This is a genomic window from Microbacterium sp. MMO-56, from assembly GCF_037146215.1.
Classification (GTDB): domain Bacteria; phylum Actinomycetota; class Actinomycetes; order Actinomycetales; family Microbacteriaceae; genus Microbacterium.
Genome location: NZ_JBBCVW010000011.1, coordinates 1 through 57,671 on the forward strand (window position 1 = coordinate 1; position 57,671 = coordinate 57,671).

Sequence of the window (57,671 nt, forward strand, 5' to 3'; positions counted from 1 at the left end):
CTTGTCGTCCGTGACCGTCAGCGTGACGACGTACGTCCCCGCGGCCGTGTACGGGTGAGTCGCCGTCGCACCCGTGGCCGAGCCACCATCACCGAAGTCCCACGCATACGAGACGACCGAGCCATCCGCATCCGACGACGAACTCCCATCGACACTGACCTGCAGACCCGCCACCGACGACGTGAACGCAGCCACAGGATCGACGTTGACAACCGGCGGGGCGGTAACCGTCACCGACGAGGTCGCGACGTTGGTCGCACCCTTGTCGTCCGTGACCGTCAGCGTGACGACGTACGTCCCCGCGGCCGTGTACGGGTGAGTCGCCGTCGCACCCGTGGCCGAGCCACCATCACCGAAGTCCCACGCATACGAAACGACCGAGCCATCCGCATCCGACGACGAACTCCCATCGACACTCACCTGCAGACCCGCCACCGACGACGTGAACGCAGCCACAGGATCGACGTTGACAACCGGCGCCGAAAGATCCTTCACGGCGAAGTCGTCGAAGCTGATCGGGCTGGACCCGGTCGCCGAGGAAGGCCGGTAGGCGTACACGGTCGGCGAGCCCGCCGTCTGGAGCGCCGCAGTCGAATCCGTCGTCTGCAGCTGCCAGGTCGAAGGCTCCGCGGTGCCGTCGAGCCAGACCTTCACCTTGATCGTCGTCGGAGACACGCCCGTCACCTCGGACGCGATGTGCAGGGTGCTCCCGGCAGACCACGTCAGACCTGTGATCGGTTGTGAAGCGATGGACGTGCCGTTGCGCTGGACCACCGCGGTGACCGCGCCATTCGATCGGAGCCACGCAACCGCGCGATAGCCGCCTTGGCTTCCGTAGCGAGCACCGACGCCCACGTACACGTGCCCGTTCGACGGTGACCCGCTCGCCGTGTACGTGACCTGAGCGTGACTGTCCGTCACCGAGACTGCCGGCAGGGAGAGCTCGCGCGTGCCACCCGGGGCGATGTTGAGACGTCCCCGGCCATCACTGACGGAGGCGACCGTGGCAGAGCCCCCCTGCACGGTCCATGTCCCTCCGAGATCAGCAGCACCCCAGCCACTCACGACGGTGCGCCCGAATGCATCGGATGCCGTGTAGACATCGGCGACAACCGTCACCGTCTGAGTCGTGAGGTGCGTTCCACCCAGCGAATCAGTCACTGTCAACGTCACATCGAACTCACCGGCGGTGCCGTACGTGTGGCTTGCGGTGGCGCCGGTGCCGTGGGCAGTGCCGTCTCCCCAGTTCCAGTCGTAGGCCAGGGATGCGCCGTCCGATGCGGACGACGAACCTCCGTCGACATTCACCCTGGCCCCGGACGTCGAAGCCGTGAAGTTCGCGACGGGGTCGGCGTGGGTCACGACGACGTCTTGTGTCGACGTCGCGGTGGCGCCCCGGTCGTCCGTCACCGTGAGGGAGACCGTGTAGGTGCCCGCCGCTCCGTACTTATGCGATGCGACCTGATCCGTGGCACCCGGCGTGCTGTCACCCCACGCCCAGGCGTACGACGCGATATGTCCGTCCGCGTCCGTCGAGGCGGAGGCGTCGACCGTCGCAGTGAGCCCCTGCGACGAGGCCGTGAAGGATGCCGTCGGCGGCACGTTCGGCGCTTCGACGACCACCTGCTGAGTCGACGACGCGGTGCTCCCGTTCGAATCCGTCACCAGAAGACTCACCGTGTACGTCCCTGCATTGGAGTATGTGTGAGACGCCGTGGCACCGGTTTGAGGAGAACTGCCGTCACCGAAGTCCCAACGGTAGTCCGTGATGCTCGCTGCACCCGCTGCATGCGATGCGCCGGCATCGACAGCCACCTGAGTCCCGGTGGCTCCCACGGTGAAGGCGGCGGTCGGTGCGAGGAACCCCTTGCCGATGGCGTAGTGGTTGCGAAGCTGACTCGACGACAGCGCGAAGTCGTACACGGCGACCTCATCGATGGACCCGGCGAACGACGACGAGCTGGGCGATGAGGGCCACCCGCCCAGGTTGTCGCTCCCGATGCGCCAGTAGCCTGCGTAGTCCTGCGCGGACGTCACGGACGGGTTGGATCCGACCAGCTCACCATCGACGTAGAGCGCCATTCCCGCAGCACTCTGCGACGCGGCGACGTGATGCCATACCCCGTCATTGAACGACGCCGAACTCTCAACGGTCTGCACTCCACCGGGATAAACGCCGAAGACCAGCCGCCCGTCGTTGCGCATGTACACGTGGCGGTCGTAGTTTCCGGACGAACCCGACGACGCGTTCCCGTATCCGATCAGCTTGCCACCCGCCGTCGTGGTCGTGCGGAACCACAGTTCGGTGGTGAATTGCTTGGGCGCCTGCACCTGGTTCTTCGAGACGACGACTCCATCGGAAGACCCGTTGAAATCAGAGCGTCCGCTGGCCGAGTTCTCGATGCCGGGTCCCCCCGCAGCGACCCCACTCCCCATCACCGGGTTGTTCGCCCCCGCCCAGTCCTGCTGGACGTCTCCCAGCGGGTAGTAGAGCTGCGGCCGATCATCGACCACGGCGCTCGCGTAGGCGCTTGCCGTCCCCGACGCAGCCGTCACGCTCACGGCCTGACTCGTCGCTGCGTTGCCGTCGCCGTCCTTCGCGACGACGGTGTACGAGTAAGACGTTCCCGGCACCGCGGTCGTGTCGTCGAACACCAGGTTCTGGCGATTCCACCACAACGAGTCGGCGGATGCTGTTGCGACAGGAGTCGCGACGCCCTGCCGCCGAAGCTCGTACGTCAAGGTCATGTCGTCGCGATCCCAGTTGGACGGGATGGCCACGCGGACTCGGCCAGGAATGAACGACGTCGCCGTCGGCACCCAGTTCACGCCTGTGAGCCGGGGTCGGTCCTTCGCGCCCGACGGGGGCGCGGTGGAGTAGCGGACGATGCCCTGGTACTGCAGATTGTTCGCCGAGCCGAACTCGCCGGCGACGGAGATGATGTTTCCGACACCCGTGATCGACAACCCCGCCTGTCCGAGTCCCGTAGCCGTCCCCGTGGTCAGGTCGGGGAACCAGTTGTACGCGGCTGGGGCGGGCGTGCCCTGCCAGTTCTTGTAGGTCGATCCCGTCGCCGGCTGATAGCCCAATGTCCCTCGGGCGTCCGCCGTGAACGCCGACAGGAACCGATGCGTTCGCGGATTCTGTTCCGGATACATGCCCATGGTCGAGCAGGCGTGCGTGTGACTGGTGGAGTAGACCGTTTTCCCGGTCGAGTACACGCCGTAGTGATCCCCCAGACAATCGGCGATCCAGCGGATGGCCCCAGTCCCTCCCTCGGCCGCGAAGACGCCTTCGAGGTTACCGGTCGCCGCATCGGCGAAGACCCACCCGGTGCCGTACACCGCGTGCGCATCCGTGGAAAGACCGAAGATCCCGGCCTTGCCGTTGCTTCGGCCGTTCTGCACGGTCTGCGGTGTCTGCCACCCCGTGTCCAGGGCTCCTGTGACCTTGTCGATGGCTGCGAGGCCCCTCATGCCGAGGTCGCCGTTCACCTGCGAGAACCGACCGCCGGCGATCACATTCTGGCCGGCCGGATCCATGACCATCGCGTCGACCTGCAGATCCGTCTGCGGCGCCCAGGGGAGCAGGCTCCCATTGCTCGCGTTGAAGGAAGCAAGGTTCTTGCGCGGGGTGCCGTTCGCCTGCGTGAACAGACCCCCGACGTACACGGTCCCGCCGTCGGCGCTGATCGCGTAGACGCCGCTCCCGCCCACGGAGGGCGTGAATCCCGGCACGAGGGCGCCTGTGGCGGCATCCAGCGCAGCGAACGAGTATCGAGTCTCGCCATTGACTTTCGTGAACGATCCGCCGATGTAGATACGGCTTCCGTCGGGGGAAGCGGCCACCGCCTTGATCGTGCCGTTGACCGTCGGGGCGAACGGAAGAAGCGCGCCCGTGTTGATGTCGAAGGCGAGAATGTTGGATCGGGGCGTCAATTGAGTTCCCGGTGCGGCAAGCGGTGCGCGAGCATTCGAGAACTGACCGACGGCGTAGACCGTCGTTCCGATGGGTGCCTGAGCCCACACGTACCCGCTGTCGATCTGCACCGTCGGCAGTGCATCCGCGGTGACGACGTCACTGTTGCGCTGCAACATCGGCGGCACCCCGGAGGCGTCGTCTGCCGCGGCAGGAGCCGCGGCGGCGATACCGATGCCCGTCGACAGCATCGCTCCGACGACGACGGCGGTCAGAGCCGTCCACAGTCTGTGATGCCTGCGCGTCTTGCCCATCATTTCCCCAGTTCTTGCTCTGCTCGAGCTTCGATAGTCATCGCCCCGACGTCCCCGGTCCGGGCGATTCGAATTTTCATCAAACGCGTGCGTGCCCTGCCCCACAGAGCACGTCGACGTGTAGCCGTCAGTGGATCGGTCCAGCAAACAGCGCAATGGGCTCCCCCGCGGAGTAGTTCACGCTGACCGTGACGTTCCTCCCCTGAGGATCGTCCAGCATGAAGACGTACACCCCTGTGGCGGTGTCACCCGGGTCGATCGTCCCAGCGAAGGGCTGATTGGGCCCCGCTGTGGTGGCGATCCCCACCTGACCGTCGGCGGCTTCCAGCATCACCACAGCCGAGTCGATACTCTGGGGCGAGTCCGAGGTGTTGTGGAGCGCCACCGTCACGACCACCGCGCTGCCGTCCACCTCACCCGGCGTCTCCGCAGTCACGGCCATCGTCGTCATCGACGCGATCGATACCGTCATGCCCGTCGAAAGCGCGACCTCGGAGTCGAGGTCAGAAGACTCCTTGGGCACTTCCGGTGCCGCCGTGGGACCCTCTGCAGTGGGATCGGCCGGCGCCGTCCACGTCGTTGTGATCTGCTCGCTGAACTGCTCAGACGCACCCGGAACCGCAGTGCACGCGGACAGTCCGAGGGCCAGGGCGATCGCCCCTGTCACCGCCCACGATCGCGCACGAACCTGCGCCGCACGTCGGCGGCGCGCTGAACGCACAGACATCCCCATCTCCATCCCCCGGATTCCCCAATCCTTGCGCCGCGGAGAGTCGGCGCTCGCTAAGGGTAGGGCATACGCGTCGAGAATGGAACCTCTAGGCGACACCGAATCATCAGCGCGTCGGGGTGACCGCGTTACTGCCGCGCGAGTTGGGCGGCGATCTCCTCGGTGACGGAGATCACCTCTTGCACCGTCCGCGCGTGTCCACGCGACCCGCCGCCGTGGCGATCCGCGATGTCGGCCGGGTCGGGAGCGGCGGCCCTTCGTGGTCGCCATCGACGTGACGCGGGCATCGGCGGCGCCGTGAGGCGAGCCCGATCCAGGAAGGCGGCGAACTCCGCGACGCGGCCGCGCCCCTCCGCTGTCGAGGAGAATCCGCGACCACGATGCGCGGCTTCGCGCAGAGTGTGTGTCCGGTCGCGCGCCGACGGTTCCAGGGCGATGACATCGTTGCTGACCTGATGATCCGCAACGAGGATCAGGGCGGCACCACGGAGCATCGCGTCCGTCACTCGCCGGGATGTGGTCTCGGTCGGCTCCCCGTTCACGCCTCGCATCCGCAGCGACTCGAGGGCGAGAGAGCACACCGGCGCCCCGTCACGCGCGCGCGCCCCGGCGCTCTCGACGACCACATCACCCTCCGTGCCGATATGCGCCATCAGAATTCTCTCCGCGAGCGGCGAGCGACAGACGTTGGCACTGCATATGACGAGTATCGTCTCCGGAATCATGGCAAGGACCCCCAGTCTTGTCCTGAGATCGTCCCGCACCAGGATCGAAGTCCGCAATGATGTCATCGACCGACGACAGCGAGAACATCGCCCGACACTCCGCACGGCCTTCTTCTGCCTTTCCCCCGGCGCCGAGCGCTTCGAGAATCCGCGCTGCGAAAAGCTCAGCGGTGTCGGCGACATCGACCTGTTCCACGCATTGAGGTGGGAGGCCGCGTGCGCCCTGAGATCTCGTGACTATCGGAGCGTCGGTCATCAGCATGTCCAGCATCTTCAGCTGTACCCCGCTCCCCACCGCGACCGGATTGACGAGCACTCTCGCACCGAACAGGTGCGGATAGACACTCGCCACATCCGAGTAGAGCCGTACGGCTGGATGTGATTCCAGCTCGTCCCGCAGTTCGGCGTTCGCCCCATAACCGACCACACTCAGCACGACGCCAGGGTCCGACTCGTGCACGCGAGGCAGCACATCCTCGATCAGCCACCGCAGGCCGGTCACATTGTTGGGGAGGCTGAGTCCACCGACGAAGACGACATCACCAGGAACCCGCTCCGCTGGCGGGTCCACGAGCGCGATCTCCGGCAGGGGCGGCAGCCACCGCCCGGTCACCCCGTGTCCCTTCCAGTAGTCCAGATCATCGAGGGAGATGTCCGCGACGCGCTGTGCTCGCGCCATCATCTGCAACTCGTATCGGCGCACACCGACAGCCGCGAGGGTCCACACGACCTTGTTGCGCAAGCGAGCGGATGCGGATGCCTGCCTGCGCAGGTAGACATGCTCCACGTTGTGAGAGCGGTAGACGAGCGGCACGTGGAACTCATCGGAGTACCGTTTCGCCAGCTCGCCCAGCCACGGGCCATCGGCCCACACCAGATCCGGCGCGAAGTCGCGCACGGCCCGATCAGCCTCATCCAAGACCGCGTCGTCCGGGACGGCCTTCGACACCCACAGCGGCAGACGAGTCAGACGGAACGCTTGCACCGCCACACGTTTCACGCTACGACGCACGGGGAATGAGTATCGCGCATCGACGACTCGATCCATCTCCGCAGCATGTACCTCCGAGAAGGCGATCATCCCGCGCGGGTCGTACTGGTGCAACAGCATGACCGAGTGCCCCAGAGCGACGAACGCGCGGATTCGGCGCCAGATGTCGGCGCGTCCACCACCGACGGCCGGGTATGGCGAGTACGGCGCGCACACGAGAATTCGCATCGTTCGAAACTCGCCCCCTCCACACTCGAACAGCGTGGTTTCGGAACACAACTGTAGTTTGAGTGGGTGCGGGGAGCACACAGGGGAGGCAGGACATGATCGAGCGCGCTGGGGGTAGCGACGCGGAGACCCAACAGGATCCGCTCAGGTCGCTCGCGGTTCTCGTCGTCAACTACGCGTCACACGACCTCGTGGAGCAGAACCTGAAACGCTCGCTCGGTGACGGTTTTCCGGGACAGGTCATCATCGCCGACAACTACAGCGGCGAAGCCGAACGCGCAGCGATCGCTGCTGTCGCCAGCCGTGGCGGATGGACATTGCTGCCCCTCGAGGACAATGAGGGATTCGGCCGGGCGAACAATCTCGCTGCGGAGCACGCCCTCCGGCATGGGGCGACGGAGCTGCTTCTGCTGAATCCCGACGCCTGGCTGGACATCGATACCGTCCGAGCGCTCCACTCCCAGGTCCGAGAGGATCCGAACCTTCAGCTCGCGCCGACCGTATTGCGTCCGAACGGGACGCTGTACAGCGGCGAAGTGGATCTCCACCTCGGGATCGGGGAGATGCGCTCTCGGAGTCGGCGTCCAGACGGAACACCTCCCGACTCGATCCACACCTGGGTGAGTGGCGCCTGCTTCGCTCTGAGCGCGCAGCTCTGGCGTCGCATCGGCGGATTCGACGACGATTTCTTTCTGTACTGGGAGGATGTGGACTTTTCGCGACGCGTGATACTCGCGGGCGGCGCAGTACGAGCTGACGCCGGATTGCACGCCGTTCACGATGAGGGTTCGACTCACGGCCATGTGAAGTCCGGACCGGAGAAATCCCCGATCTACTATCGTTTCAATGCCCGAAACCGGCTCGTATACGCCACAAAGCACCTCTCTGACGAACACCGGCGCAGCTGGCTGAGATCAACACCTCGCGCATCCTTCCGAATCGTTCTGCAGGGCGGCAAACGACAGCTGATCCGCCCCTGGAGAAACCTCTGGCCGGCACTGGTGGGGAGCTGGGAGGGAGCACGATACCTACGCCGCGCATCGCGTGGACCTGCGCCGGACGCTGTGCCCGCCACACCCCTGCGCGTGATGCAGTCGTTCGAGACGATCCTTCCCACGACGAACCCGTACATCACGATGCTCGACGAAGCCCTCACCCGTGCAGACGGCGTGGATCACCTCCGCTTCTCCTGGAGGACCGCGTTGCTCGGCCGCTACGACGCGTTCCACTGGCACTGGCCGGAGGCAAAGCTCACCGGCACGACGTGGTGGCGGTCAGCGGCGAAGTTCGCACTGATGACCGCGCTCCTCGCGCGCCACCGTCTGTCGCGGCGCATCGCCGTGGTGCGCACGGCGCACAACATAGAGCTGCCGGATGACACGGTCGCGCGGTTGTGGCTTCTCCGCCGCATCCAGAACCGGACCGACTACTGGATCACACTGAACACCACCACCCCGCTCCCCGTGGGCGCGCCGCACAGCGTCATCCTCCACGGCCACTACCGCAGCTGGTACGGCAGGTATCCCCAGGCCGATCGAGTCCCCGGGCGGTTGGGGACCTTCGGCGGAATCCGTCGGTACAAGGGAACGACTTCTCTGCTGGACGCGTACGCGGCCGCGATCCGAGTGGAGCCGTCGCTCACCCTCGAGGTCGGGGGTAAGCCGAGTTCGCCGGAGATCGCCGAGGAGATGCAGACGAGGGCACAGTCGCTCCCCGGGTTCTCCCTGCGTTTGGGATTCCTCAGCGATGCGGAGCTCACGCGCCTCGCGACCTCGTCGGAACTCATCGTTCTCGCGTATCGATTCATGCACAACTCGGGGAGCGCCCTCGCCGCGCTGTCACTCGATCGGCCCGTGCTCGTCCCGAGGAACGCGGCCAACGAGGCGCTCGCCGCCGAGGTCGGGCCGCAGTGGGTGCAGATGTACGATGACGAGCTGGACGGCGCGACGCTGGTCGAGGCGTGGCGATCGATCGTCGGCCTCACCGGTTCGCCCGATCTCTCACGACGAGAGTGGGACCGAGCAGGAGACGCACACGCCGCCGCGTTCCTCGCTGCAGTGACGAGGAAGCGCGGAGGCCCCCGCGATTGACGGTGATGGATCGGCCTCCGTCCCTGTCACCCCTATGCTCAAGGGGGCGGAAATGGGGGGCCAAAGGGTGAGAGACCACCGATTCGGCATGCATTCTGTTGTCAACTCGATCCGACGGCTCTGGTGGGTGATCCTCGCGTCCGCGCTCGTCGGGGCGGCAGGAACATACGCGTTCTCAGCGACGCAGACACCGATGTTCGCATCCACGGCCTCGTTGATCTTCCAGATCAATCAGGGAAACAGCGCTACCGATCTCAATCAGGGTTCCTCCTACACACAGAGCCAGATGCTGTCATTCGCGCAGCTCGTGCCCAGTTCACGTGTCCTGCAGCCGGTGATCGACGACCTCGGCATCGACGCGACGCCCTCTGAGGTTGCGCGTTCCATCAGCGTGTCGATTCCCCAAAACACGGTGACACTGCGCATCACCGCCGACACCTCCAACGCGCAGCATTCCGCAGATCTCGCGAACGCCGTCGCCGAGCAGCTCATCCGCGTCGTGCGGGAGGTGGCGCCGAAGGACAGCAGCGATAGGCCGATCGTCACGGCCGATGTCTTCGACGACGCAGTTGCCGCGCAGTATCAGCACAGTCCGAACAAGACCCGAGACGCGCTCATCGGCGGGCTGCTCGGTCTGATCGTCGGTGTCGCGATCGCGCTGTGTCTTCCGCTTCTGGATACGCGCGTGCGCAACGACGACATCTTGGCAGAGATCACCGAAGCGCCGGTTCTCGGCGTCATCGCCAGGTCTCCGCTGCTGGCGACACGGGGCATCGGCGTTGCCCGCGAAAGCCTCGGCCACACCGCCGAGGAGTTCCGGCGAGTTCAAACCGCCGTGATGTTCGCCAATGTCAGCGCCCGCGCGAGGGTCCTCCTCGTGACATCGGGTACCCCCGGAGAGGGAAAGTCGACGGTCTCCGTCAACCTCGCGATGACTCTCGCGTCGGCGGGGAACTCCGTCATCCTGGTGGATGCCGACCTGCGGCGACCGCGCGCACACGAACACGCCGGCATCGACGGAAGCATCGGTCTGACGACGGTCCTGATGGACGATACCGGCGCGGACATGGCGAAGAAGCGGATCGCGGGGACAACGCTGGATGTCCTGCCCGCCGGCGCAGTGCCCCCGAACCCCGGGGAGCTGCTGAGTTCGGAGGCGATGGCGCGCGTGATTCAGCGATGCGCCGACATCTATGACTTCGTCGTGATCGACTCGCCGCCCATTCTGAGCGTCGCCGACGCGAACCTCATGGCACCGCTCGTCGACGGAGTCATCCTCGTCGTCGATGCGGCGAAGACACGGCGCGCACTCGTGGAGGAGAGCGTGAAGTCGCTCCGGTCGGGAGGCGCACGGATCCTCGGCACCGTCCTCAACCGCACGCGCAGGGACAGACGCCAGAGCGACTACTACACGGACGAGCCGCGCCCGGCCTCGACGTGATCGCGCTCAGGACACGGGGACGTTGCTGATCAAGTAGCGGACCTTTCCGCCGACATGAGGGATCTCCGTGACGCGAGTTCCTCGTACAGGAACCTTGTCGTGGACGATCTGCCGGAACCGCACCAGCCCGTCCTCGATGTCGCGCGCCGCATCACGTGCGTGCCCCGGAACGTAGAGGATCTCGATCGAGAAGTCTGCGTGCTGGATGATCTGGAAGTTCTTCACCGCGTCAGGCGTGGCGCTGAAGATCTGAGCCAGGCCCTCGCCCGCGATGAGCTGTCCGTCGGGCATGTGCAGAATCTCGACCACCCTGCCGACGACGGCCTGGATACGCGGCAATGAGACGCCGCAGTCGCATACTCCGTCGAGCCAGCGAGTGCGATCGCCGAGCCGATATCGAATGAGCGGGAACACCCGATTCGTCAAATCCGTCCAGGCCGTCTCGCCGAGCTCGCCGCGGGGCACGGACTTCCCGTTCCGATCGACGATGTCCAGCGCTCTCACATCCGAGAACACATGGAGACCTGATTGGTGTCGGCACTCACCGGCCATCCACGGCACTTCTGACGAGCGGTAGTGATCGTAGACCTTCGTCCGGAGGACGTTCTCGATCAGCGCTCGCTGGTTAGCGCTGAGCGCGGCGGCCGTCACTCCCACCGCTCTCGGGGAGGCGATGTCGACCCCGAGGTCCTGAACCATTCCCGCGAACTCCGCGATCGCCCCGACGTATCCGATCATGATGTTCGGGCGGACGTGGTTCCACTGATCGACGAAGGCGGTGACGCTCTCGCGTGTCATGTCGAAGGCGTTGATCTGAATGCGCTTCGACGGCCACCACTGCATCGCGTGACGTCGAGCCTGCTCCGCGGTCTTCACGTGCCGGGTGGCGATCGCCACATTGTCGTAGGGCCGCACTCCCCACCAACGAAAGAGCCGCCACTCGAGCGCACGCGCGGGAAAGCGCACATCTCTCAGAAGCTTGAGCGGCTCGCCTGTACTACCCCCGGTCGTGTTGCGCGCACTGTTCTTCGGGGTCGATTCGTCAGAGACGAAATCCGCGTAGTGGTCGCGGACGTGGGATTTCTCTATGACAGGGAGACTCGTGATCACGTCGGGGTCGTAGAGGTCGCTCTCGGTGAAGCCCGCCGCCGAGTAGAAGTCCCGGTAGAACCGTGTGTGCTGATAGGCGAAGCGGATATGCGCCAGGTGCCGGGCGGTCTGGATACGTTCCAGTTCCTCGGCGTCACGGAGCTCGTTCCGGACCAGCTCCGCGAACACCCGCCTCGAACCGGCGAGCACCGTTGACTCTTTCACGCCGAAGACCAGTGATGCGAATGACATTCGACCCCTCCCCCGTGGACACCCCCGCTCATCCCGGGATGCTCCGAAGCCGGGCTGAGGCGCTGCGCCCAGCGTATAGCTCCCGCATCGACGTTCGCTCACGCCTGCGGGTCGGATCCGTCGCCCGACCGGAGGCTGTGGTGTGCGGGCGCGCCGCAAGAGAGCGGTTATGCGGTAGTCTCACAACCGGACTGTGGGAGTCCATGTCGAGTCGGGGGACTCGGCAGTGTTCGGAGGCGTGCAGGCACGCCTCCGTCGTCAGCAGCTGGGGGGCTGTGCAATGGCTGTACGTATCGGGTATGCCGCGGGGGCGTTCGACCTCTTTCACATCGGTCACCTCAATCTCCTTCGTCACGCGAAGGAGCAGTGCGATTTCCTGATCGCGGGTGTCGTGAGCGACGAGATGCTGCGCTCGGTGAAGGGAGTGGAACCGTTCGTGCCGACGCTGGAGCGAGCGGAGATCGTGCGAGGCGTGCGCTTCGTCGACGCGGTCCACGTCGAGACGGTTCCCGACAAGCTCGACGTGTGGCACGAGGTCGGATTCACCCACTTCTTCAAGGGTGACGACTGGCGGGGCACGGAGAAGGGCGCACGCCTGGAGCGGGATTTCGGCGCGGTCGGCGTCGAGGTCGTCTACTTCCCGTACACGGCGCACACCTCGAGCACCCAGCTGCGTCGCGCGTTGGATGCGGCCGCGGCCGCGGGCGAGGAACGGCTCGCTGCTCGTGTCGTCCCCGCGTGAGGGAGAACCCGGGTACGAACGCGGGACCGGTGAGTACGTCGAGCTCTTCGTCGGGCAGATGATCGCCCTGCTTCCGCAATGCGCGGGCGAGACGGCCGATGCCGTGCAGCAGCGGTTGCTGCGAACCCTCTTCCCGCGCGCGGGCGGGCGGTCCGTCCCGTCCCCGAAGAAACCGCAACGCCCCCGCGTCTACTCGCTCATCACCAACGGGCGCGGCGGCGGCACCCTCGCCGCGGGCGGCACCGAGATCGCGGTGCGCATCCTCCCCCTCGACGTCCGCACGCCGCCCGAGGCGACGGCGTTCCGCGTGACGGCGATGTCCGGTCGCGCGCTGCGCGTCCGTGGCGTCGCGGAGGGCGACGCCGCGGCGTGACCTCGGTCATGCCGCAGCCTCAGCAGGTGGTCGGCGGCGCCGGCTTCCCCGCGAAGCGATCGGCGGTCCATCGCACGAGTTCGGGCAGGAAGTCCGACCCCGCCGTGACGATGCCCATGTGCGTGTAGCCGGGGTACTCCCGTGCGGTGACCTCGACGCCCGCGGCACAGAGCCGGTCCGAGTACTCGCGCTGCAGCGCGGGCGAGATGACCTCGTCCGATCCGCCCCACGCGATCGTCAACGGCATGCTCCAGGGTCCGGTGGTCTCGTTCTGCTCGAGTCGCTCGCCGAGCACGCCTCCCGTCAGGTCGCCGAGGTAGAGCCGGTCGCCCGCCCCGATGCCCACGGCGCTGAGGACGCTGACCAGGAGGCCGGGCTGCGACGTGCAGCGCGCGGACATCTCTCGGACGATCGCGCGGCCGGCCGGCGCGACCTGAGCCGAGAAGTCGACGTCGTCGTACGCCTGGCTGTACGGGATGAGCACCCACGCGACGGCGAGCGAGGTCAGCGGACTCGCCGCACCGGGCGCGGTGATGAGCCGCGCCATCCCGAGCGGGTCGGCGGCGGGCGAGATGGCGGCGACACCGGCGATCCGTACCTCGGGCGCGTACTCCCGGGCAAGGGCCCCCGTCCACAGCGCCGCGTGACCGCCCTGCGAATGCCCCCACACGACGGTGTCGTCCGCCAGGCGCACCCCGTCGAGCTGCCGCGCGGCGCGCAGCGAGTCGAGGGTCGAGCGGGCCTCGCCCTCGCCGATGAGATACGGGAAGTCGCCCTCCGCCCCCTGCCCGGAGTAGTCGGTCGCGACGATCACCCATCCGGCCGCAATGGCCTCCGCGACCGCGGGGATGCCCTGGATCTCGAACATGTCCGGCATGAGGCTCGGCGCGCAGTCGCGCCCGATTCCGGTGGTGCCGTGGTCCCAGAGGATCACCGGGGCAGGATCTGCGGGCAGAGCGTCGGGGACGACGACGATCGCGCTCGCCACCGCCGGACTCCCGTGCAGGTCGGTGGTCGTGTACAGGATGCGCTCGACATGCGCCCCGGCGGGCGGCGTGCCCGGCCACGCGTCGACACGCAGCAGGGCTCCGGGCGTATCCGGCACCTCGGCAGGGGTGTCGTAGAACGCGTCGATGACGGGCAGCCCCGCACGCAGCTCCAGACTCGCCCACCAGGCGACCGTCGGCACGGCGACGATCAGCGCGGCGGCGACCCAACGCCCGACGGCGAGGAGCCACCCGGGCGACGCGACCGGACGCGGTCGGCGCCGCCGGAGCGGAGCGGACGCGCGCCACACGAGAGCGACGCCGAACACGACGGTGCGGGCTCCGAACACGAGCGCGACGGTGACCGACGTGAGATCCGGCCAGACGAGGACGAGCACGCCGACGGCGATCTGCGCCACGATCCACGCCCCGGCGAGGACGCGCACGCTCACCGTCCCGCGCCGCAGTCGCGGCAGGTCCGCGATCCCGCCCACGACGAGCAGGATCGCCAGCACCACGGGGAGCAGGGCGATGCTGATGCCCATCCAGACGATGACGGCTGCGCCGACACCGATCCAGAGGACGCCCGCACCGACGCGCACCCACAGGGGCCGGCCCGCACGCCCGAACTCGCCGACGCCGGAGAGGATGCAGCTCACACCGGCGTAGAGCGCGAGCAACGACAGCGAGGCCAGCGGTCTCGCGATGATGAGGATGCCGAGGACGACGAGGGTGGTGCCGACGATCGCGAGCAGCCACGGCGGCGCGGAGGCCAGCAGACCGGGAAGCGCCCTGAGGCGGCGCAGACGCACGGGGCGATCCTTCACACGCTCACCATACGCACACCGGAGCTCGCCCTAAGATGTTTCCGGCGCGAGCGCGCCCTTCTCAGGGGGTAGGACATGGGCAGCACCCGCACACACCGCACGCCGATCACGCGTGTCTGGGCGATCGGCCTCCTGCTCGGTGCCGCCGTCACCGGTCTGTCGGGCTGTGCGGGGCCGGCGGATCCGCAGACGCCCGACGCGGCGGAGATCTCGGCCGCGTCGCCGACGCCCACCGCGACGCCGCAGTCCGCGGCGGAGAAGCTGCTCGCCGACAACGCCGCGACGCCGGGCGCGTGCGCCGTCTCGTTCGTCCTCGACGGCACGACGCTCGACCCGCAGCTGCAGGTGCAGGACCGGCTCTACGACCACCTGCCGATCCCCCGTCAGGACGGGCGCGCGTTCGCCGGCTGGTACGGCGACCCCGCGGCCGCCGCGGCGGCCACCGCCGACCCGACGACCGGCGCGGGCAACCCGGCGGTGCGCATCAACGGTTCCGACCTCGTCTCGTGCACCGACCATCAGACCACCCTGTACGGCGCGTGGACCACGCCCGCCGCCGCGGCGGCGGCGAAGGCGCGCGTGCCGATCCTCATGTACCACCAGTTCACCGACAAGCCCGGGGGCGAGGACGGGTGGCTGCGCGGCAACTACACGTACATCGAGGACTACCGCGCCCACATGCAGTACATCAAGGACCAGGCCTTCTACCTGCCGACGTGGGACGAGCTGAGCGCGTTCATCGACGGCGCCCTGTACCTGCCCGACCACTCGGTCATCGTCACCGACGACGACGCCGACCCCACGTGGCTCACGATGGCGTCGCCCATCAACGAGCAGCTGGAGGTCATGGCGACATCCTTCGACATCACGGTCGACGGCGCCGCCCCGCAGAACCGCTTCATCCTGCCGCGATCCCACACCAACGCCATGCACACCGCGGGCGCCAACGGCAAGGGCCAGATGGTGAACCTCTCGGCCGCCGAGATCGCCGCCGACATGACCGCCTCGGCCGACGCCCTGCGCGGCATCGGGGTGACCGCGGGGGCGACCGAGATCATGGCCTACCCGTACGGGCACACGAACGACACCGCCAAAGAAGGGCTGCGCGAGGCCGGCTTCGAGATGGCGCGCACGATCGAGCAGGGCTACGTCGAGATCGGCTCCGAGAAGCTCGCCCTGCCCTGCATCCGCATCAACTACGGCATGGGCGTCGCCGATCTGAAGGACCAGATCGGCTGATCGGCGACCTCATGCGTCACTGACAGACGTCACACAGGTGGCGCCGGTGTCGCGCCGATATGCTGAGGCGTCACATTCCGCCGGAGATACGCGAGCAGCCCCATGGACCTCTCCATCATCGTCCCCACCTTCAACGAGGGGGGGAACGTCTCCGAACTGGTGCGCCGCATCGGTTCCGCCCTCGATGGTGAGGACTTCGAGATCGTTTTCGTCGACGATTCCACCGACGACACCCCGGACGTCATCCGCGGTGTGGCCGAGGGATCCCGCTTCCCGGTGCGGCTGATCCACCGCGACGCCCCCGAGGGCGGCCTCAGCGGCGCCGTGCTCGAGGGCTTCCGCTCGGCGGACGCGCGCTGGTGCCTCGTCATGGACGGCGACCTGCAGCATCCACCCGAGGACATCCCGCGGATGCTCGACCGTGCGCGCCGCGGCGACGTCGACATCGTCGTGGCCTCGCGCTACGTCGCCGGCGGCACGGCCGGCGGGCTCGCCGGCGCGACGCGCACGGCGGTCTCGCGCGCCTCCACGGTGCTGACCAAGGCGATGTTCCCGCGCAAGCTGCACGGGTGCACCGACCCGATGACCGGCTTCTTCCTCGTCGACCGCGACTCGATCGACATCGCGTCGCTGCGTCCGCGGGGGTTCAAGATCCTGCTCGAGATCCTCGCGCGCCGCCAGATGCGCATCGGCGAGGTGCCGTTCGCGTTCGCGACGCGCTTCGCGGGCGAGTCGAAGGCGAGCTTCACGCAGGGCATGCGATTCCTGACGCAGCTGGCGATGCTCCGCTTCGGCCGGATGTCCGCGTTCGCCCTCGTCGGCGGTGTCGGCGCGATCGCGAACCTCGTCATCATGTGGGGCCTGATCCGCCTGGGCATGGACTACCTGCCGGCCGCGATCATCGCCAGCGAGGTGACGATCATCGGCAACTTCCTGCTGCTGGAGTACCTGGTGTTCTCCGACATGCGCGCCGACTCCGGCCGGATGCGCACGCGATTCATCAAGTCGTTCGTCTTCAACAACGCCGAGGCGATCGTGCGGATCCCGGTGCTCGCGCTGCTCGTGCAGAGCGTCCACATCCCGAGCGTCCTGGCCGCGGCCATCACGCTCGCGGCGGCGTTCGTCGTGCGCTTCGTGTACCACGCGCTCTGGGTCTACGCGCCCAAGCGCCTCGCGGCGGCATCGACGCGCGAGCCGGCCGTCGTCACCGCTGCCGGACGTACGCTGGAATCATGACCTCCGCGACCTCCGACTCCGCGATCACGATGTTCGGCGCCGATTGGTGCCGCGACTGCATCCGCACGAAGCGCCAGCTCGACGAGCTCGGCGTCGAGTACACCTACGTCGACCTGGTCGCCGACCCGGCGGCCGCCGACGTGGCCCGCGACATCTCCGGACGCACGAACATCCCGGTCGTCGTGTACCCCGATGCGACGCATCACGTCGAGCCGTCGAACGCCGACGTGGAGGCGAAGCTCCGCGAGCTCGCGCTGATCTGACGGATCGCCGGCACCTCGTCCTCCGCGCGGTCGTAGGCTGGGCTCGTCCCGACGACGGACCGCCGTCGCTTCGAAGGAGAACGCCGTGACCGCCGCCCCGCTCGACGAGACCGCGCAGTCGTCGCTGGATGCCGCGGTCTCCGACCTCGAGACGGGCAGCCGCGCGTGGCGTGCGCTGACGCTCGGACAGCGCGCCGCCCTCCTGCGACGCCTGCACACGACGACCTCCGCCGTGGCCGAGGAGTGGGCCGACGTGGCCTCGACCGCCAAAGGGCTCGCGCCCGGGCATCCGCTGCGCGGAGAGGAATGGCTCTCCGGACCGTATGCCGCGATCGTCGCGATCGATGCCTACGCCGACACCCTCGGCGCTCTCGCCGCCGGGCGCTCCCCGCTCGAGGGCCTGCGGACGGGGACGGCGCCGGGCGGGAGGACCGTCGTGCACACCTCGCCGCTCACCGCGACCGACGCACTGCTCCTCTCCGGATACACGACCGAGGTGTGGCTCCCGCCCGGCGTGGACGCGGCGACAGCCCGGCGACGCGCGGGACTCGCCCAGCTGCATCCCACCGAGGCGGGCGGAGTCGGGCTCGTCCTCGGCGCGGGCAACATCTCCGCCATCCCGGTCCTCGACGTGCTGTACGAGCTGCTCGCGTTCGGGCGGGTGTCGATCCTGAAGGTCAACCCGACGCAGGACGTCCTGGTGCCCGTGTTCGAGCGCGCGCTCGCCCCGCTGATCGAACCGGGGTTCCTGCGGGTCGTGCGCGGGGGCGGCGAGGTCGGGGCATTCCTCACGCAGCATCCCGGGATCTCGCACGTGCACATCACGGGGTCCGAGGCGACGTTCCGCGCGATCGTGTGGGGCACGGGAGCCGAGGCGGACGAGCGCCTGTCCGAGCACCGTCCGCTGCTGCACACGCCCATTTCGGCCGAGCTCGGCGGGGTGTCGCCGATCATCGTGGTGCCCGGCCGGTGGTCTCGGGCGGATCTGCGCTTCCAGGCCGAACACGTCGTGACGATGCGGCTGCACAACAGCGGTCACAACTGCATCGCGGGGCAGGTGGTGATCCTCAGCCGCGACTGGCCGCAGCGCGCCGAGTTCCTCGCGGAGCTGCGCGGCGCGTACGAGCGGGCGCCCGCGCGTCCGGTGTGGTATCCGCACAGCGACGCCAAGCTCGATGCGGCGCGGGCGGCCTATCCGGATGCCTCGTGGTGCGGCGACGGCACGCGGGCGATCATCGAGTCGACACCGGACGAGTCATCCGCGCTGGAGACGACCGAGTACTTCTCCCCCGTGCTGGGCGTGGTGGACCTGCCCGGTGCCGGGCGGGAGTTCCTGGATGCCGCCGTGGCGCACGCGAACGAGCGGCTCACCGGCACCCTGGGGGCGAACGTCCTGGTCGATCCGGCCACCCAGCACGAGCTCGGGGTCGGATTCGAGGAGTCGCTCGCCGCGCTGCGGTACGGCACGATCGCCGTGAACGCCTGGACGGCCTTCGGGTTCCTCACGCCGACGGCGACGTGGGGAGCGTTCCCCGGCGGCACCCTGGAACATGCCCCGAGCGGCATGGGCGTGGTCCACAACGCCCTCCTGATCGATCCCGTCGAGCGCACCGTCGTGCGGGGGCCCTTCCGGCCGTTCCCCCGCTCCGTACGGACCCTTCTGAGCGGTCGCGGTCTCTCGGTGCTGCCGAAGCCGCCCTGGTTCGTGACGTCGCGCACCGGCGCCGCCGTCAGCGAGGGGTTCACGCGCTTCCGCATGGACGGCGACATCGCCCGCATGGCCCTCACACTGGCCGCCGCCTTCCGCGCCTGAGGCCCCCGGTGCTCACCCCCGGTCCTCACTCCCGGTCCTCACTCCCGGTCCTCACTCCCGGTCCTCGCGAGACCGCGCATATGTCACGCATACGGCGGCCGAAGCGCGCATATGCCGGTCTCGCGAGGGAGGGTGAATGCGGGTCAGCGTCCGCCGCGGCGCTGGCCGCCGCCGTTCGGGCGGACGACCGAGCCGACCATGAGCTTGCCGCCGGTGCCGCCCGCGCCGCCGCCGTGCGAGGCGCGGCGACCCGTCGTGCGTGCACCGCCGGAGGCCGCGGGGCGCTGCTCGCGCGCGGCGTTCTGCTCCCGCGCGGGGCGACCCTGCGTGCGCTCGGCGGCAGGACGACCCGAACGGTCCGTGCGGGGCTGCCCGCCCTGTCCGCCACGGCCGCCGGTCGACTCCTGACCGCCACGACCGCCGCGACCGCCGGACGCCTGAGCGCCGCCCTCGCGCGCGGCGCGCTTGCGCTGCGCGTTCGCGCCCTGGCTGCGCCCGCCGCCGCCCTGCCCGCGACGCGGCTGCTCGGCCTTCGGCTCGGGCTTCACATAGGGGGCGACCTGGCCGACGAGCTCGGTGACCTCCGGCGAGGTCGCCGACACGCGGATCGGAGTGGCGGTGATCGCGGCCTTGCGGAGCAGGTCCTTGACGTCCTTCTCCTGACCCGGGAGGACGAGCGTCACGACCGAGCCCTCGGCGCCGGCGCGCGCCGTGCGTCCGGAGCGGTGCAGGTACGCCTTGTGCTCCATGGGCGGGTCGACGTGGATGACGAGCTCGACGTCGTCGACGTGCACGCCTCGGGCGGCGACGTCGGTCGCGACGAGCACCTTCGCCGCACCCGACGAGAACGCGGCGAGGTTCCGGTCGCGCGCCGGCTGCGAGAGGTTGCCGTGCAGGTCGACGGCGGGGATGCCCTGCGCCGTCAGCTGCTGGGCGAGCTTCTTGGCGTGGTGCTTGGTGCGCATGAAGAGGATGCGGCGGCTCGTGCCGGAGGCGAGCGTGCGGACGAGCTCCTTCTTGGCGTCCGCGCCCTCGACGTGGAACACGTGGTGCGTCATGGCCGCGACCGGGGAGTGCGCCTCGTCGACCGAGTGGAGCACCTCGTTCTGCAGGAAGCGGTTCACGAGCTTGTCCACGCCGTTGTCGAGGGTGGCGCTGAAGAGCATCCGCTGGCCGCCGGTCGGCGTCGCCGAGAGGATGCGCGTCACCGACGGCAGGAAGCCGAGGTCGGCCATGTGGTCCGCCTCGTCGATGACGGTGATCTCGACGGCGTCGAGCTTCACGAAGCCCTGCTTCATGAGGTCTTCGAGGCGGCCCGGGCAGGCCACGACGATGTCGACGCCGGCCTTGAGGGCCGCGACCTGGCGGTTCTGGTTCACGCCGCCGAAGATCGTGGTCGTCTTCAGGCCGTACGCGGCCGCGAGGGGCTCGAGGGTCGCGTTAATCTGCGTCGCGAGCTCGCGCGTGGGGGCGAGCACGAGGCCGAGGATGCGCCCGGCGCGGCGAGAGCCGCCCGCCAGCGTACCACCGAGGCGCGCCGCCATCGGGATGGAGAAGGCGAGGGTCTTGCCCGAGCCGGTCTTGCCGCGGCCGAGCACGTCGCGCCCGGCGAGCGTGTCGGGCAGGGTGTCGACCTGGATGGGGAACGCCTCGGTCTTGCCGTCCCTCGCGAGGACGTCGAGGAGCGGGGCGGGCACGCCGAGCGTGCGGAACGAAGTATCGGTCATGAGGGGTTTTCTGGGCGCGGATGCCCGGATCGGTGGCCTCTGCGCGGATGCGCACAGGGTCGCCGTACGAAGAATGTCAGCCGATCATCCGGTCGGGGCCGGGCGGCGAGGGAAGCGTTCTACGACGCGAGAAGCACCGGAGTCGGTGCCGCAAGTCCCTCCAGCCTACCAGGGCGCCGCCGCCTCGGCCCCTCCCGCCGCCTCGCGCCCCCTCCCGCCTCGCGCCGCCCGCCTCGCGCCTCGCACCTCGCACCTCGCACCTCGCACCTCGCACCTCGCCGAGTGTCCACGACATGCGGCGCGGGGAGAGGGGGCGCCCGCGTGTTCTGGACACTCGGCAGAGTGGGCGAGGCGCCGGGGGTGAGGCGGACGGGGGCGACGCGGCCTGGGCGACGGAGGGGGCGAGGCGGACGGGGCGACGGACGGGCGGGGGCGAGGCGCCGGGGGGCGAGGCGAGGCGCGGGGGGCGTCGGACGGAGGCGGGGGCTAGGAGCCGGAGGCGAAGCGGTCGGTCGCGGCGCGCAGCGCGCGGGCGATCCCGGGCTCGGCGGCGGAGTGGGAGGCATCCGGCACCATGACGAGCTCGGCCTCGGGCCAGGCGCGGTGCAGGTCCCACGCGGTCATGGCGGGTGTGCAGACGTCGTAGCGGCCCTGCACGATGACGGCGGGGATGCCGCGGATCGCGCCGACGCCGTCGATGAGCTGCCCCTCGCGGAGCCATCCGCCGTGCATGAAGTAGTGGTTCTCGATGCGGGCGAACGCGACGGCGGCCTCCGGCTCGGCCATCGACGCCACCAGGTCGGGATCGGGCAGGAGCGTGAGCGTGGACGACTCCCACGTCGTCCACGCGACCGCGGCGGGCACGTGCACGGCGGGATCGGGGTCGGTGAGGCGCCGGTGGTACGCCTCGATCATCCGCGAACGCTCCAGCACGGGGATCGGTGCGAGGTAGGCCTCCCACAGGTCGGGGAAGATCGCCGCCGCACCGCCTTCGTAGAACCACTCCAGTTCGTGCCGGCGCAGGGTGAAGATGCCGCGCAGCACGAGTTCGGTCACGGCGTCCGGGTGGCTCTGCGCGTAGGCGAGGGCGAGGGTCGACCCCCACGAGCCCCCGAACACCTGCCAGCGCTCGATCCCGAGGTTCCGCCGCAGCAGCTCGAGATCGGCGACGAGGTGCCACGTCGTGTTGTGTCGCAAGTCGGCGTCCGGCGCACTCACGTGCGGCGTCGAGCGCCCGCAGCCGCGCTGGTCGAGCAGCACGATCCGGTACCTTGCCGGATCGAAGTACCGACGGTGCCACGGCGCCGTGCCCGACCCCGGTCCGCCGTGCAGGAAGACCACCGGCTTGCCCTCGGGGTTCCCCGACTGCTCCCAGTAGACGCGCTGCCCGTCGCCGGCGAGGAGGAACCCGGTCTCATACGGCTCGATCGGCGGATACAGGATGTCGTCGAGGTGCGCCGGTCCGTGCATGCTCACAGGTCGCTCCCCGCCCCGAAGGTGTCGCACGCACCGACGCCGCCGCGCAGCCCGGCGAGCAGCCACCGCTCGCGCTGCGCACTCGATCCGTGCGTCCAGCTCTCGGGGCTCACCCGGCCCGACTGAGCCTGGATGTGGTCGTCGCCGACCGTCGCCGCGGCCGCCAGCGCGTCGCGCAGTTCGTCCTCGGTCGGCCGCTGGAGGAAGGGCACGCCCTGGGCGTCCGTCTGGTCGGCGGCCCCGGCGATCCACGCCCCCGCGAAGCAGTCCGCCTGCAGCTCGGTGCGCACGCCGTTGCTCTGCGGACCCGTCCCGTTCTGCGGGTACTGGTCGAAGATGCCCGTGATCTGCTGGATGTGGTGGCCGTACTCGTGCGCGAGGACGTAGAGCTGCGCGAGCGGACCGGTGTGCGCGCCGAACTGACGATCCAGCAGCGCGAAGAAGGTGGGGTCGATGTAGACCGTCTCCTCGGGAGGACAGTAGAACGGACCGGCCGCGTTGGATGCCGTGCCGCACGCTGTGGGGGTCGACTGGTCCACGATGATCAGCTGAGGCTGACGGTAGCCGTCGACGTGCTTCGCCCAGAACTGGTTGACGCTGAGGGATCCGGCCGCGAGGCGGCACTCGATGCTCGCGTTGGCGTCCGCGCCGGTCTCGCACTGCCCGATGTCGGACTCCTGCGCGGGGCCCGATCCCCCGGTGAGCAGGCTGGAGAAGTCGCCGCCCGTGAAGATCTGCAGCAGCAGGACGGCGATCGCGCCGAGACCGCCGATGCCTCCGGCGATCATCCCGCCACCGGGGCCGCGCCGCTTCGCGCCGCTCCCGCTCACATCGGCGTTGCTGTTGAACGTCATGCGGTTCACCGTACCGCCTGCCGCGGCGCGCCCGTAGGCTCGGACCATGGATGCCTCGATCGACGCCACGACCTCCGCCGCGCCCGTCACCGTCACCGTCACCGGCGCGGGGGGCCAGATCGGCTACGCGCTCCTGTTCCGCATCGCATCCGGCGCGATGCTCGGCGACCGCCCGGTGCGCCTGCGGCTGCTCGAGATCCCGCAGGGGCTGAAGGCGGCGGAGGGTGCCGCACTCGAGCTGCAGGACTGCGCGTTCCCCCTGCTGGCGGGCGTCGAGATCACCGACGACGCCCGCACCGGCTTCGATGGCGCGAACGTCGCGATGCTCGTGGGTGCCCGCCCGCGGACGGCCGGCATGGAGCGCGCCGACCTGCAGGCCGCCAACGCGGGGATCTTCGGCCCGCAGGGCGCGGCGCTGAACGCCGTCGCCGCCGACGACGTGCGCGTCGTCGTGGTGGGCAATCCCGCCAACACGAACGCGCTGATCGCGGCGGCATCCGCCCCCGACATCCCCGGCGAGCGCTTCACGGCGCTGACGCGACTCGACCACGACCGGGCGACGGCGCAGCTCGCGCTCGCGACGGGGTCGCCGGTCGGTGACGTCTCCGGCGTGGCGATCTGGGGCAACCATTCCGCGACGCAGTTCCCGGACGTCGACCACGCCCGCGTGGACGGCCGGCCGGCGCGCGATGTGCTCGCCGAGCGCTTCGGCGGGGAGGCGGCGGCGCTCGCCTGGCTCGACGAGACCTTCGTCCCGCGGGTCGCGAAGCGCGGGGCCGAGATCATCGCGGTGCGCGGCTCGTCGTCGGCGGCCTCGGCGGCCAACGCCGCGATCGCGCACGTCCGCGACGGCGTGCTCGGCACGGGGGCGGCGACCACGTCGGCGGCCGTGCTGTCGCACGGCGAGTACGGGGTCCCCGCGGGGCTCTACTCCTCCTTCCCCGTCTCGAGCGACGGCACCGGGTACCGCATCGTCGAGGGCGTCGATCTCGACGAGCGCGCGCGGTCGCGCGTGGACGCCTCCGTGGCCGAGCTCGTCGCCGAGCGCGACTCCGTCCGCAGCCTCGGCCTCCTCTGACGCCGCCGGGACCGCACTGCGATGGACCTGCTCCTCGTCATCCTCGTCGGCGTCGTCGGCGTCGCGGTGGTCACCGCGCTCGCGCAGCGCCTCGGCGTGGCCGGGCCGCTCCTGCTCGTGGCGCTCGGGCTCGGGATCGGTCTGCTGCCGTTCGTGAACGTGCCCGAGATCGATCCCGACCTCATCCTCGTCGGCGTGCTGCCGCCGCTGCTGTACGCCGCCGCCGTGCGCCTCCCGGCGATCGAGTTCCGGCGCGACCTCGGCCCGATCTCCGGCCTTGCGGTCGTCCTCGTGGTGATCTCCGCGCTCGTCCTCGGATGGTTCTTCTCCCTCGTCCTGCCCGACGTCGGCTTCGCCCTCGGCGTGGCGCTCGGCGCCATCCTCAGCCCGACCGACGCCGTCGCGACCGGGATCGCGAAGCGGCTCGGCATCTCGCCGCGGGTCACGACGATGCTCGAGGGCGAGAGCCTGCTCAACGACGCGACCGCACTCGTCATCCTGCGCACGGCGCTCCTCGCGGTCGTCGCCGGCTCCTTCTCGTTCGGCGCCTCCGTGCTGAGCTTCGTGTGGGCGGTGTTCGTCGCCATCGCGATCGGTGCGATCGTCGGCAGCCTCGCGATCCGGCTGCGCGCCTGGGTGGGCAACTCGGCCGCCAGCACCGCGATCGGGTTCACCGTCCCGTTCCTCGCGTATCTCCCGGCGGAGCACCTGAACAGCTCCGGCCTCGTGGCGGCGGTGATCGCGGGCCTCGTCGCCGGCCAGGGCGCGCAACGCTGGTTCACGCCGGAGCAGCGGCTCTCCGACGAGGTGAACTGGCGCACCGTCGAGCTGGTGCTCGAAGGCAGCATCTTCCTGATCATGGGGCTCGAACTCGACCAGACCGTCACCGCCGTGACCCGCCGCCACGAGGGGATCGTCCTGCCGATCGTCGTCGCCCTCGCGGCCCTCGCGATCATCCTCGTCGTGCGGGCCGCCTACGTCGCGACCCTGCTCTGGGTGGGCCGCGCGCGCGTCGGGCGGATCGACCGCGAGCGCTTCGAGCGGATGGATGCCCGGCTCGACGCGATCGCCGAGCACGGACTCCGCGCGACGGAGGCACCGGAATCCCCCGAGGCCCGCGGGCGTTCGGGGGCGCCGGAAGGCCGGTTCGGCCGACGCGCGCCGTCGCCGGAGCAGTCGGAGAAGCGGCTGGAGTCCATGCGGGAGCGGATAGGCCGTGTGCTGGCCGACATCGACTACTACCAGTCGTCCCCCCTCGGCTGGAAGCACGGCGTCGTGATCGTCTGGGCCGGGATGCGCGGCGTGGTGACGCTCGCGGCCGCGCAGACGATCCCCCGCAGCGTGGATGACCGTCCGGTGCTCATCCTCATCGCCTTCATCGTGGCCCTCGTCAGCCTCATGCTGCAGGGCTTCACCCTCCCCTGGGTCGCGCGCCGGCTGAACCTGCGCACCGAGGCGACCGCGACGGACGATCGGGGCGAGCAGCGCCGTCTCGACGACGAGCTGCGCGAGGCCGCCGCCACGGCGCTCTCGGATCCCGAGCTGCACCGTCGGGACGGCTCGCCGTTCGATGCGCAACTGCTCGAGAAGATGGGGCTGCGCTACGCCGAACCACCCGGAGACACCTCCACCTCGTTCGCCCGCGACCTGCTCGAACTGCGGCTGGCCCTCATCGAGGCGATGCGCCGACGGCTGATCGCCCTGACGTCGGGCGGGACGTTCTCGACGCCGACGCTCCGTCACGCCCTGGCGGAGCTCGATGCCGACCAGTTGAGCGTCGAGCTCCGGCTGCGCGAGCACGGCTGAGCGTCCCCGGCGGCGCACGGGCCCGACGGCGCCCGTCGCACACGGGTGGCGGCGCACCTGGGACAATGGAGCGCACACGAAGGAGCGACATGACCGACGAGACGGATGCCACCGAGCGGGCCCCGGCGGACTACGCCGAGTCCGTCGCTCTGCCCGCGATCACCGAAGCCGTCCCCGTCATCGTGTCGGGCACCGATTGGTGGGCGGCACGGCCGGCCGGCTCCCGCCTCGTCGGCCTCGTGGTGGCGCGCGACGACCTGCCGTCGGTGATCGCACAGCGCGACGCCCTCGCCGACTTCGGGGTGCCGATCGAGGGCTTCCGCCATCCCGCGCCGGAGACCGGGGAGAGCTGGTCGGAGCGCCTCACGCGCCTGTTCGGACGTCTGTCCGCGGGCGACGTCGTCGTGGTCGCCGACAAGCACGCCCTCGGCCGCACGGTCGACGAGGAGACGCACGCGATCGCCGAGCTGCGCCGCCGCGGCATCATCGTCAAGGTCCTGAGCCCGACCCGCAGCTGACGTCTCCCTCCCCCGCCCCCGGCCGCCGGACCGGCGGGGGTCAGGGGGTGACGGGGGCGTCGAGCAGGGGCAGGTCCTCGCGGGTGACCAGCCGGGAGGCGACGGCATACTCGACGAGGCGCGTGCGGCGGTTCGTGGCCGACCCGGCGACACCGCCGCGCAGTCCGGGGACGCCCTGGCGATCGAGCTTGTCGCACACGTTGTCGAGCTTGCGGTTGAACCTCGTGATGCTCCAGCCGAGCCTCTCCGCGGCGGCGGCCGAGCTCGGCAGCTCGCTCATGCCGGTGCCCTCGCGCCGCAGCACGGGCTCGGCGAGCGCGACGACGAGCGCCTTCTGGCTGGGGGTCATCGGGACCGCGCCGATCGTCGACTCGCCGTCCTCGGGGATCTCCGGTCGCGTCTCGCGGAACGCGGGCTCGGGGGTGTGGATCGACAGCTCGTACGTGGTCGGCCCGGCGCCGAACACCACGGTCGTGACGCCGAACACGATCGGCAGCCGCGCCCCGGGCGCCAGCTGCGCCTGGACGCGTCGATCGGTGTCGGTGATCGTCGCCGTCATCCGCGCGCCGATGTTGACGAGCCACCACAGTCCTCCCGACCTCTCGATCTGCAGGAAGTGCCGGTGCAGGAACCTGTTGTCGTCCAGAGCGAGGTCCCCCTCCCGCCCGATCGTGAACGGGGCACCGGGCGGGACGACGGTGTACTCGCCGGCGAACTCGACCGTCACATCGCCGCTCACGGGGTGCACGCCCGTCGCTCGTCGCCCTCGGAGCCGTCGGCGCGCAGGAGCGTGACGGCGATGCAGGTGGGCGCACCGTCGACGGCCGGGAGCGTCACCGTGGGTGCGTCGACGCGCGCCGCCTGGCCGTCGCCGGCGAGCGTGTAGGGATACCAGAGGTAGGCGTCGCCGTCCTTCGGCGCCGGATTCGTCCACGTGAACACGGCATCGGACCCCTGCAGCGTGCCCGTGAGCGCCTCGACGGGCGGGATGACGTCGGCGAGCGGATTCTGCGGGCGCACGGAGGCCGACGGCGAGGCCTCCGGCGCGGTGGGCGCGCCGCCGAGCACGCTCGCCCCCCACGCGACGGTGGCGAGGACGACCACCGCGGCCGCTCCCGCCCCCACGCCGAGCCACACCCGCCGGCGCGAGCGGCGGGCGGCATCCGGCCGCGCGGCCGCCGGCCCGGCGCCGGCCGCCTCCGGCACCTCCCCCGGCGCGGAGGCGGAGTCCGGCCGCAGCAGTGGCGGCACGGAGAGCGGCGCCCGGCGCACGGTCGAGGACGTGTCGTCCGCGATCCCCGCGCCCGACGAGGGCGCGATCGACACCGGCCCCCGGCGTGCCGTGCGGTCGTCGTCCGGGCCCTCGGCGGCGTGGAGCGCGCTCGCGGAGTCGGGCGGTGCGGGCGAGTCGGACGGTGCGGACGCCGCGCGGTCGCGGCGCCGCGTCGGCCCGGCCGCGGGGTTCGTCTGCGGCTCGATGCTGACGATGCCGCGCACCCGGGTCAGCTCGCCGTCGGCGTCCGGATCGTCCTCCGGTGCCGGCGCGTCGTCGAGGATGTCGATCGGCGTCACGGAGTGCGCGAGCTCGATCTGCACGCGCTGGAGCGCGCGGGCGAAGTCGAGCGCCGACGGATACCGCGCCTCGGGGCGCTTGGCCATGGCGCGGTCGAGGGCCAGCTGCAGCGACGGCGGCGCATCCGGTCGGTCCAGACGCGGCACCGGGAGGGTCTCGATCCGCTGGATGAGGTCGGCACCTCCGTTGCGCCCCCCGGGCTCTTCGAACGGCGAGCGGCCGGCGAGCAGCGTGTAGACGGTCGCGCCGAGCGCGTAGACGTCGGTCGCGACGCCCGATCCGGGCTGATCGCCGAACGCCTCGGGCGGCGACCACGGGATCGACATGCCGGCCGCGGCATCCTCCGCGTCCGCGCGGGTGGCGATGCCGAAGTCCGTGAGGGCCGGGCGGTTGTACTCCGTGACGAGGATGTTGGCGGGCTTGATGTCGCGGTGGAAGACCCGGGCGCGGTGTGCGGTCTCGACGGCCGCTCCCACCTGCACGCCGACCCGCAGCGCCTCGGCGACCGAGAACGCACCGGCGCGCGAGCGCACCTGGAGGTTGGGGCGCGGGCAGTACTCCATCACGAGGTACGGCCGGCCGTCGTCCGAGACGCCCGCCTGATAGATCGTGACGATCGCCGGATGGGTCGACAGGAGCGCCATGACGTTGGCCTCCGCGGCGAACTGCTCCGCGGTGTCCCCCGCCATCCTCCCGTCGAGGAGGACCTTCACCGCCACGCGGCGGCGCGGCAGGTGCTGTTCGTAAAGGAAGACGTCGGCGAAGCCGCCCGAGCCGAGGACGTCGACGTACGTGAAGCCCGCCAGGGCGGGCGGCGGGGCGGGTGGTCGCTTGGCGCTCACGGGAGGTCCTCGAAGGCGACCGTGACCCCGTCGCCGAGATCGAGCACGTCGCCGGTGACGACCATCGTGGGCTCGCTCGGGTGCAGCCGCACGGGATCCTGCCCCCCGCGCAGGAGCACCGTCCCGTTGGTGGTGTCGAGGTCGGTCACCAGCACGTGCTCCCCCTCGGCGCGGATCTCGATGTGGCTGCGGGAGATGTCCTGCTCGGGGCTGTCGACCGCCACCAGCGTCGGGAGCTCCGCACCGGACGTGCGCGTCGAGCGGGGACGGCGGCCGATCACGACCGGCCGGTCCAGCTCGACGACCCTGCCCGTCGACAGCACGATCCGGCCGCGGGCAGGACGGCGCGGCGGCACGTTGTCGGTCGACTCCCACCCCTCCCGCTCCGCGCGCAGAGCCCGAGCCTCGGCGACCGAGATGGTCGCACCGTCGTGGTCACCCTCGGGCTGCGCCGGCGCGAGGCGCGGCGGCGACACGATCGTCTCCGTCGGCGACGCCTCGGGGGGATCGACGATCCGGGTCTCCTCGGCGGCGTCCGGGGCCGCACCGTGGTCGACGGACGGCGGCCTCGCGATGGTCTCCGCCCACGCCGGCTCGTCGGTCGCGGTGCTCGGGTCGACGGTCGCGGCCGCCTCGTCCGGCTCCTCCCCCCCACCAGTGGCGTCCCCCGTCGGGGGGACGGACGGGACGGGCGGCATCGGCGGCAGGGGTGGCATCGGCGGGATGGGCGGGAGGGGATCGAGGACGCTCGGGAGCGACGCGGCGGGCTCGGTCGCGGCGGGTTCCGGCGCGACGGGCACGGGCGCGGCGACGAGCACATGCGCGGCGGCGGGCACGGGCGCGGCGGGCTCCGGCGCGTGCTCGGCCTCCGGCTCGACGGGCGCCCCCGGTGCGGCCGAGGACGGACCGGCCGGGACGTCGCCGCGCAGCGAGACGTGCACGGACGCGGCGGGGGCGACGCCCGCGCGCAGGGGCAGCGCACTCTCGCCGGGAGTGGCGCCCGGGTGCTGCCCGGGCGCGCCGAGCGGAACGATCGTCAGCTCGTCGACGTCGGTGAGCAGCCGCTCCGCCCAGGTCGCGACGCCCTCACCCGAGACGGTGGACGACCCGGCGACGATGCGGATCGCGCCGCGGACGGCGACGCGGACGCCGCCGGCCTCGGCGATCGCGAGCGCGAACGGCGGGATCTCCGTCAGCGACGTGCCGAACGCCCCCGTCAGCGCGTCCAGGACGGCGGCGATCCCGCCGTCGCCGAGCCGGCGCCAGACCGCGTCGGCGGTGGCCGCGGAGACGGCGGGGGCCAGCAGGACGACGGCGCCCCCGTCCGCCGCGACCCACCAGGGGTCGGCGTCCGCGAGGCGGTAGCTCACGTGCATTCCAGTCGTCATGAGGACCTCTCCCAGCTCAGTTCGCACCGCGGGGCCGGGTGTCGCCGTCCGCATCGGAGCGGCGGCCGCCGGCGGGGGCGGTGTCGTACAGGTCTTCGGCACCGATCACGGCGAGCGCGTCCACCACGATGGCCGTGATGTTGTCGCGACCGCCGTGCAGCAACGCCTCGTGGACGAGGCGCGTCGCCGCCGCCTGCGGATCGCGCTCGTCCCGGAGGATGTCGCACAGCCGTCGGGCGTCGAGCTCGCCCGAGAGGCCGTCGGAGCAGACCAGGATGCGGTCGCCGGGTTCGGCGGGGACCATCCAGTAGTCGGCCTGACCGTCGCTTCCCGCGCCGATCGCCCGCGTGATCTCGTTGCGGCGACTGTCGACGCTGGCATCCGCCCCCGACAGCACGCCGGCGTCGATGAGCTCCTGCACGACCGAGTGGTCGACGCTCACCTGCTCGAGGAGGCCGTTCGCGAACCGGTAGGTGCGCGAGTCGCCCACGTTCACCGCCAGCCAGTAGCCCGCTCCCCCGACGTCGGCGACGACGACGCCGGTGAGGGTGGTGCCGGCGGCGCGCCCCCCGCTCGCGATCGCGGCCACGCGCCGACGGGCACGCTGCAGGGCGGCGCGCACGTCGTCCAGTGCGAGACTGGCCCTGCCCGTGAGCGGCCCGAACTCCGCGATCACGGCGGCGCTCGCGCGGTCGCCCGCGTCGTGGCCGCCCATGCCGTCGGCGACGAGGAACAGCGGAGCGGCGCAGAGATAGGCGTCCTCGTTGACGCGACGGCGCAGTCCGGTGTGGCTCGCGGCCCCCGCGCGCACGACGATGGGAGCGTCGGTCATGGCGCCACCTGGATCGTCACGCGACGGTCGCCGAACTCGAGCACGTCCCCCCGCTGCACGCGCGTGCGGGCGCCGGGCTCGGCCGCGACGGCCTCGCCGCCCCGCCGGATGAGCACGCCGTTGGTCGAATGGCGGTCGATGACCCACAGCGCGCGACCGTCCTCGTCCGGGATCAGCTCGAAGTGCGTCTTGGAGAGCGAAAGGGTCTCGTCGCGCACGGGCGAGACCGTCGCCCCGGTCTCGGCGGCGGGGTTCCGCCCGAACACGGTGCGTCCGAACACCGCCTGGCGCGTGCCGTCGTCCCAGACCAGGCGCGCGCGGGGACGTTCGCCGGTCGACAGCCGGGTCTGATCGATCGGGTCGTCGACGATCGCGGCGACGACGGGGGGCCGTGGCGACGGCGCGTCGACGACCGGGATGCCGGGTGTCACGTCACCCGCGGGCGGCGCCGCCCCTCCGGCGGGGGCGGACCGGGTGATCCCCGGGACGACGGAGATCACGCCCTCGGCGGGAGCTGTGGTCGCCACCGTCGGCGTCGAGTCCGTCGCGGGGAACGGGACGACGGGTGCGCCCGTCGCGGGGAACGGGACGGGCGCGTCCTCCGGCGCGGCCTCGGACGCGTCGTCGTCCACGAGGGGCCCGCGCCCCGCGGCATCCGTCATCACCGTGCCGCTCGCGCGGTCGTGCCAGCCGCGGTGCCACGGCGAGGCGTCGAACAGGGGGGAGAACGGGCCGACCACGATGAGGCCGCCGAGACCCCACACGACGTTGCGCGCGAGCACCGCGCCGAAGCCGAGACGGCCGCCGTCCGCGCGCGCCAGCCGCAGCCCGAGGATCCGCATCCCGACGGAGCCGGCGCCACTCTGCATCAGCGTGTAGACCAGGAGCCAGGCGAGGAGGACGACCAGCGCCGCGGCGCCCGCCACCGGGAGCGGGACGCGTCCGGCGCTGACCACCGCGATTCCCCCGAAGACGCCCGACGCGATCAGGAGGACGACCGCCGCGACGGCCGCGTCGATGAGGTACGCGGCCACGCGGCGGCCGAGCCGGGCCGGGCGGCGGGGTGACACCGCTCCCCCGACGGCTCCGACGGCGGACGTGTTCACGCGCCCGTCCCCGTCGCGCGGCGGAGGACGGCCCGGATGCGACCGGTGAGCGAGGACCGTCCGCCGTCGCCCTCGGTCGTCGTCGTCCGGCCCCGGCGCAGGGAACGAAGGCTCAGCCGCGCCCGCAGGCGTTGCCACCGGGTCGTCGATCCCCTCATGCCCCCGACGATATCGTCCACCTCGCGCCAGAACGCGTCGACGTCCTCGGGGCCGGGCTCTCCCGGGCCGTACACGTCGAGGTCGGCGCGGGCGGCGAGGTCGGCGACCCGCGGCTCGGCGAAGGTCGCCCCCACGACGGCGGCGCTCTCCGAGCGGGTCGCCCCCGTCACGACCGGTGCGCGCAGGTCGACGGCCGAATCCACGAGCTCGTCCCACCCGCCCGAGATGCGGTCCGCGGTCCGCGCCGCTCCCCGGCGACGGGCCCGACGGGTGCCCTTGATGATCCCCATCACGACGAAGGGTGCGGCCAGCAGCGCGAGGATCCCCACGCCGACGCCGCCGTACAGCAGCACCGGACCGAGCCAGTCGATCCCCGGGGGCTCCTCGTCCTCCTGCTCACGATCCTCCGCGATGGCGGGGGGCAGATCGGCCGGCTCCTGCGCGGGAGGCGGCGGCTGGAGCACCTGCGGCTTGGGGTTGGCCTGCGGCTTCGTCGTCTGGTCGTTGGGCTTGTTGTCCTCGTCCGGCGTCGGATCGAAGGGGACCCAGCCGTGCCCTGCGAAGGCGATCTCCACCCACGCGTGCAGGTTGTCACCGGTCGCCGTGAACGTCGTCTCGCCCGGCGGATCGTCGTCGTTCGGATGCCATCCCATGACGACGCGCGCGGGCATCCCGATCTGCGTCGCCATGAGCGCCATCGCCACGGCGTACTGCTCGTCGTCGCCGATCATCTGGTCGCCGCCGAACAGCGAGGTGATGCGATTCGCGCCGTGCCCGGAGAGCGAGATCACCTCGTCGGCGAGGCCGTGGCTGAAGAATCCGTCGGTGTGCAGCCTGCTCTCCAACGCCCGGGCGCGCTCGATGGGCGTCTCCGCATCGGCCGTGGCCGCCGAGGCGAGGTCGGCGACCTTCTGCGGGATGCCGGTCTGCTTGGGCATCTTCAGCGCCGCGAAAGGCACGTCGGCCAGCGCGGCGTCGCTCGGCACCTCCGCGACGACGGTGTCGATCGTGTACGCGTCGCCGGGTGCCAGTCCCGCCGGCACGACCGCGGTGCCGGTCGCGTCGTTGAACTGCGCCGACCGCGCCAGCTCCGCCGCCCGCGCCCCGTCGAAGCGGATGTCTCGCGGCGCCCCCACGTCGGGCAGCCAGACGCCGGTGAGGTCGCGGATCTCGAACCGCACGGTCGCGGCCGATCCCTTCGCCTGGGGCGACATGTTCGACCGGACCGGCGTGAACGCGCTCGACGAGCCCGCGCCGTCGTCGGCCACGTTGTAGACGACGCCGTTGTACGCGTCCATCGTCGCGAGCCGGACGCGCGCATACTCCGGAAGGCCGGACACGGTGAACAGCGTCGTGTCGGCGTCGTCGCGGACGTACCCGCGGAAGGACTGGAGCGGGCTCGGGTAGCGCGTGATGTCGAACGGCGGGATCACGAAGTCGCGCAGGATGTAGCGCGGCACGGGCGGCGAGGCGAACGCGGCTGTGGCGACGCCCGCTCCGGCGGCGAGGGCGAGGACCGCGCCCGCCCCCACCAGCCGTCGCAGGCGGGAGCTGCGCACGGACGCCGCGTCGGACGACCCGGCCGACTCGACCCGCACCGCGGCCCGGTCGCCGTCCCACGCCTGGCGCAGCGAGAGCCAGACGGCGGACACCGCAGCGAAGAGGACGCCCTCCACGAGCGGAGCGGCGGGCTGCGCGACGCCCAGCAGGATGCTCGCCACGAGCACAGCCAGCGCCGGAAGGACGGCCCACGCGGGGCGACGCGCCCGCAGGGCGAGGGACGAGGTCAGCACCGCCCCGACGAGGGTCAGGATGAACGGCACGAGGAGGTGGCCGTCGCTCGCGGCGACCGGCGGCACCGTCGTCAGCAGCTGCTTCCACGAGGTGACGACACCCACCGCCAGCTCGCGAAGGGTCTCGAGGGTCGGGATCACCCCGAGCAGCGCGGTGTGCGGCAGTGCGAGAGCGCCGCCGAAGAGCACGTAGGCCCCCGCCGTCGCCCCGGCGAGCGGCAGGATCCCCCAGCGCAGGCGCGCGCCCACCCAGCCGAGCGCGAGACCCAGCACCACGCCGCCGAAGCCCGCGACGAGGTACGCCGGTCCGTCGAAGGTCGTGGCGAAGCCGATGACGGCGACGGAGAGCAGCAGCGCGGCCGCGCCGAGATCGAGCCCGACGATGCGCGCGGGCGTGCCGTCGGGGAGCGCGAGGACGTCTCTCATCAGGCGAGCACCTTCCGCACGGCGCGCGGCAGCTGGTCCAGTTCACCGAGGGTGATCACGTCGGCGTCGGCGATGCGCCGCAGGGCCGGCGCGGTGGCACGCGCATCCGCGATCACGACGAGGGCACGCACGCCGACGGGCAACCGCGAGCACGCGAGCCGGAGATCCGAAGCGTCCGCCTTCGACCCCGACACCAGGACGACGACCGCCGCCTGCGGGGCGTGCGCGGCGATGCCGCCGGACAGGGCGACGATGCCGCCCTGCCGCGGGCGGGAGTGCTCGAGCATCGAGAGCTCGTCGAGGAAGCGTCGCGGGCTGAGGGAGCGGACCGGACCGTTCTGGGTGCGGACGTCGAGGACGCGCGAATCGCGCAGCGCGCGCAGTCCGACCGATCCGGCGACCGAGATGGCCAGCTCGAACTCCTCCGGCACCCGGTACTCGTCCGGGTGGGTGGACAGCCCCACGACGAAGTGGGAGCGGCGGGTCTCCTCGTACTGGCGCACCATGACCGCCCCCGCGCGCGCGGTGGAGCGCCAGTGGACGTGGCGCAGATCGTCGCCGGGCTGATACTAGCGCAGCGCGTGGAAGGAGACGTCGTCGCGGGCGAGGTGCTGAGAGGGCAGACCCTCCAGGTCGCGCAGGTGGCCGAGTGAGAGGCCCTCGAGCGACGTGGTGCGCGGATGCACGTACAGGTCGACGGCCCGGCGACGGTCGTTCGTGCGCTCGAAGAGCCCGATCGGATCACCGCGGCGCACGCTCACCGGACCGACCTCGAGCACGCCGCGCGCTGTCGTGGGGATGGCGAAGACCTCGTCGTGCGTGGCACCGGGGGCGAGGCGCGGCACCTGGAACACCCCGCGGCCGTGACCGACGGGAAGGATCACCTCGGAGGGGAGGATCGTCCGGGCGGTGCGGTTGGCCAGCGCGAGCCCGCCCACCGCACGCTCGCCGACCACGACGCGGGTGCGCGTCAGGTCGAGCTCGATGTCGTACGCGGTGCGGCCGAACAGGAAGAGGATGCTGAGCGCCGCGACGGCGGTGACGACCACGGCCGCGACCATCATCTCCTTCCATCCGAAGGCGAGCGCGAGCCACCACAGCACCGCGGCGCCGCCGAGGACGACCCAGCCGAGCGGCCGGACGACGTCGACGACCTGCCGGGAGATCCGCCCCGCCGCCCGGGCGGCGGCGTCCCCCCGTTCGCGCCACAGCTCGGCGCGGGTCGCGGCCCGGGGAGAGACGAGGCCGGTCTCGACGGCCTCCGGCGCATCCACCGGGTCGGACGGCACCGGCGGCGGCGTCTGCGGCGACCCCGCGGCGGGCACGCCGCCGGCCCGACGCGCGCGGCGCGACGGGGGGAGGGTCTCCGGTGTCGTCGTCATCAGCCCGCGGCGCGCGCCAGCGGCGCCTCCACCCCGGCGAGAGCGGCCTGGACGACGGCCTCGGCGGTGGTCCCGGAGAACTCGGCCTCGGGATCGAGCACCAGTCGGTGCGCCCACACCGGCACCGCGAGCGTCTTCACGTCGTCGGGGATCACGTAGTGACGTCCCTGCGCGGCGGCGTACACCTTGGCCACGCGGATCATCGAGATCGCGCCGCGCACGGACACGCCCAGCCGCGTCGACTCCGAGGCGCGCGTCGCCTCGACCAGCTGGGCGGTGTAGCGGGCGACGGCGCCGTCGACGTGGACGGAGGCGGCCAGATCGGCCATGTCGGCGACGGCGTTCGTCGTGATGACGGGCGAGAGCCCCGAGGACGGGTTGCGGTCCACCGCGCCGACGAGGATGCGTTCGGTCACCGCGAGCGTCGGGTAGCCGATCGAGATCTTCAGCATGAAGCGGTCGAGCTGCGCCTCGGGCAGCTTGTAGGTGCCCGACTGCTCGATCGGGTTCTGCGTCGCGATCACGAGGAACGGGCGCCCGACCTCGTGCGGGGTGCCGTCGATCGTGACGCGCGACTCCTCCATGACCTCCAGGAGGGCCGACTGCGTCTTCGGGGAGGCGCGGTTGATCTCGTCGGCGAGCACGATCGAGGCGAAGACCGGTCCGCGGTGGAACTCGAAGCGGTGGTTCTGCTGGTCGTAGATCGTGACGCCCGTGACGTCGGAGGGCAGGAGGTCGGGCGTGAACTGGATGCGCGTCGACGTGCCCTGCACCGAGGCGGCGAGCGCCTTGGCGAGGCTCGTCTTGCCCGTGCCGGGCGCGTCCTCGAGGAGCACGTGCCCCTCGGCCAGCATCGCGGACAGGACGAGTCCGACGACCTCGCGCTTGCCGAGGAGGGCGAGGTCGACGTTGTCGACGAGGCGGGTGAAGGTGTCGCGGAACCACACCGCCTGTTCCGGGGTCATGCTCATGCGTTCGTTCCTTGCTGTGGGGGACATGCGGAAGGGGTGTTCGGCGTCGTCATCGTCTCGGCCAGTCGCGTTTCTCGGTGTCGACCGAGCCGCCCCAGCCCACGACGTCGACCCAGACGTCGTAGCCGTCGGCGCCCAGCCAGCAGCCGAGCTGCTTCGATCCCGCACCGGTCAGGTTCACCGAGTAGGCGCTGCCGAACTGGATCTCGCCGGATCGGTTCATCTCCGACCGCATGCAGCGGACGGTCATGTCGCCGAGGTCGGCGTTGTCCCAGTTGACGACGAACAGATAGCAGCCGTTGTTGCAGCCCTCGGGCGTGTAGTCGCCTCGCGTGACCCAGATCCGCGGCGGCGGCTTGTCCATCGTGCGCGCCGAGCTGGACGCCGTCGTCTGGCTGCTGCCTTCGGCGTTCGCACGGACCTCGATCGTGTGGGTCTCGCTGTAGCCGTAGCCGCTGGACCACGACCCGTTCGCGTCGCGGCTGATGAGGACTCCGTCGACGAGGACCTCCGTCGACACCGGGCGGCCGTTGGGGCCGGGCGAGGACCACGAGTAGGAGATCGTCGTCCCCGAGGCCGACGCCGACGCGACCGGACTGCCGATCTGGCCGAAGGGTGCGACGGGGTTCGACGTGTTCGACGGGTCGCTGTTGAACTGCGAGCCGTCCACGGTGGAGACGGCGCGGACGCGGATCGTGTACGTGCCGTTGTTGTCGACCTGTCCGTTGCCGATGGTGCCCGATCCTCCCGAGCCTCCGGCGACCCAGTCGCTTCGGAAGTCGCGACCCTCGACGGAGTACTCGTAGCGGATCTCGTTCGCGTTCGCACCGTTGGCGGCGCCCGGCTTCCACGTGACGCCGACGGTGCTGTTCCCTTCGGTCGCGGCGACCTCCGTCGGGGCACCGGGAGCCGTGACGCCGCGCCGCGGCGCGGACGAGGCGCTGTACTCGCCCCAGCCCGCCTTGTTCTCGGCGCGGACGTCGAACGTGTAGTCGCTGGTCGAGGTGTCGACCGGGACGGCCTGAGTGGTCTGGCCCGCCGGGACGGGGATCGTGCGCACGACGCTCGAGCCCTGCTTCACCCGCAGCTCGTAGCCGCCGACCCGGTCGCCGTTGTCGGATCCGGGTGCGTCCCAGCGCACCTGGATCTGGGCCTGGGACCCCACCGGCTCGAGCAGCGACGTCGCGGGGGTGCCGGGGGCGTCCGGCGGAGCGGCCGGCACCATCGGCGCCGACCACGGGCTGAACCCGCTCGGCTCGGGGGCGCGGTTGTGCGCGCGCACGCGCACCCGGTACGAGGCTCCGTTCTCCAGGCCGTCCCAGACGACGCTCGTGCTCCCGATGCCGGTCTTCTGCGCGACGCCCGACGGCGGCGCGGGCGAGATCTCCAGCGTGTAGGTCTCGACGGGCGAGCCCTCGGTGTGCGGCGCCGTCCATTCGACCCGCAGGCTGCGGTCGCCGAAGGTCAAGGTCGGCGGGGCCGGGGTGTCCGGCCGCACGTCGGGCCGTGCCGTCTCGGAGGGCAGCGACGCGTCCGAGACCCCGACACGGTTGGTCGCGGTGACGGCGAAGTTGTACTCGACGTTGTTGGTGAGGCCGTCCAGGGTGCAGGTCGTCGAGGCGCACTGCTTCGTGTAGTAGCCGCCCGACGTCGAGGTCACGGTGTAGCCCGTGATCGGCGCTCCGTTGTCGGTGGGCGGCGTCCAGGCGAGCACCACGGTGCGGCTCTGCACGCTCGACACGGTCGGCTTGCCGGGTGCGTCCGGACGCCCCTGGACGGTGACGCGGATCCGGCCCTCGACCGCGCGATCGGGATCTCCCGTGGCATCCATCACGCGGTACCGGGCCACGACGACCCCGACGAACGTCTTCGCGCTCGTGACCTCCACCCGGTCGCCCACGACGGTCACCGTCGCCTGCCCGCTCTCCAGCACGGCGCTCTGGATCGTGAGCGGGGTCTCGGGGAAGGGGTTCACGTCGTTCGCGAGGACCGCGACCGTCTCCGTGGCGCCCTGGTTCGACTGCGCCACCACGTCGTCGTTCGCGCTCGCGAGCTGGCGCCTGGAGGCGGTCACCGTGACCGAGATCGTCGCCTCGGCGGGGGTCGTGGCCCCGTCGTCCGCCAGCACCGTGAGCGATGCCCGCGTGCCCTTCGCGGTCGACGCCGGCGCGGACACCTTCAGCACCGAGCCCTCGACGCTCGCGGACATCCCCTGCGGCGCCCCGCCCCGCAGGCGGAACGTGAGGTTGCCCTGATCCTCGGGGTCGGGGTCGGTGGCGAGCGCCGCGAGGTCGAGGGTTGCGGCATCCTCGCCGGGAGCGACCTCGAGCGTGGCGCCGACCATCGACGGCGGCTGGTTGTCCGGCGGCAGGACCGTGATCGGGATCGTGAGCGTCGCCTTGCGACCGGCGGGGTCGTCGGGTCCGGTGCCGTCGGTCACCTCGAAGGTGAGCGCGTCCGCCCCGAAGTAGCGGTCGGCGGAGGCGTAGACGAGGGTGCGCTCGTCCTTGATGAGGCTCGCGCCGCTCGCGTGCGCCGCCGAGACCTTCGCCGCCTCGGTGATGATGACGTCCCTGCCCCCCGCCGCGCGCACGTAGGTCTTCAGCGGCACGTCGACCGACTCGCCGCTCTTCACCTCGATCGGGGTCGTGGAGACGAGGCTCGGCGGCAGCTCGGCGAGCGCGGGCACGCGCAGGAACGCGGACGCGGTCTGGGCGTCGGCGTCCGTGACGGTGTAGGTGATCAGCTGCGGCGCCTCGCCGACCGTGACCTCGACCTCGCCGCTGCCGAGCACCCGGGCGGCCTCGCCGCCCGCGCCGAGCGTCACGGCGAGGGCGCTCTTGGTGCCGTCCGGGTCGTCGTCGTTCTCGCGCACGTCGATGCGCGCCGTGCCGTCGTCCTGCACGTCCTCGGCGCGCACGCGGTCGTCGCGGGCGATCGGCGGCTGCAGCGGGACGTTCTCGTCCACGGTGATCTGCACGTTCGTCGTCGCGCGCAGGCCGCGGGCATCCGTGATCGAGTACTGCACGGAGGTGTTCATCGGGGTGTCGGGCGCCGTGATGAGCAGGTACTTGCCGCTCGGGCGCGCGCGCAGGCCTGGGACGTCCGAGGGCACGACGACGGCGTCGTCGGGGGCGAACCCGAACTCGTCGCCGTCGGGGTCCGAGTCGTTCTCCAGCACGGGGACGGCGACCTCGCGACCCGGCCGGACGACGACCGAGTCGCGCACGGCGTAGGGTGCCTGGTTGGTGGAGGCCGCGGCGGCGATGCCGATCTGGATGGGAGCGGTGCCCTCCTTGCCGAGCCGGTCGCGCACCCGGTAGGTGAAGGAGTCGACGCCGACCGCATCCTCGAACGCCTGGTAGACGAACATGTTCGCCCCCGTCTCGACGATGCGGCCCTTCTTGGGCGCATCGGCGATGCCGACGAGCTCGACCGAGTCGCCGTCCTCGTCGATGCCGTCCAGGGGCACGGGGATCTCGACCTGCGAGCCGCTGAGCGTGCGGGCCGTGAGGTCGCGCGGGCGCGGTGCCGAGTTCGCCTCGTCGTTGCGCGGCAGCACCTGGATCGTGAGGTAGCCGGCGTCGCGCTGACCGCTCGGGTCGACCGCCTCGTAGGTGGCGTAGACGGTCTTCGGCTCGCTGCCGGCGCGGAAGCGCACCGTGTCCTCCGACACGAACGCCTCGCCGTCGGCCGGGTCGATGAGCGGCTCGACGAGGTCGGGCGCGACATGGATCGTGTCGCCGTTCGGGTGGTAGTCGTTCTCCAGCACCGGGATCGTGACGGTGTCTCCGACGCGGACAACGGCCTGGTCGTCGTTCGCGACCGGCGGACGCAGCTTCGACGGAGCCGGCACGGGGATGACGACGATCTCTCCGTTCGCCGACTGCGAGCCGTTGGAGACGGTGTAGCCCACCCGGACCTGCGAGTCGATCGAGGCGAGGTCGCTGATGCGGATCGTCTCGTGCCCGAGGACGGCGGCGGCCACGCCGCTGCCCGGGTCCACGGTGACGGACTGGACGACGAGGATGCCTCCGGCCGGATCCGTGTCGTTGGCGAGGACGTTCACGAGGACGTCGCCGCCGCTGGGCAGGAGCGCCACGTCGCGCACCGCGATGGGCGGCAGGTCCTCGCCGCCGTCGGGCAGGACGTCGACGCGGACGAGTCCGGGCACCGAGTTCGGCCCCGCCGAGGCGAGGTACTGGACGTAATAGGTGCGCGGGGCGTTCGCCGTGAACGAGAACGTCTTGTCGGCGAAGTCGGGCACCACGGTGGCGCCCTCGTCCTCCACGTCCACGCGGGTGAGGCGCAGCTGCTCGCTGCCCGAGCTCGTGTCGTTCGTGAGCGGAGCGACGGTGACGGCACGACCCACCCGCGTCACGACGTGGTCGGCGTTCGTGATCGGCACCGTCGTGCCGAGGGGCCGGATGTCGTAGCGCGCGATGCCCGCGCCGGGGTCGGTGCCGTCCGAGACGATGATCGGCACATCCTTGCGCCCCTGCACCCCGCCGATCGCACGGTAGGTGATCTGGCCGTCCGAGGTGAAGTCGGCCTCGTCCCCGCCGTCCGGCTGGACGTCCAGCAGGAAGATGTCGTCGCCGTCCGGATCGATCCAGTCCGGCAGCACGTTGTACGAAGCCGTCCCGCCGGACTCCACCGTGATCGGGGTCGTCCGCTTCTGCACCGGCGGGGAGTTGACGTCGAAGTCGTGCACCGTCAGCGTGACGGAAGCCGACGCCTCCCCGCCGCGGCCGTCCTCGACGTCGTAGCGGAAGGTCGTGGACCCCCGCGCGTCGGCGGGCGTCGTGATCTGCAGCGCGGCGCCGTTGTGGATCGGCTCGATCCTGCCGAACGAGGGCGGCTGCGACACCGATGCGACGAGCACGTCCCCGTCGGCATCCGTGTCGTTGTCGAGGACCGGGAGCACCGTCGTGCGGCCCGGACGGATGCCGTACTCGTCGTCCTGCGCGATCGGCGGGGTGTTCTGGTCGGTGCGCTCGGGGAGGGTCGTCTGCACCGTCTCCTCGGTGGTCTCCTCCTCTTCTTCGCCGTCGCCCTCCGGGGGCGTGATGTCCTGCCAGTTGTCCACCCGCTGGAGCGAGTCGGAGGCCATCCACGCCGCGCCGCCGAACACGTCGTTGAGGACGACGACGTCGCGGTTGGTACGGAAGCGCAGGTCGCTCGTGGGCTCGACGCCGGGCACCTGCTCCACGAGGTCGTCGCCCTCGCCGGGGCAGTCGCGCACGAAGCGACCCGAGCCGGACCAGGCGCCGTACGCGCATCCGGCGACGAAGACCGGCGCGGCGGGGGTGCCCTCGGCGCCTCCGGAGGGGACCGTGACCGGGTCCCCACCGCCGATCGGGATGCGTACGAGATCGGTCGGCGTCGCCAGGGTGACGGCGTCCGCCGTGCCGGACGCCTGCTGCAGGACGGCGTCGGCCGGGACCTCGACACGCGACCCGTCGCCGCCGTGGAGGGTGCGCGTGGTCTCGTCCAGGACGAACGCGGTCGAGCCGACGACGGTGAGCGACAGGTCGTCGGCCTCGCCCACGCCCTCGAGCGTGCGCGAGGACTTCTCGACCGTCGTGCCCTCGTCGCCGGGCCCGTAGGAGCGCAGGACCGCCTCCTCCGCCGAGACGGTGTAGACCGTGCCGTCGACGCCGACGGCCACGTGCGAGTTCTTGCCCTCGTCGGCGACCGGCTCCGAGCCCTGCGCCCCGATGCCGCTGACCGCGCCGAACGGGCTCGCCCAGAGGGTGCCGGACGGCTCGAGCACGGCGACGGTCCCGGCCCCCATTGCGACGGCGGATCCCGGTGCGAGCTGGGCGGAGTCGGCGAGCACGACCCGTGCCGGATCGATCGCGGAGATGGAGGAGTCGGCCGGGTCGACGATCATCACCCGCGAGCCGCTCTGGAGGATGTCGTACTCCGACGAGGCGGCGCGCATCCCGCCGTCGAGCACCCGCGACTCATGGTTGAAATGCCCGACGAGCAGGCTCGACTGCTTGGTCACCCAGACGCCGCCGTCGTGGAGGTCGACCTCGGTGGTGGGCTTGCCCTCGTAGACGACGGCGAAGAAGCCGACCGCGACCGCGGCGACGGTGACGATGCCCGCCGAGACGAGCGTCTTCGGGCGCGCGCGCAGCCACGCAAAGGACCTCATCGGCGGCTCGGCTCCCCTCCGGGCTCATCTTCGATCGCGTGGGCGTCGGGACCTGGTGCTGAATCAGGCGCACACATCGTGCGGACCCGGACAGCCTACGTCACCTCGGTGCCGTGCGCCGACCCCGAGGGCGACGGCGAGACGCGAACGGTCAGCCCGCGACGTAGCGGGCGAGATGCTGCGCGGTGAGGGTGGAGCCGGCGGCGACGAGGTCGGCCGGGGTGCCCTCGAAGACGATCGTGCCGCCGTCCCGGCCCGCCCCGGGACCGACGTCGATGATCCAGTCGGCGTGGGCCATGACCGCCTGGTGGTGCTCGATCACGATGACGGAGTTGCCGGCGTCCACGAGCCGGTCGAGGAGGGCCAGCATGCCCTCGACATCGGCGAGATGCAGTCCCGACGTGGGCTCGTCGAGGACGTACACGGCGCTCTTCTTCGCCATCGCGATGGCGAGCTTCAGCCGCTGACGCTCACCCCCGGACAGCGAGCTCAACGCCTGGCCGAGCGTCAGGTAGCCGAGGCCGACGTCCACCATCCGTCGCAGCGTGACGTGGGCCGGACCCGACGAAAGGAAACCCGCGGCCTCCTCGGCCGACATGGCGAGCACGTCGGCGACGTTCCGACCCTCGAGCGTGTAGCCCAGCACCGTGTCACTGAAGCCCGATCCCTCGCACAGCTCGCACCGGGTCTCGACGCTCTGCGTGAACCCCAGGTTCGTGATGATGACTCCGAGCCCGCGACAGGCGGGGCACGCGCCCTCCGAGTTCGCGCTGAACAGGGCGGCCTTCACGCCGTTGGCCTTCGCGAAGGCGGCGCGGATCGCGTCGAGCACTCCCGTGTAGGTCGCGGGGCTCGACCGGCGCGACCCCTTGATCGGGCTCTGATCCACGAAGACCACCTCGGCGAGACCCGGGAGGCTGCCCTGGATGAGGGAGGACTTGCCCGATCCGGCGACGCCGGTGACCACCGTGAGGATGCCGAGCGGGACGTCGACGTCGACCTCCCTCAGGTTGTGCAGGCTCGCACCGCGGATCTCGAGCGCGCCCGTCGCCGCGCGCGTCGCCTCCTTGAGCCGGGCGCGATGGTCGAGCTGGCGTCCCGTGACGGTGTCCGACGCGCGCAGCCCGGCGACGTCGCCCTCGTAGGTGATGCCGCCGCCGGCGCGCCCCGCTCCCGGCCCCAGATCGACGACGTGGTCGGCGATCTCGATCACCTCCGGCTTGTGCTCGACCACGAGCACCGTGTTCCCCTTGTCGCGCAGCTGCAGGAGCAGTTCGTTCATGCGCTGCACGTCGTGGGGATGCAGTCCGGTGGTGGGCTCGTCGAAGACGTAGGTCATGTCGGTGAGCGGCGAGCCGAGATGACGGATCATCCGTGTGCGCTGGGCCTCGCCGCCCGACAGCGTGCCGCTGGCACGATCGAGCGAGAGGTAGCCGAGACCGATCCGGACGAAGGACGCGAGGGTCTGGCGCAGTCCCGCGACCAGCGGCGCGACCTCGGGGAGGTCGAGCGAGTCCACCCACTCCGCGAGATCGGTGATCTGCATCGCGGCGGCGTCGGCGATGCTCACTCCGCCGATCTTCGAGGACCGCGCCCCGTCGTTGAGGCGAGTTCCGCCGCATGCCGCGCAGGGCATGAACTTCACGGCGCGGTCGACGAAGGCGCGGACGTGCGGCTGGAGGGCATCCCGATCCTTCTGCAGCATGGACGCGGTGACCTTCGGGATCAGCCCCTGGTACGTCATGTTGATCCCGGCGATCCTGACCTTCGTCTGCTCTTTGTAGAGGAGGTCGTGCAGCTCGGTCTCCGTGAAGTCGCGGATGGGCTTGTCGGGGTCGAAGAAGCCGGACTCGCTGTAGCCCTTCACCATCCAGCCGTCGGGCGTGTAGCCGGGGACGGTGATCGCGCCGTGCGCGAGGGACAGCGAACGGTCGAGCAGCTCGTCGACGTCGATGTCGCTCACCTGTCCGAGTCCCTCGCATTCGGGGCACATGCCGCCCGTGATCTCGAAGGACCGCCGCTCCTTCCGGGCGCGGTCCGTGCCGGCGGCGATGGTCACGGCACCGGCGCCGGACACGGACGGCACGTTGAAGGAGAAGGCCTGCGGCGATCCGACGTGCGGCACGCCGACGCGACTGAACAGCAGCCGCAGCATCGCGTGCACGTCGGTCGCGGTGCCCACCGTCGAACGGGCGTTGGCGCCCATCCGCTCCTGATCGACGACGATCGCCGGGCTGATGTTCTCCAGAGCGTCGACGTCGGGGCGGCTCAGCTGGCCCATGAACTGCTGGACGAACGTGGGATAGGTCTCGTTGATCAGCCGCTGCGACTCGTTCGCGATCGTCGCGAACACGAGGCTCGACTTGCCCGATCCGCTGACGCCCGTGAACACCGTGAGACGGCGCTTCGGGATCTCCACGTCCACGCCGCGGAGATTGTTCTCGCGTGCGCCGACGACGCGGATCATGTCGTGCGCGTCGGCGACGTGCGCCCGGTCCTCATCGCGTGCCATGCGCTCAGTCTGCCGCGCCGGCCGACGGCGCGCGCGGGGGTCGTTCCGCCGCCGGACGGGCCGGCGCGCCGACCCGGGCGACGATGCCCGCCACGAGCACGGCGAGCTGCCGCGCGAAGCGGGCATCCGCATCGGCGCGCACATGGCCGGAGGCGGCGACGAGCGGGGAGTCCGGCCCGACGGCGGCGTCGCGCACGTCGAGGGAGTAGCGATCGGGATCGGAGGCCGCGGACTGCGCGCGCTCCTGCTCCTCGATGACGAAGCCGACGACGTACGCGGTGACCAGCTCCGCCGCGTCCATCGCGTCGACGAGCCCGACGCCCTGGGCGACCCAGTCCGCGAGCCGCGGCTCCTGGCCGCGCAGGAGCTCGGGGTCGGTGAGACGCGTGCCGCTGAACGTGCGCGCGCCGTCGCGGTGGGCGAGATACTCTCGGCGCAGCACCCGCGCGTAGCACTCCAGCGCGTCCGGCCACGGCGTGCCCGCCGGGATCTGGGACACGGCGCGCTGCACGCGCCGCTGGATCTCCGTGCCCATCTCGTCGAGGAGCTGCTGCTTGTCGCGGACGTGCCAGTACAGCGCGGGGGCTCGCACATCGAGCCGGGTCGCGACGGCGCGCAGGGTCACGGCATCGATCCCGCCGTCGTCGAGCGCGCCGAGGGCGGCCTCGACGATGAGTTCGCGGGTGATTCCCTTCGCCATGCTTGACAGCTTAACGACGTTAAGGGAGCATGTGACTTAACTTAGTTAAGGAGCCGATATGCGCGCTGCACTCGTCACCTCGTTCGACACCCCGCCGCACCTCGCGGAGGTGCCCTCGCCCATCGCCTCGGGAGATCAGGAGCTCGTCACCGTCCTGGCGTCCGCGCTGCACCCGCGGGTGCGCTCGCAAGCAGACGGATCCCACTATTCGACGACCGGCGACCTGCCGCTCATCCCCGGCGTCGACGGTGTCGCCCGCGACGCCGAGGGCACCCTCCGATACTTCGTCGTCGAGAGCGGCGCCATGGCCGAGCAGATCGTCATAGACCCGCGCCGCAGCGTCGCCCTGCCGGGGGACGTGGATCCGGTCGTCGTGGCGGCGGCCATGAACCCCGCCATGTCGTCGTGGATCGCCCTGCTCCACCGGGTGGATCTGACGCCCGGCTCGCGCGTGCTGATCATGGGGGCGACGGGCAATGCCGGGCGTATGGCCGTGCAGGTCGCCCGCCGCCTCGGCGCCGGTCACATCGCCGCCGCCGGGCGCTACCCGGGGCGGCTCGCGGAGCTGGGCGACCTCGGCGCCGACGCGGTGGTCGACCTCGGCCGCGATCCCGAGGAGGTGCGCAGGGACCTCGCCGCGGTCGGTCGCGACGTCGACGTGGTGCTGGACTACCTGTGGGGCCCCTGGGCCGCGGCGACCCTCCGCGCCGTCGTGCCCGCTCGTGAGGACGACGCGCAGCCGCTGACGTGGATCCAGATCGGCTCGGTCACCGGGCCCGAGTCGCCGATCCCGTCGGCGGCGCTGCGCGCGTGCAACCTGCGCATCGTCGGAAGCGGGCAGGGATCCGTCCCACCCCGCGACATCCTCGCCGACCTGCCCGGCCTCGCGGCGGAGGTGATGACGGGCGGGTACGCGATCGATGCGCACGCCGTGCCCCTCGCCGACGTCGCGGAGGCGTGGGAACGCTCACGCACGACCCGCGCGCGGCTCGTCCTCACTCCCTGACGGCCTCAGGAGTCGGACACCGCACGGTGGCAGCCGACGAGATGGTCGTCGACCATGCCCGCCGACTGCATGAGCGCGTACATCGTCGTCGATCCGACGAAGCGGAAGCCGGCCGCGCGCAGCGCCGTCGAGAGGGCATCGGACGCCGGGGTCAGCGCCGGCACATCGGCGAAGGTGCGGGGGCGCTCCGCCTCGGATCGGGGCGGCGGGGCGAACGACCACATCAGCGCCTCGAACTCACCCGGCGCCATCCCCGTGACGAGCCGGGCGTTGCCGATCGTGGCGAGGATCTTCGCGCGGTTGCGCACGATCCCCGCATCCGCCATCAGCCGCTCGACATCCGCCTCGTCGAACGCGGCGACCGCACGCGGATCGAAGCCGGCGAATCCCGCGCGGAACGCGGGGCGCTTCCGCAGGATCGTGATCCAGGACAGCCCCGCTTGGAACCCCTCGAGGCTCACCTTCTCGAACAGGGCGCGGTCTCCGCGCAGGGGGCGCCCCCACTCCTCGTCGTGGTATCGGCGGTACTCGTCGCTGTCGCCCACCCATCCGCAGCGCTCGAGGCCGTCGGGTCCGGTGCGCAGGTCGTCCATCCCGCCAGGCTAGCCGCGGCCTCCGACAGCCCGGCGCAGGGCATCCTCCAGGACGGGCCGCCGGAACACGTACCCCTCCTCGGCCAGGACACCGGGGAGGACCCAGCGGCTCTTGAGGACGAGCTCGGGCTCGGTGCGTACCACCCACATCGCCGGCTCGAGCATCCACCGGCGGATCGGGAGACCGAACGGAACTCCGACGACGCGTCGCAGAGTCGACATGAGCGTCGCATCGTCGCTCGGCTCAGGGCTCGCGAGGTTGACGACCCCCGCGATGTCGTCCCGGTCGCGGAGGAAGCGGACCGCACCCACGACGTCGTCGAGGTGGATCCAGCTGAAGTGCTGCCGTCCGCCGGTGCGGTGGTGCGGCGCCCGCCCGTCGCCGGTGGGACGGGGCCCGACGCCGCGGTATCGACGGTGCTGAAGCCACCAGCCGTCGACGTGCGGGCCGCCGAGCCCGGTCCGCGCGAGCATCGCGAGCAGGTGCGTGGCGGGACCGTCGCCGAGCACGATCGCCATCCGGAGCGCGACGCGCCTGGTTCCGGGCAGCTCCCCCGCGAAGAAGACCTCCTCCCAGGTGCGCGCGACGTCGACCGAGAAGCCCGTGCCGAGCTCCCCCGTGCGCTCGGTGTGCGGTCGGTCCATCGCGTGGCGGTAGATCGTGGCCGTCGAGGCGTTCATCCACACGCGGGGCGGGCGTGCGGCGGCGGCGATCGCCACATGGAGGCGACGGGTGGTCTCCACCCGCGAGCGGAGGATCTCCGCTCGGTTCGCGTCGGTGTAGCGGCAGTTCACGGATCTCCCGGCCAGGTTCACCAGGACGTCCGCGCCGTCGACCGCGTCCGCGAGTCGCGCCGGGTCGTCCCAGGTGACGGATGCCCGGCGCCCGATCGTCACGACCTCGTGGCCGTCCTCGCGGAACGCGTCCGCCAGCGCGGTGCCGATGAACCCGCTCGCGCCCGTGACCACCGCCTTCGTCCGCCGTTGCATGCTGCACCCCTCCGATTCGTCCGTTGGATCATCCTCACCATAACTGAACATGTTCAGTTTGAGGTACCGTGAGAGGCATGAGCACGATGCGGAGTCGATCGGTCTATCAGCGCGCCCTGAGCCCGGAGCTCTTCTCGGCACTCCATCCGATCCTGCAGACCTACGCCGGCCCGATTCCGAGCGGATCGGTGGGCATCGGTCGCGGAAGCTACGACTTCGCCGGTCCGACCTCGCGCCTCCTGGGACCGGTCCTGCGCGTCCTGGCGTGGCGACACGTCCTGTTCCCCGAGTCCGGTCGGGACGTTCCGCTCCTCGTCCGGAACGAACCGCGGTCGGACGGTACGCTCGCGGCGACGCGCGTCTTCGGCTTCCGCGGGCGACCGCGCAGCATGGAGGACCGCATGACGCCCATCCCGGGCGCGATCGTCGATCGACTCGGGCGCCGCGGCGGGCTCGAGGTCACGCTCGCCGTCGAGGTGATCGACGGCGGCATGCGCCTGAGCTCACGCCGCCTGCGCGGGAGGGTCGGGCCCCTGGCGCTGGTCCTTCCGCCGTGGGCCGGTGTCACCGTCGATGAACGCATCATCGACGGCCGGCAGCACGTCGATGCCCGCGTGAGCGTCACCGGGCTCGGCGAGGTGTTCCGCTACACGGGGTCGTTCACCTACGAGATCGTCCCCGCCGCACCGGAGGGCGGCCCGGGTCGCGGTCAGCGCTTGGGGAGCGACTTCTCCGACACGGGTGCCTCCCCGGACGCGGCGAGCGCGTCGTAGTACGCGCGCGCCTCGTCCTGGCGGTCGCGCTCGGCACCGGACGCGATCGGAGCGCGCACGTGCTCGGGGGCGAAACCGTATGCGTCGACGAGGTCCTGCGCGTGCGGACGCAGCCGCAGACACAGCCTGTCGATGTACTTCGAGACCGCGGCCGCACGCTGGGTCGACAGCCGTCCGTTCACGAGATACCAGGCGAGGTGCTTCTCGACGAGGTGCAGGCCGAAGAGATCGCGCAGCCACGTGAGCACCTGCACGGTGCCGTCGTCCTCGATGCCCGCGATCCCGTCGCTGAACGCCTCCCACTGCAGCAGCTCGCCGTGGGCGCGAGCCGCCTCGATGAGCTCCGACTGGCTCGCGTTGAAGATCGCCGCCGCCTCGGCCGGCGACGCCTTGGCCGCCGGTCGCAGCCGGGCCGCGATGTCGGCGATCATCTGCTCCACCCGCCCGGCGAGCAGCTCGTGCTGCTGCTCGGCGCGCAGGCCGAGCTCGACCGATCGGGCCGTGGACCCGAGATCGGCGACCGACTGGCCGAACCGCCGCAGACCCGCGCCGTGGAAGACCTTGCCCGCGGTCTGCCGCGCCGCGAAGGATGCCAGCTTCGCGGCATCCGCGTCTTTGAACTGTTTCGCGTAGTCGGCCAGCAGGCGCTTGCCGACCAGCTGCAGGAGGATGTTGTTGTCGCCCTCGAACGTCACGTAGACGTCGAGGTCGTGGTGCAGCCCGACGAGGCGGTTCTCGGCGAGGAATCCGGACCCGCCGCACGCCTCGCGCGCCTCCTGGATCGTGTCCAGGGCGTTCCAAGTGGACAGGGGCTTGAGCGCGGCGGCCAGCGTCTCGAGGTTCTCGCGCTCCGCGGGCGTGTCCTTCGCACCCGAGAAGACCCCATCGAAGGTCCGCAGCAGCTCGTCGTTGGCGAAGAACTGGGCGTAGTTCTGGGCGAGTCGGGGCAGGAGGCGCCGCTGGTGCCGGCCGTAGTCGAGCAGCACGACCTCCTCGCTGCCCGCGCCCGAGTCGAACTGACGACGCTGGTTCGCGTAGGTCAGCGCGATGTAGAGGGCCAGCGCCGTGCCCGTCGTCGCCGCCCCGTCGAGCGAGACCCGACCCTGGACGAGCGCGCCGAGCATCGTGAAGAAGCGGCGCCCGGGGCTCGCGATGTCGGAGGTGTACGCGCCGTCGGCCGCCACGTCGCCGTAGCGGTTCAGGAGGTTGACGCGCGGGACGCGCACGTGGTCGAAGTGCAGCCGGCCGTTGTCGATGCCGTTGAGCCCGCCCTTCACGCCGTCGTCCTCCCCGCCGACGCCGGGCAGGAAGGCGCCGTCGTCGTCGCGGATCGGCACGAAGAAGCAGTGCACGCCGTAGTTCACGCCGTTCGTGATGAGCTGCGCGAAGACGGTCGCGGCCTTGCCGTGCAGCGCGGCGTTGCCGAGGTAGTCCTTCCACGCCCCGCGGAACGGAGTGTGGATAACGAACTCCTCGGTCTCGGGGGCATAGGTGGCCGTCGTGCCGATGGACGCGACGTCCGAGCCATGACCGGTCTCGGTCATCGCGAAGGCGCCCGGCAGCTCGAGCTCGATCACGTCACGGAGCCACGCGTCGTGGTGCCTCTTCGTGCCCAGCTGATAGATCGCGGATCCGAAGAGACCCCACTGGACCCCCGACTTGATCTGCAGGCTGGGATCGGCCAGGACGAGCTCCATGAAGCCGGCGAGGTTGGCTCCGTTGTCCTCGAGACCGCCGTACTCCTTCGGGAACGCGCGGCGCGAGCCGTCGTTGGCGACGAGGAGACGCAGCTGTCCGAGGACCCGCTCGCGGTGCTCGGGCATCGGCTGCCCCTCGATGCGCCAGAACGCCGGATCCTTGATCATCTCCCGCGCCTCGCGCCGCGTCTCGCCCCACGTCCCCAGCAGCAGGTCGGTGACGGCCGCGACGTCGATGCGCGGCTCCTGGGCCTCCGCGGCGGAGTGCGCGGCGGTAGGTGCACCGCCGGCCGGGGTTCGCTTGTTCGTGGCGGGCTTGCGGGGATGGACGTTCTGTCGAACGGCGGCGTCGGCCATCGGGGCACCTTTCTCCATCGACGGAGGAGCGGAGGGAATCTCTCCCGACGGTAGGAGCGCGACAACTCGGCTGCAAACCCCTTGCGTGGTGTCCACAAAGCGCGCCGCGCGCCTCCCGCAGGCCGCTGTGTGACACCCACACTCAGCTCACGTGAGACTCCGTCTCACCAGTCTTCTGCGCTCAGGCGGCGCGGCGCGATCTCCGGGCGGCGACGGCGGCGGTCGCGCAGCCGATCACGACGCCCGCGAACCCGACGGAGGCGGCGACGATCTCACCCGGCCGCGAGGCCGTCACCCCATGGGTGAACAGGATCGCGAGCAGCACGACGGCCACCGCGGCGACGGCGCCGATCCAGAGCAGCACGCCTCGGAAGCGGTCGGCAGCGGGGCGGGAGGGCGTGGACATCCGATCTCCATCCAGGTGGGGGGCACTCACCGCCAGCGTACGGTCGCGCTCTCGCGCGGACCTCCCCCGCGCGACGGAGTTCGGCGACGGATCGTGACAGCTGGGCGCGGCGACGGGGCGCGGCGCCGGGCTCACTCCGCGGCGGCGATGACGGCGAGCACGGACTCGCCGTACGCCTCGCGCTTCTTGGCGCCGATGCCGGTGATGCCGCCCAGTGCGTCGATCGAGCGCGGCCGCTCGTCCGCCAGGGCCCGCAGCGTCGCATCCCCGAAGACGATGTAGGCGGGCACGCCCTGCTCCTTCGCCGTCGCCGAGCGCCACGCGCGCAACGCCTCGAACAGGTCGCGATCTCCCTCGGCGACCGCATCGGTCGCCGCCGCCTTGCGGACGCGGGCGCCTCCGCCGGAACGACCCAGGACGTCTCGTCGCAGCGGGACGGCGACCTCCCCGCGAAGGACGGCCGGGCCGTCGTCGCCGACGACGAGCACCCCGTACTCGCCGTGCGCGGCGATGATCCCGCGGGCGAGGAGCTGACGGACGACGCTGCGCCAGTCCTGGTCGCTGAGGTCGGCGCCGAGCCCGTACGTCGCGATCGCGTCGTGGCCCTGCTGGCGCATGCGCTCCGTGGACGCCCCGCGCAGGATGTCGATCAGGTGGCCCGCGCCGAACGCCTGGTTGCGTTCGCGCTTCAGCCGGACGATCGTCGACAGGAGCTTCTGGGCGGGGACGAGTCCGTCCCACGTGTCCGCCGGCTGCAGGCACGTGTCGCAGTTTCCGCAGGGCTCGGATGTCTGCCCGAAATAGGCGAGCAGGTTCTGCCGTCGGCAGGTCACCGTCTCGCACAGCGCCAGCATCGCGTCGAGGTGCTGGCCGAGCCGCTGCTTGTAGGCGCGCTCGCCCGGCGACTGGTCGATCAGGCGCCGCTGCTGCACGACGTCGCCGAGTCCGTAGGCCATCCACGCGACGGCCGGCTCCCCGTCGCGGCCCGCGCGACCCGTCTCCTGGTAGTAGCCCTCGACGGACTTCGGCAGGTCGATGTGCGCCACGAAGCGCACGTCCGGCTTGTCGATGCCCATCCCGAAGGCGATCGTGGCGACCATCACGACACCCTCCTCCCGGAGGAACCGCTCCTGATGGCGGGCGCGCACCGAGGCATCCAGCCCCGCGTGGTACGGCAGTGCGTCCACGCCCTGCCCGCGCAGGTACTCCGCCGTCTGCTCGACCGACTTGCGGCTGAGGGCGTAGACGATCCCGGCGGACGGCTCGCGCACTCCCACGGGCCCGGACACCGCGTCGACGCTGCGGATGAACTGCAGCAGCTGCCGGCGCGGATCGGTCTTCGCCTCGATCCGGTACTGGATGTTGGGCCGGTCGAAGCTGGCGACGAAATGCCTCGCGTCGTCCAGGTGCAGCCGCTCGGTGATCTCGGCGTGGGTGGCGCGTGTCGCCGTGGCGGTGAGGGCCATCCGCGGCACGCCCGGGAAACGCTCGGCCAGGTCTCCCAGCGCGAGGTAGTCGGGGCGGAAGTCGTGCCCCCACTGGCTGACGCAGTGCGCCTCGTCGATCGCGATGACGCTGAGCCGCCCTCGCTGCAGCAGCGCCGTCGTCGCCGGGGCACTCAGTCGCTCCGGGGCGACGTAGAGCAGGTCGAGCTCGCCGGACAGGTACGCCCGCTCGACGCCCGCCCGCTCGGCGGCGCTCTGCGTCGAGTTGAGATACGCGGCGTTGACCCCGTTGGCGATGAGGGCGTCGACCTGGTCGTGCATGAGCGCGATCAGCGGCGAGATCACGAGCCCCGTGCCCGGGCGCACGAGGGCGGGCACCTGGTAGGTGATCGACTTGCCGCCGCCGGTCGGCATCAGGACGATCGCGTCGCCGCCGCCGACGACCTGCGCGACGACGTCGGCCTGGTCGCCGCGGAACGTGTCGTAGCCGAACACCTCCTTGAGGACGGTGAGCGGGTCCTGGCCGGTGCGATCGGGCGAGGTCCGCGCGCGGGACGCGCCAGGGGCGGGCGGTGCGGTCCAGGCGACGGGGGCGGCGGGTGCGGGCCCGTCCGCCGGGAGCGACACCGGCGCCGAGCGCGTCGCCCGAGCGAGCGCGCCAGCGTAGCCGTCGTACTCCGGCGGGGGCGGCGCGTCGAGATCGTCGGGAGGGGTCAGCTCGTCGACGTCCCACGGCACGTCCGCGTACGGATCGTCGGACCGGTCAGGAGAGGAGCTCACCCGTCCAGGCTATCCGCGCCCTCCGACTCCGCGGGCGACTCCGCGGGCGGCTCCGCGCCCCGAGGCCCGCGGCGACGGGCGACGCTAGAGCCGCACAACTTCCACGATGCGCACGACCGCGGCGCCCTCCTCGACGGATGCGGCGAGGTCGACCTCGGCGCGGATGCGCCAGTCGTGGTCGCCGGCGGGGTCGTCGATCGTCTGGTCGACCCGCCAGACGCCTGCCGCGGCATCCGCCCGATCGATGACACACAGCCGCGGAGATCGCGCCGCGCCGCCGATGAGGATCTCGTCGTGCTCGTCGTAGTAGCGGTCGAGGATGCCCGGCCAGTCGATCTCGGGATCGAGGGCGACGAGGGCGTCGTCGTCCTGCCGGGCGGCCAGCTGCACACGCCGGAACAGCTCGTTGCGGACCAGGACGGTGAACGCGCGCTCGTTGGTGAGGACCGAGGGAGGGGCGGGCGGGACGACCGGCGCGCCGTCCTCGGGCAGATGGGAGGCGGGGTCGACGAGCGCCGCCCACTCGTCGACGAGGCTCGAGTCGACCTGCCGGACCAGCTCGCCCAGCCACTCGATGACATCCATCAGCTCGTCGGTGCGCGCCTCGGCCGGAACCGTCTGGCGGATGGCGCGGTAGGCATCCGAGAGGTACCGCAGAACCAGCCCCTCGCTGCGCTGCAGCTGATAGAAAGACACGTACTCGGCGAAGGACATGGCCCGCTCGAACATGTCGCGGACCACAGACTTGGGACTCAGCGAGAAGTCGCGCACCCACGGCTGACTGGACGCGAAGACCTCGAACGATTGGGCGAGCAGCGCATCGAGCGGCTTCGGATGGGTGATCCCCTCGAGCAGGGCCATGCGCTCCTCGTACTCGATCCCGTCGCGCTTCATCGCGGCGACCGCCTCGCCACGGGCCCGGAACTCCTGCTGCGCCAGGATCGCGCGCGGATCGTCGAGGGTCGCCTCGATCACGCTCACCACGTCGAGGGCGTAGTGCCCCGTCCCGACCCCCGGCACGGTGCCGCCCTGTTCACTACTCCGGAAAGACGGCTCGGGTGGCGCCGAATCGGCCTCCGCGGACGACTCCGCGTCAGCTTCTCCGGAGTTGTGAACGCCCGCCCCGGCCGCACCCGCCGCACCCGCACCCGCCGCACCCGCCTCCGCCGGGCGGGCACCCGGCGGAAGGTCGTCGTCCGGCGAGAGCAGCTCGATCGCGGCGAGCGCGAAGGGCGACAGCGGCTGGTTGAGCGCGAAGTTCGGCTGCAGATCGACCGTCAACCTGATCTCGCGAGACTGCGCAGATGTCACGCTCTCACCCCCGGAAGCGCGCATCTGCGCGGTCTCGCGGGAGGGGGTGACGACCTCGACGATGCCGGCGTCGACCAGGGTGCGGAAGATGGCGATCGCCCGACGGGCCAGGTCGTACTGCCGAGACCGGGGCTCGTGGTTGTCGAACACGAGGGAGCGGACGTTTCCGAACACGTCGCCGCCCCGACCGATCACGTTGATGAGCATCGCGGCGGTGAGCTTCAGCTGCGGGGCGAGCGGCTCGGGCGGGGCCGCGATGAGCCGCTCGTACGAGCCCTCCCCCCAGTTCACGACACCGGTCGGCGCCTTCTTGCGCACGATCTTCTTGCGCTTCGCGGCGTCGTCGCCCGCCTTGGCGAGGGCGACGGCGTTCTCGATCTCCCACTCCGGCGCCATCACGACGACGTTGCCGTGCGTGTCGTACCCGGCCCGTCCGGCGCGGCCCGCGACCTGGTGGAACTCCCGCGCGCTGAGCTGGCGCATCCTCGTGCCGTCGTACTTGCTCAGCGCCGTGATCATGACGGTGCGGATCGGCACGTTGATGCCCACCCCGAGGGTGTCGGTCCCGCAGATCACCCGCAGGAGCCCCCGCTGGGCGAGGGTCTCGACGAGCCGGCGGTACCGCGGCAGCATCCCCGCGTGGTGCACGCCGATGCCCGCCCGGACCAGCCGTGAGAGCGTCTTGCCGAACCCGGTCGTGAAGCGGAACCCGCCGATCGCCTCGGCGATCTCGTCGCGCTGCGCGCGCGTGGTGAGGGTGACGGATGCCAGGGCCTGCGCCCGCTCGAGCGCCGCGGCCTGCGCGAAGTGCACGATGTAGACCGGCACCTCGCGCTCGTCCACGAGCATCGTCAGCACCTCGTGCACGGGCCGGCGCTCGTACGAGAAGTGCAGTGGCACGGGCCGCTCCACTCCCGTGACCTCCGCGACCGGCCGCGCCGTGCGGCGCTCGAGGTCGCGGGCGATCGCCGTGACGTCGCCGAGCGTGGCCGACATGAGCAGGAACTGCGCACGCGGGAGCAGCAGCAGCGGCACCTGCCACGCCCAGCCGCGATCGGGATCGCCGTAGAAGTGGAACTCGTCCATCACGACCTGGTCGACCGCCGCATCCGCCCCCTGGCGCAACGCGATGTTGGCGAGGATCTCGGCGGTGCAGCAGACGATCGGGGCATCCGGGTTCACCGAGGAGTCGCCCGTGACCATCCCGACGTTCTCGGCGCCGAACACCTCGACCAGGGCGAAGAACTTCTCGCTGACGAGGGCCTTGATCGGTGCCGTGTAGTACGACCGACCGCCTCCGGCGAGGCACGCGGCGTGGGCGGCGATGGCGACGAGCGACTTGCCCGTCCCGGTGGGTGTGGAGAGGATCACGTGCGCACCCGACACGAGCTCCATCACGGCCTCGTCCTGCGCCGGGTAGAGAGTGAGCCCGCGCCCTGCCGCCCACCGCACGAAGCCGTCGTACGCGGCATCCGGCGACGCGCCCGCCGGCACGAGGTCGGTCAGGGCGGCGGCGGAGGTCATCCCCCGAGTCTGTCAGCCCCGGCCCGCGCCCGGCGCCGCCGCGGTCATCCCGGGTGCTTGGCCGCGACGATCCGGGCGGCGGCCGCATCGACGAGGGCGGCGAAGGACGGATCGGCCTGCGCCTTGGCGAGCACCGCGTCGTACATCTCGGCGAACACCGTGGGGTCGGCCGAGACCAGGATCAGATCGACGCCGGCGGTGAGGGCGTCGATCGCCCGGTCGGCG

General features: G+C 71.2%; 40 protein-coding genes and 1 pseudogene (1 of these 41 running past the window's edge). 13 read left to right on the forward strand and 28 right to left on the reverse strand.

From position 1 onward, the window contains the following. From WFI00_RS10815 to WFI00_RS10830, 4 genes are all read right to left on the reverse strand, one after another. The coding region (locus WFI00_RS10815; RefSeq protein ID WP_336632413.1) for a PKD domain-containing protein at positions 1 to 4,236 on the reverse strand (4,236 nt) is incomplete at its 3' end. Positions 4,237 to 4,360: 124 nt separating this feature from the next. Further along, positions 4,361 to 4,900, reverse strand: coding sequence for a DUF5067 domain-containing protein (locus tag WFI00_RS10820; protein WP_336642361.1), 540 nt, complete (start codon positions 4,898 to 4,900; stop codon positions 4,361 to 4,363). Between the two features lie 191 nt (positions 4,901 to 5,091). After that, the gene (locus WFI00_RS10825; protein ID WP_336632411.1) at positions 5,092 to 5,616 is read right to left on the reverse strand and encodes a hypothetical protein; all 525 of its coding nucleotides are present in this window, start codon (positions 5,614 to 5,616) and stop codon (positions 5,092 to 5,094) included. Continuing rightward, complete coding sequence (locus tag WFI00_RS10830) at positions 5,591 to 6,907, reverse strand: glycosyltransferase (protein WP_336632410.1); 1,317 nt, start codon at positions 6,905 to 6,907, stop codon at positions 5,591 to 5,593. The genes WFI00_RS10825 and WFI00_RS10830 overlap by 26 nt, the downstream gene beginning before the upstream one ends. Before the next feature lie 95 nt (positions 6,908 to 7,002). On the opposite strand from WFI00_RS10830, the gene WFI00_RS10835 reads away from it, so the two are divergent. Together WFI00_RS10835 and WFI00_RS10840 are read left to right on the forward strand one after the other, a co-directional pair. Continuing rightward, entirely contained in the window at positions 7,003 to 8,997 is a 1,995-nt protein-coding gene (locus tag WFI00_RS10835; RefSeq protein ID WP_336632409.1) for a glycosyltransferase, read from the forward strand. A gap of 88 nt (positions 8,998 to 9,085) precedes the next feature. Beyond that, on the forward strand, positions 9,086 to 10,438 hold the full coding sequence (locus tag WFI00_RS10840) for a polysaccharide biosynthesis tyrosine autokinase (RefSeq protein WP_336638486.1): 1,353 nt from the start codon (positions 9,086 to 9,088) through the stop codon (positions 10,436 to 10,438). A 6-nt stretch (positions 10,439 to 10,444) separates the two neighbouring features. Here the strand turns inward: WFI00_RS10840 and WFI00_RS10845 are convergent, their stop codons facing one another. Beyond that, entirely contained in the window at positions 10,445 to 11,881 is a 1,437-nt protein-coding gene (locus WFI00_RS10845) for a phenylacetate--CoA ligase family protein (RefSeq protein WP_336632407.1), read from the reverse strand. 178 nt (positions 11,882 to 12,059) lie between these two features. Between WFI00_RS10845 and WFI00_RS10850 the strand changes: the two genes are divergently transcribed. Together WFI00_RS10850 and WFI00_RS10855 are read left to right on the forward strand one after the other, a co-directional pair. Continuing rightward, positions 12,060 to 12,521, forward strand: a complete 462-nt coding sequence (locus WFI00_RS10850; protein WP_336632406.1) for an adenylyltransferase/cytidyltransferase family protein — start codon at positions 12,060 to 12,062, stop codon at positions 12,519 to 12,521. Further along, on the forward strand, positions 12,505 to 12,894 hold the full coding sequence (locus tag WFI00_RS10855; RefSeq protein WP_336632405.1) for a hypothetical protein: 390 nt from the start codon (positions 12,505 to 12,507) through the stop codon (positions 12,892 to 12,894). The genes WFI00_RS10850 and WFI00_RS10855 overlap by 17 nt, the downstream gene beginning before the upstream one ends. Before the next feature lie 19 nt (positions 12,895 to 12,913). On the opposite strand, the gene WFI00_RS10860 is transcribed toward WFI00_RS10855, so the two are convergent. Beyond that, positions 12,914 to 14,692 (reverse strand): lipase family protein, encoded by a 1,779-nt coding sequence (locus WFI00_RS10860; protein WP_336632404.1) that lies wholly within the window; start codon positions 14,690 to 14,692, stop codon positions 12,914 to 12,916. A 90-nt stretch (positions 14,693 to 14,782) separates the two neighbouring features. Between WFI00_RS10860 and WFI00_RS10865 the strand changes: the two genes are divergently transcribed. The 4 genes from WFI00_RS10865 (at position 14,783) to WFI00_RS10880 (ending at position 19,258) form a co-directional block, all read left to right on the forward strand. Further along, positions 14,783 to 15,946 carry a polysaccharide deacetylase family protein gene (locus tag WFI00_RS10865; protein WP_336632403.1) on the forward strand — a complete coding sequence of 388 codons (1,164 nt, stop codon included), beginning with the start codon at positions 14,783 to 14,785 and terminating at the stop codon, positions 15,944 to 15,946. Between the two features lie 102 nt (positions 15,947 to 16,048). Then, the gene (locus WFI00_RS10870; RefSeq protein WP_336632402.1) at positions 16,049 to 17,182 is read left to right on the forward strand and encodes a glycosyltransferase family 2 protein; all 1,134 of its coding nucleotides are present in this window, start codon (positions 16,049 to 16,051) and stop codon (positions 17,180 to 17,182) included. Next, positions 17,179 to 17,445, forward strand: a complete 267-nt coding sequence (locus tag WFI00_RS10875) for a glutaredoxin family protein (protein WP_336642362.1) — start codon at positions 17,179 to 17,181, stop codon at positions 17,443 to 17,445. Before WFI00_RS10870 ends, WFI00_RS10875 begins: the two co-directional genes overlap by 4 nt. 85 nt (positions 17,446 to 17,530) lie before the next feature. Further along, positions 17,531 to 19,258 carry an aldehyde dehydrogenase family protein gene (locus WFI00_RS10880; protein WP_336632400.1) on the forward strand — a complete coding sequence of 576 codons (1,728 nt, stop codon included), beginning with the start codon at positions 17,531 to 17,533 and terminating at the stop codon, positions 19,256 to 19,258. 143 nt (positions 19,259 to 19,401) lie between these two features. On the opposite strand, the gene WFI00_RS10885 is transcribed toward WFI00_RS10880, so the two are convergent. The 3 genes from WFI00_RS10885 to ypfJ all read right to left on the reverse strand — a co-directional run bounded on the left by WFI00_RS10885 (position 19,402) and on the right by ypfJ (position 23,315). After that, complete coding sequence (locus WFI00_RS10885; RefSeq protein WP_336632399.1) at positions 19,402 to 20,985, reverse strand: DEAD/DEAH box helicase; 1,584 nt, start codon at positions 20,983 to 20,985, stop codon at positions 19,402 to 19,404. A 486-nt stretch (positions 20,986 to 21,471) separates the two neighbouring features. Further along, the gene (gene pip, locus WFI00_RS10890; RefSeq protein WP_336632416.1) at positions 21,472 to 22,455 is read right to left on the reverse strand and encodes a prolyl aminopeptidase; all 984 of its coding nucleotides are present in this window, start codon (positions 22,453 to 22,455) and stop codon (positions 21,472 to 21,474) included. A gap of 2 nt (positions 22,456 to 22,457) precedes the next feature. Further along, complete coding sequence (gene ypfJ / locus WFI00_RS10895; protein ID WP_336632398.1) at positions 22,458 to 23,315, reverse strand: KPN_02809 family neutral zinc metallopeptidase; 858 nt, start codon at positions 23,313 to 23,315, stop codon at positions 22,458 to 22,460. 46 nt (positions 23,316 to 23,361) lie between these two features. Between ypfJ and WFI00_RS10900 the strand changes: the two genes are divergently transcribed. The 3 genes from WFI00_RS10900 (at position 23,362) to WFI00_RS10910 (ending at position 26,717) form a co-directional block, all read left to right on the forward strand. Next, complete coding sequence (locus tag WFI00_RS10900; protein ID WP_336632397.1) at positions 23,362 to 24,393, forward strand: malate dehydrogenase; 1,032 nt, start codon at positions 23,362 to 23,364, stop codon at positions 24,391 to 24,393. 21 nt (positions 24,394 to 24,414) lie between these two features. After that, complete coding sequence (locus tag WFI00_RS10905; RefSeq protein WP_336632396.1) at positions 24,415 to 26,199, forward strand: cation:proton antiporter; 1,785 nt, start codon at positions 24,415 to 24,417, stop codon at positions 26,197 to 26,199. Positions 26,200 to 26,288: 89 nt separating this feature from the next. Then, a complete protein-coding gene (locus tag WFI00_RS10910) occupies positions 26,289 to 26,717 on the forward strand; it encodes a dehydrogenase (RefSeq protein WP_336632395.1) in 429 nt (142 codons plus the stop codon). 40 nt (positions 26,718 to 26,757) lie between these two features. Here the strand turns inward: WFI00_RS10910 and WFI00_RS10915 are convergent, their stop codons facing one another. The 12 genes and pseudogenes from WFI00_RS10915 to WFI00_RS10970 all read right to left on the reverse strand — a co-directional run bounded on the left by WFI00_RS10915 (position 26,758) and on the right by WFI00_RS10970 (position 46,564). Next, positions 26,758 to 27,456, reverse strand: coding sequence for a hypothetical protein (locus WFI00_RS10915; RefSeq protein WP_336642363.1), 699 nt, complete (start codon positions 27,454 to 27,456; stop codon positions 26,758 to 26,760). Then, positions 27,453 to 29,132 (reverse strand): serine/threonine-protein kinase, encoded by a 1,680-nt coding sequence (locus WFI00_RS10920; RefSeq protein WP_336632393.1) that lies wholly within the window; start codon positions 29,130 to 29,132, stop codon positions 27,453 to 27,455. Before WFI00_RS10920 ends, WFI00_RS10915 begins: the two co-directional genes overlap by 4 nt. Then, positions 29,129 to 30,520 (reverse strand): FHA domain-containing protein, encoded by a 1,392-nt coding sequence (locus tag WFI00_RS10925; RefSeq protein ID WP_336632392.1) that lies wholly within the window; start codon positions 30,518 to 30,520, stop codon positions 29,129 to 29,131. The genes WFI00_RS10920 and WFI00_RS10925 overlap by 4 nt, the downstream gene beginning before the upstream one ends. 16 nt (positions 30,521 to 30,536) lie before the next feature. After that, a complete protein-coding gene (locus WFI00_RS10930; protein WP_336632391.1) occupies positions 30,537 to 31,352 on the reverse strand; it encodes a PP2C family protein-serine/threonine phosphatase in 816 nt (271 codons plus the stop codon). Next, positions 31,349 to 32,458, reverse strand: a complete 1,110-nt coding sequence (locus tag WFI00_RS10935) for an RDD family protein (RefSeq protein ID WP_336632390.1) — start codon at positions 32,456 to 32,458, stop codon at positions 31,349 to 31,351. Before WFI00_RS10935 ends, WFI00_RS10930 begins: the two co-directional genes overlap by 4 nt. After that, entirely contained in the window at positions 32,455 to 34,836 is a 2,382-nt protein-coding gene (locus WFI00_RS10940) for a transglutaminase-like domain-containing protein (RefSeq protein WP_336632389.1), read from the reverse strand. The genes WFI00_RS10935 and WFI00_RS10940 overlap by 4 nt, the downstream gene beginning before the upstream one ends. Beyond that, positions 34,836 to 35,393: pseudogene (locus WFI00_RS10945) on the reverse strand (DUF58 domain-containing protein); the annotation flags it as partial. The pseudogene WFI00_RS10945 and the gene WFI00_RS10940, both read right to left, overlap by 1 nt. 12 nt (positions 35,394 to 35,405) lie before the next feature. Continuing rightward, positions 35,406 to 36,218 (reverse strand): hypothetical protein, encoded by an 813-nt coding sequence (locus WFI00_RS10950; protein WP_336632388.1) that lies wholly within the window; start codon positions 36,216 to 36,218, stop codon positions 35,406 to 35,408. Continuing rightward, entirely contained in the window at positions 36,218 to 37,189 is a 972-nt protein-coding gene (locus WFI00_RS10955; RefSeq protein WP_336632387.1) for an AAA family ATPase, read from the reverse strand. The genes WFI00_RS10950 and WFI00_RS10955 overlap by 1 nt, the downstream gene beginning before the upstream one ends. Positions 37,190 to 37,238: 49 nt before the next feature. After that, positions 37,239 to 43,352: an Ig-like domain-containing protein gene (locus WFI00_RS10960; protein ID WP_336632386.1), complete on the reverse strand. Its 6,114-nt coding sequence runs from the start codon at positions 43,350 to 43,352 to the stop codon at positions 37,239 to 37,241. A gap of 151 nt (positions 43,353 to 43,503) precedes the next feature. Continuing rightward, a complete protein-coding gene (locus WFI00_RS10965) occupies positions 43,504 to 45,864 on the reverse strand; it encodes an excinuclease ABC subunit UvrA (RefSeq protein WP_336632385.1) in 2,361 nt (786 codons plus the stop codon). A 4-nt stretch (positions 45,865 to 45,868) separates the two neighbouring features. After that, positions 45,869 to 46,564, reverse strand: a complete 696-nt coding sequence (locus WFI00_RS10970) for a TetR/AcrR family transcriptional regulator C-terminal domain-containing protein (protein WP_336632384.1) — start codon at positions 46,562 to 46,564, stop codon at positions 45,869 to 45,871. A 58-nt stretch (positions 46,565 to 46,622) separates the two neighbouring features. Here WFI00_RS10970 and WFI00_RS10975 point away from each other — a divergent pair, with 58 nt between their 5' ends. Further along, positions 46,623 to 47,570 (forward strand): quinone oxidoreductase family protein, encoded by a 948-nt coding sequence (locus tag WFI00_RS10975; protein WP_336632383.1) that lies wholly within the window; start codon positions 46,623 to 46,625, stop codon positions 47,568 to 47,570. Positions 47,571 to 47,575: 5 nt separating this feature from the next. On the opposite strand, the gene WFI00_RS10980 is transcribed toward WFI00_RS10975, so the two are convergent. Together WFI00_RS10980 and WFI00_RS10985 are read right to left on the reverse strand one after the other, a co-directional pair. Further along, positions 47,576 to 48,163: a DNA-3-methyladenine glycosylase I gene (locus tag WFI00_RS10980; protein ID WP_336632382.1), complete on the reverse strand. Its 588-nt coding sequence runs from the start codon at positions 48,161 to 48,163 to the stop codon at positions 47,576 to 47,578. A 9-nt stretch (positions 48,164 to 48,172) separates the two neighbouring features. Then, positions 48,173 to 49,153 (reverse strand): epimerase, encoded by a 981-nt coding sequence (locus tag WFI00_RS10985; RefSeq protein ID WP_336632381.1) that lies wholly within the window; start codon positions 49,151 to 49,153, stop codon positions 48,173 to 48,175. 77 nt (positions 49,154 to 49,230) lie between these two features. Here WFI00_RS10985 and WFI00_RS10990 point away from each other — a divergent pair, with 77 nt between their 5' ends. Continuing rightward, a complete protein-coding gene (locus WFI00_RS10990) occupies positions 49,231 to 49,926 on the forward strand; it encodes a DUF4166 domain-containing protein (protein WP_336632380.1) in 696 nt (231 codons plus the stop codon). Here the strand turns inward: WFI00_RS10990 and WFI00_RS10995 are convergent. From WFI00_RS10995 to WFI00_RS11015, 5 genes are all read right to left on the reverse strand, one after another. After that, positions 49,863 to 51,980 carry an acyl-CoA dehydrogenase family protein gene (locus WFI00_RS10995; protein WP_336632379.1) on the reverse strand — a complete coding sequence of 706 codons (2,118 nt, stop codon included), beginning with the start codon at positions 51,978 to 51,980 and terminating at the stop codon, positions 49,863 to 49,865. The genes WFI00_RS10990 and WFI00_RS10995 overlap by 64 nt on opposite strands. Positions 51,981 to 52,161: 181 nt before the next feature. Further along, on the reverse strand, positions 52,162 to 52,386 hold the full coding sequence (locus tag WFI00_RS11000; RefSeq protein WP_336632378.1) for a hypothetical protein: 225 nt from the start codon (positions 52,384 to 52,386) through the stop codon (positions 52,162 to 52,164). Positions 52,387 to 52,517: 131 nt separating this feature from the next. Then, positions 52,518 to 54,611 (reverse strand): DNA helicase RecQ, encoded by a 2,094-nt coding sequence (gene recQ / locus WFI00_RS11005; protein ID WP_336632377.1) that lies wholly within the window; start codon positions 54,609 to 54,611, stop codon positions 52,518 to 52,520. An 84-nt stretch (positions 54,612 to 54,695) separates the two neighbouring features. Further along, entirely contained in the window at positions 54,696 to 57,446 is a 2,751-nt protein-coding gene (locus tag WFI00_RS11010; protein ID WP_336632376.1) for a DEAD/DEAH box helicase, read from the reverse strand. Positions 57,447 to 57,490: 44 nt separating this feature from the next. Continuing rightward, positions 57,491 to 57,671: the final stretch of a glycoside hydrolase family 3 N-terminal domain-containing protein gene (locus WFI00_RS11015; protein ID WP_336632375.1), read on the reverse strand. It continues 1,076 nt past the right edge of the window; the window shows 181 of its 1,257 coding nt (coding positions 1,077-1,257); the start codon falls outside the window, past its right edge — the gene reads right to left on this strand; it ends in the stop codon at positions 57,491 to 57,493.

Coding starts and splice junctions, on each gene's coding strand:
- WFI00_RS10825 (WP_336632411.1), bottom strand. CDS start 5,616: ATGGCGCATATCGGCACGGAGGGTGATGTGGTCGTCGAGAGCGCCGGG.
- WFI00_RS10830 (WP_336632410.1), bottom strand. CDS start 6,907: ATGCGAATTCTCGTGTGCGCGCCGTACTCGCCATACCCGGCCGTCGGT.
- WFI00_RS10835 (WP_336632409.1), top strand. CDS start 7,003: ATGATCGAGCGCGCTGGGGGTAGCGACGCGGAGACCCAACAGGATCCG.
- WFI00_RS10840 (WP_336638486.1), top strand. CDS start 9,086: ATGCATTCTGTTGTCAACTCGATCCGACGGCTCTGGTGGGTGATCCTC.
- WFI00_RS10850 (WP_336632406.1), top strand. CDS start 12,060: ATGGCTGTACGTATCGGGTATGCCGCGGGGGCGTTCGACCTCTTTCAC.
- WFI00_RS10865 (WP_336632403.1), top strand. CDS start 14,783: ATGGGCAGCACCCGCACACACCGCACGCCGATCACGCGTGTCTGGGCG.
- WFI00_RS10870 (WP_336632402.1), top strand. CDS start 16,049: ATGGACCTCTCCATCATCGTCCCCACCTTCAACGAGGGGGGGAACGTC.
- WFI00_RS10875 (WP_336642362.1), top strand. CDS start 17,179: ATGACCTCCGCGACCTCCGACTCCGCGATCACGATGTTCGGCGCCGAT.
- WFI00_RS10885 (WP_336632399.1), bottom strand. CDS start 20,985: ATGACCGATACTTCGTTCCGCACGCTCGGCGTGCCCGCCCCGCTCCTC.
- pip (WP_336632416.1), bottom strand. CDS start 22,455: ATGCACGGACCGGCGCACCTCGACGACATCCTGTATCCGCCGATCGAG.
- ypfJ (WP_336632398.1), bottom strand. CDS start 23,315: ATGACGTTCAACAGCAACGCCGATGTGAGCGGGAGCGGCGCGAAGCGG.
- WFI00_RS10900 (WP_336632397.1), top strand. CDS start 23,362: ATGGATGCCTCGATCGACGCCACGACCTCCGCCGCGCCCGTCACCGTC.
- WFI00_RS10905 (WP_336632396.1), top strand. CDS start 24,415: ATGGACCTGCTCCTCGTCATCCTCGTCGGCGTCGTCGGCGTCGCGGTG.
- WFI00_RS10910 (WP_336632395.1), top strand. CDS start 26,289: ATGACCGACGAGACGGATGCCACCGAGCGGGCCCCGGCGGACTACGCC.
- WFI00_RS10925 (WP_336632392.1), bottom strand. CDS start 30,520: ATGACGACTGGAATGCACGTGAGCTACCGCCTCGCGGACGCCGACCCC.
- WFI00_RS10930 (WP_336632391.1), bottom strand. CDS start 31,352: ATGACCGACGCTCCCATCGTCGTGCGCGCGGGGGCCGCGAGCCACACC.
- WFI00_RS10940 (WP_336632389.1), bottom strand. CDS start 34,836: ATGAGAGACGTCCTCGCGCTCCCCGACGGCACGCCCGCGCGCATCGTC.
- WFI00_RS10950 (WP_336632388.1), bottom strand. CDS start 36,218: ATGACGACGACACCGGAGACCCTCCCCCCGTCGCGCCGCGCGCGTCGG.
- WFI00_RS10955 (WP_336632387.1), bottom strand. CDS start 37,189: ATGAGCATGACCCCGGAACAGGCGGTGTGGTTCCGCGACACCTTCACC.
- WFI00_RS10960 (WP_336632386.1), bottom strand. CDS start 43,352: ATGAGGTCCTTTGCGTGGCTGCGCGCGCGCCCGAAGACGCTCGTCTCG.
- WFI00_RS10965 (WP_336632385.1), bottom strand. CDS start 45,864: ATGGCACGCGATGAGGACCGGGCGCACGTCGCCGACGCGCACGACATG.
- WFI00_RS10970 (WP_336632384.1), bottom strand. CDS start 46,564: ATGGCGAAGGGAATCACCCGCGAACTCATCGTCGAGGCCGCCCTCGGC.
- WFI00_RS10975 (WP_336632383.1), top strand. CDS start 46,623: ATGCGCGCTGCACTCGTCACCTCGTTCGACACCCCGCCGCACCTCGCG.
- WFI00_RS10980 (WP_336632382.1), bottom strand. CDS start 48,163: ATGGACGACCTGCGCACCGGACCCGACGGCCTCGAGCGCTGCGGATGG.
- WFI00_RS10985 (WP_336632381.1), bottom strand. CDS start 49,153: ATGCAACGGCGGACGAAGGCGGTGGTCACGGGCGCGAGCGGGTTCATC.
- WFI00_RS10990 (WP_336632380.1), top strand. CDS start 49,231: ATGAGCACGATGCGGAGTCGATCGGTCTATCAGCGCGCCCTGAGCCCG.
- WFI00_RS10995 (WP_336632379.1), bottom strand. CDS start 51,980: ATGGCCGACGCCGCCGTTCGACAGAACGTCCATCCCCGCAAGCCCGCC.
- WFI00_RS11000 (WP_336632378.1), bottom strand. CDS start 52,386: ATGTCCACGCCCTCCCGCCCCGCTGCCGACCGCTTCCGAGGCGTGCTG.
- WFI00_RS11010 (WP_336632376.1), bottom strand. CDS start 57,446: ATGACCTCCGCCGCCGCCCTGACCGACCTCGTGCCGGCGGGCGCGTCG.